Origin of the sequence: Micromonospora sp. NPDC005252, assembly GCF_042872475.1 — a bacterium.
Classification (GTDB): Bacteria; Actinomycetota; Actinomycetes; order Mycobacteriales; family Micromonosporaceae; genus Micromonospora.
This window is the reverse complement of the sequence record NZ_JBIAKN010000005.1, coordinates 482,776-526,396: the sequence shown is the minus strand read 5'-3', so window position 1 is coordinate 526,396 and position 43,621 is coordinate 482,776. Positions and strand designations below refer to the sequence as shown.

The 43,621-nt window shown below is 71.3% G+C and carries 38 protein-coding genes and 3 pseudogenes (1 of these 41 cut by a window edge); 18 read left to right on the top strand and 23 right to left on the bottom strand.

What is annotated here, in order from left to right:
* Positions 1 to 101 precede the first annotated feature (101 nt).
* The 4 genes from ACFYPH_RS18525 to ACFYPH_RS18510 form a co-directional block, all read right to left on the bottom strand.
* Positions 102 to 2,579, bottom strand: a complete 2,478-nt coding sequence (locus ACFYPH_RS18525; protein WP_387183123.1) for a tetratricopeptide repeat protein — start codon at positions 2,577 to 2,579, stop codon at positions 102 to 104.
* Between the two features lie 96 nt (positions 2,580 to 2,675).
* Positions 2,676 to 3,056: a hypothetical protein gene (locus tag ACFYPH_RS18520; protein ID WP_354859691.1), complete on the bottom strand. Its 381-nt coding sequence runs from the start codon at positions 3,054 to 3,056 to the stop codon at positions 2,676 to 2,678.
* Between the two features lie 53 nt (positions 3,057 to 3,109).
* Positions 3,110 to 4,027, bottom strand: a complete 918-nt coding sequence (locus ACFYPH_RS18515) for a hypothetical protein (RefSeq protein ID WP_387183121.1) — start codon at positions 4,025 to 4,027, stop codon at positions 3,110 to 3,112.
* Positions 4,028 to 4,107: 80 nt separating this feature from the next.
* Complete coding sequence (locus ACFYPH_RS18510) at positions 4,108 to 4,572, bottom strand: hypothetical protein (RefSeq protein WP_354859687.1); 465 nt, start codon at positions 4,570 to 4,572, stop codon at positions 4,108 to 4,110.
* Between the two features lie 182 nt (positions 4,573 to 4,754).
* Between ACFYPH_RS18510 and ACFYPH_RS18505 the strand changes: the two genes are divergently transcribed.
* Together ACFYPH_RS18505 and ACFYPH_RS18500 are read left to right on the top strand one after the other, a co-directional pair.
* Complete coding sequence (locus ACFYPH_RS18505; protein WP_354859684.1) at positions 4,755 to 4,997, top strand: hypothetical protein; 243 nt, start codon at positions 4,755 to 4,757, stop codon at positions 4,995 to 4,997.
* 728 nt (positions 4,998 to 5,725) lie between these two features.
* Entirely contained in the window at positions 5,726 to 5,911 is a 186-nt protein-coding gene (locus tag ACFYPH_RS18500; RefSeq protein ID WP_145796076.1) for a hypothetical protein, read from the top strand.
* A 98-nt stretch (positions 5,912 to 6,009) separates the two neighbouring features.
* On the opposite strand, the gene ACFYPH_RS18495 is transcribed toward ACFYPH_RS18500, so the two are convergent.
* Positions 6,010 to 7,083 (bottom strand): alkene reductase, encoded by a 1,074-nt coding sequence (locus tag ACFYPH_RS18495; RefSeq protein WP_387183117.1) that lies wholly within the window; start codon positions 7,081 to 7,083, stop codon positions 6,010 to 6,012.
* Between the two features lie 217 nt (positions 7,084 to 7,300).
* Here ACFYPH_RS18495 and ACFYPH_RS18490 point away from each other — a divergent pair, with 217 nt between their 5' ends.
* Positions 7,301 to 8,209, top strand: coding sequence for an oxidoreductase (locus tag ACFYPH_RS18490; RefSeq protein WP_363940548.1), 909 nt, complete (start codon positions 7,301 to 7,303; stop codon positions 8,207 to 8,209).
* A 132-nt stretch (positions 8,210 to 8,341) separates the two neighbouring features.
* Here ACFYPH_RS18490 and ACFYPH_RS18485 read toward each other — a convergent pair whose 3' ends face one another.
* Both ACFYPH_RS18485 and ACFYPH_RS18480 read right to left on the bottom strand, forming a co-directional pair.
* Positions 8,342 to 8,515, bottom strand: a complete 174-nt coding sequence (locus ACFYPH_RS18485) for a hypothetical protein (RefSeq protein WP_354859676.1) — start codon at positions 8,513 to 8,515, stop codon at positions 8,342 to 8,344.
* Between the two features lies 1 nt (position 8,516).
* Positions 8,517 to 8,735: an IS3 family transposase gene (locus ACFYPH_RS18480; RefSeq protein ID WP_354859714.1), complete on the bottom strand. Its 219-nt coding sequence runs from the start codon at positions 8,733 to 8,735 to the stop codon at positions 8,517 to 8,519.
* Between the two features lie 559 nt (positions 8,736 to 9,294).
* Here ACFYPH_RS18480 and ACFYPH_RS18475 point away from each other — a divergent pair.
* On the top strand, positions 9,295 to 10,035 hold the full coding sequence (locus ACFYPH_RS18475; protein WP_354859675.1) for an MIP family channel protein: 741 nt from the start codon (positions 9,295 to 9,297) through the stop codon (positions 10,033 to 10,035).
* On the opposite strand, the gene ACFYPH_RS18470 is transcribed toward ACFYPH_RS18475, so the two are convergent.
* The 12 genes and pseudogenes from ACFYPH_RS18470 to ACFYPH_RS18415 form a co-directional block, all read right to left on the bottom strand.
* Positions 10,025 to 10,411, bottom strand: coding sequence for a hypothetical protein (locus tag ACFYPH_RS18470; protein WP_355066035.1), 387 nt, complete (start codon positions 10,409 to 10,411; stop codon positions 10,025 to 10,027). The two genes, ACFYPH_RS18475 and ACFYPH_RS18470, sit on opposite strands and share 11 nt — an antisense overlap.
* A 129-nt stretch (positions 10,412 to 10,540) precedes the next feature.
* On the bottom strand, positions 10,541 to 11,026 hold the full coding sequence (locus tag ACFYPH_RS18465; RefSeq protein WP_387183155.1) for a transposase family protein: 486 nt from the start codon (positions 11,024 to 11,026) through the stop codon (positions 10,541 to 10,543).
* A 424-nt stretch (positions 11,027 to 11,450) separates the two neighbouring features.
* A complete protein-coding gene (locus ACFYPH_RS18460; protein ID WP_387183160.1) occupies positions 11,451 to 11,852 on the bottom strand; it encodes a hypothetical protein in 402 nt (133 codons plus the stop codon).
* Positions 11,783 to 11,965: pseudogene (locus tag ACFYPH_RS18455) on the bottom strand (IS5/IS1182 family transposase); the annotation flags it as partial. The gene ACFYPH_RS18460 and the pseudogene ACFYPH_RS18455, both read right to left, overlap by 70 nt.
* A pseudogene (locus ACFYPH_RS18450) lies at positions 11,935 to 12,213 on the bottom strand (hypothetical protein); the annotation flags it as partial. The pseudogenes ACFYPH_RS18455 and ACFYPH_RS18450, both read right to left, overlap by 31 nt.
* A gap of 382 nt (positions 12,214 to 12,595) precedes the next feature.
* The gene (locus ACFYPH_RS18445) at positions 12,596 to 15,487 is read right to left on the bottom strand and encodes a glycoside hydrolase N-terminal domain-containing protein (protein WP_387183112.1); all 2,892 of its coding nucleotides are present in this window, start codon (positions 15,485 to 15,487) and stop codon (positions 12,596 to 12,598) included.
* Between the two features lie 54 nt (positions 15,488 to 15,541).
* Positions 15,542 to 18,241 carry an RICIN domain-containing protein gene (locus ACFYPH_RS18440; RefSeq protein WP_354859668.1) on the bottom strand — a complete coding sequence of 900 codons (2,700 nt, stop codon included), beginning with the start codon at positions 18,239 to 18,241 and terminating at the stop codon, positions 15,542 to 15,544.
* A 333-nt stretch (positions 18,242 to 18,574) separates the two neighbouring features.
* Entirely contained in the window at positions 18,575 to 19,600 is a 1,026-nt protein-coding gene (locus ACFYPH_RS18435) for a hypothetical protein (protein WP_354859665.1), read from the bottom strand.
* Between the two features lie 10 nt (positions 19,601 to 19,610).
* Positions 19,611 to 19,868 carry a hypothetical protein gene (locus ACFYPH_RS18430; RefSeq protein WP_387183108.1) on the bottom strand — a complete coding sequence of 86 codons (258 nt, stop codon included), beginning with the start codon at positions 19,866 to 19,868 and terminating at the stop codon, positions 19,611 to 19,613.
* Between the two features lie 49 nt (positions 19,869 to 19,917).
* The gene (locus tag ACFYPH_RS18425) at positions 19,918 to 20,331 is read right to left on the bottom strand and encodes a tripartite tricarboxylate transporter permease (protein WP_354859660.1); all 414 of its coding nucleotides are present in this window, start codon (positions 20,329 to 20,331) and stop codon (positions 19,918 to 19,920) included.
* Positions 20,307 to 20,567, bottom strand: coding sequence for a hypothetical protein (locus ACFYPH_RS18420; protein ID WP_355065855.1), 261 nt, complete (start codon positions 20,565 to 20,567; stop codon positions 20,307 to 20,309). Before ACFYPH_RS18420 ends, ACFYPH_RS18425 begins: the two co-directional genes overlap by 25 nt.
* A gap of 119 nt (positions 20,568 to 20,686) precedes the next feature.
* Positions 20,687 to 20,965: pseudogene (locus ACFYPH_RS18415) on the bottom strand (RNA ligase RtcB family protein); the annotation flags it as partial.
* Positions 20,966 to 21,164: 199 nt separating this feature from the next.
* Here ACFYPH_RS18415 and ACFYPH_RS18410 point away from each other — a divergent pair.
* Positions 21,165 to 21,758, top strand: coding sequence for a hypothetical protein (locus ACFYPH_RS18410; protein ID WP_387183104.1), 594 nt, complete (start codon positions 21,165 to 21,167; stop codon positions 21,756 to 21,758).
* 129 nt (positions 21,759 to 21,887) lie between these two features.
* On the opposite strand, the gene ACFYPH_RS18405 is transcribed toward ACFYPH_RS18410, so the two are convergent.
* Positions 21,888 to 22,652 carry a hypothetical protein gene (locus ACFYPH_RS18405; RefSeq protein WP_355065858.1) on the bottom strand — a complete coding sequence of 255 codons (765 nt, stop codon included), beginning with the start codon at positions 22,650 to 22,652 and terminating at the stop codon, positions 21,888 to 21,890.
* Between the two features lie 832 nt (positions 22,653 to 23,484).
* Between ACFYPH_RS18405 and ACFYPH_RS18400 the strand changes: the two genes are divergently transcribed.
* Entirely contained in the window at positions 23,485 to 25,140 is a 1,656-nt protein-coding gene (locus tag ACFYPH_RS18400) for a hypothetical protein (RefSeq protein WP_355065860.1), read from the top strand.
* On the opposite strand, the gene ACFYPH_RS18395 is transcribed toward ACFYPH_RS18400, so the two are convergent.
* A complete protein-coding gene (locus ACFYPH_RS18395; protein WP_355065862.1) occupies positions 25,065 to 27,179 on the bottom strand; it encodes a hypothetical protein in 2,115 nt (704 codons plus the stop codon). The genes ACFYPH_RS18400 and ACFYPH_RS18395 overlap by 76 nt on opposite strands.
* A 140-nt stretch (positions 27,180 to 27,319) precedes the next feature.
* Here ACFYPH_RS18395 and ACFYPH_RS18390 point away from each other — a divergent pair, with 140 nt between their 5' ends.
* The gene (locus ACFYPH_RS18390) at positions 27,320 to 28,810 is read left to right on the top strand and encodes a S8 family serine peptidase (RefSeq protein ID WP_354863121.1); all 1,491 of its coding nucleotides are present in this window, start codon (positions 27,320 to 27,322) and stop codon (positions 28,808 to 28,810) included.
* Positions 28,811 to 28,866: 56 nt separating this feature from the next.
* On the opposite strand, the gene ACFYPH_RS18385 is transcribed toward ACFYPH_RS18390, so the two are convergent.
* Complete coding sequence (locus ACFYPH_RS18385) at positions 28,867 to 30,462, bottom strand: ricin-type beta-trefoil lectin domain protein (RefSeq protein ID WP_354863119.1); 1,596 nt, start codon at positions 30,460 to 30,462, stop codon at positions 28,867 to 28,869.
* A 419-nt stretch (positions 30,463 to 30,881) separates the two neighbouring features.
* Here ACFYPH_RS18385 and ACFYPH_RS18380 point away from each other — a divergent pair, with 419 nt between their 5' ends.
* From ACFYPH_RS18380 to ACFYPH_RS18370, 3 genes are all read left to right on the top strand, one after another.
* Entirely contained in the window at positions 30,882 to 31,448 is a 567-nt protein-coding gene (locus ACFYPH_RS18380) for a sigma-70 family RNA polymerase sigma factor (RefSeq protein WP_354863117.1), read from the top strand.
* A 99-nt stretch (positions 31,449 to 31,547) separates the two neighbouring features.
* Positions 31,548 to 32,630: a zf-HC2 domain-containing protein gene (locus ACFYPH_RS18375; protein ID WP_355065866.1), complete on the top strand. Its 1,083-nt coding sequence runs from the start codon at positions 31,548 to 31,550 to the stop codon at positions 32,628 to 32,630.
* A gap of 234 nt (positions 32,631 to 32,864) precedes the next feature.
* Complete coding sequence (locus tag ACFYPH_RS18370) at positions 32,865 to 34,151, top strand: ricin-type beta-trefoil lectin domain protein (RefSeq protein WP_355065868.1); 1,287 nt, start codon at positions 32,865 to 32,867, stop codon at positions 34,149 to 34,151.
* A 64-nt stretch (positions 34,152 to 34,215) separates the two neighbouring features.
* On the opposite strand, the gene ACFYPH_RS18365 is transcribed toward ACFYPH_RS18370, so the two are convergent.
* The gene (locus tag ACFYPH_RS18365) at positions 34,216 to 35,178 is read right to left on the bottom strand and encodes a hypothetical protein (protein WP_354863166.1); all 963 of its coding nucleotides are present in this window, start codon (positions 35,176 to 35,178) and stop codon (positions 34,216 to 34,218) included.
* A 299-nt stretch (positions 35,179 to 35,477) separates the two neighbouring features.
* Between ACFYPH_RS18365 and ACFYPH_RS18360 the strand changes: the two genes are divergently transcribed.
* The 8 genes from ACFYPH_RS18360 to ACFYPH_RS18325 all read left to right on the top strand — a co-directional run.
* Positions 35,478 to 35,981 carry a hypothetical protein gene (locus ACFYPH_RS18360; RefSeq protein ID WP_354863165.1) on the top strand — a complete coding sequence of 168 codons (504 nt, stop codon included), beginning with the start codon at positions 35,478 to 35,480 and terminating at the stop codon, positions 35,979 to 35,981.
* Positions 35,978 to 36,664 (top strand): hypothetical protein, encoded by a 687-nt coding sequence (locus tag ACFYPH_RS18355; RefSeq protein ID WP_355065872.1) that lies wholly within the window; start codon positions 35,978 to 35,980, stop codon positions 36,662 to 36,664. Before ACFYPH_RS18360 ends, ACFYPH_RS18355 begins: the two co-directional genes overlap by 4 nt.
* Positions 36,665 to 36,731: 67 nt before the next feature.
* Positions 36,732 to 37,100 carry a hypothetical protein gene (locus tag ACFYPH_RS18350; protein ID WP_354863163.1) on the top strand — a complete coding sequence of 123 codons (369 nt, stop codon included), beginning with the start codon at positions 36,732 to 36,734 and terminating at the stop codon, positions 37,098 to 37,100.
* A 3-nt stretch (positions 37,101 to 37,103) separates the two neighbouring features.
* A complete protein-coding gene (locus ACFYPH_RS18345) occupies positions 37,104 to 37,841 on the top strand; it encodes a hypothetical protein (RefSeq protein WP_355065874.1) in 738 nt (245 codons plus the stop codon).
* Position 37,842: 1 nt separating this feature from the next.
* A complete protein-coding gene (locus ACFYPH_RS18340; RefSeq protein ID WP_355065876.1) occupies positions 37,843 to 39,384 on the top strand; it encodes a hypothetical protein in 1,542 nt (513 codons plus the stop codon).
* Positions 39,385 to 39,404: 20 nt separating this feature from the next.
* Positions 39,405 to 40,904, top strand: coding sequence for an SCO6880 family protein (locus ACFYPH_RS18335; RefSeq protein ID WP_354855686.1), 1,500 nt, complete (start codon positions 39,405 to 39,407; stop codon positions 40,902 to 40,904).
* Positions 40,901 to 42,655: an ATP/GTP-binding protein gene (locus ACFYPH_RS18330; protein ID WP_354855685.1), complete on the top strand. Its 1,755-nt coding sequence runs from the start codon at positions 40,901 to 40,903 to the stop codon at positions 42,653 to 42,655. Before ACFYPH_RS18335 ends, ACFYPH_RS18330 begins: the two co-directional genes overlap by 4 nt.
* Positions 42,652 to 43,621, top strand: the 5' portion of a protein-coding gene (locus ACFYPH_RS18325) for a type IV secretory system conjugative DNA transfer family protein (protein WP_387183095.1). It continues 779 nt past the right edge of the window; only the first 970 of its 1,749 coding nucleotides appear in the window; it begins with the start codon at positions 42,652 to 42,654; the stop codon falls past the right edge of the window. Before ACFYPH_RS18330 ends, ACFYPH_RS18325 begins: the two co-directional genes overlap by 4 nt.

Below are 43,621 nucleotides of genomic sequence, written 5' to 3'. Positions count from 1 at the left end.
GAGAACGCCACCAAGCCACTCAAGGCGCTACCAGCCGCACCTCACCGCCGATGAGGTGACCGGCCCCCCCCGACAACCGTGCACGACGTCGTTAGGCGTCCTCATCTCGACCGTCTCACCAGTTCAGACTGGTTCAGGAGGTTCCGCGTCCTGCTGAGCGTGGCCTTGGCCGTGGCCAGCCAGTAGGGCGAATGAACCTCGGTCCAGATGGCCACCGCCACCTCGGCACGGCGTTGGGCGAGGTCCGGTCTTCCGGCCGACAACTGAGCTTCGGCCAGGCAGTGCAACGCGGCCGCCTCCCCCCAGCGGTTCGCCGCGGCACGGTAGACCCAGAGGCATTCGGCCAGCACGCGCCGGCCCTCGACCTCCTTGCCTTGTCTGACGAGGACGTCACCGAGCCAGCACCTGGCGTGCGTCGCGCTCAACTGGTCGCCCAGCGACAGGCTGATCCGCTCGGCGGTGCGGTAGTGCCGTTCGGCGGCGGTGTAGTCGCCGCGCAGCCGGCTGACCTGCCCGAGGCAGCGCCACGCCTGCGCCTGCCCCGGCAGGTAGCCGATGGCCTCGCTGCGCCGCAGGCTCTCGTCGAACACCGCCACCGCTTCGTCGCGGCGTCCCTGCTCCATCAGCGTGACACCAAGGCCGGTCGTCGCGTAGATCAGGCAGTTGTCATTGCCGGCGGCTTCCGCGAGGTGGATGGCCCTGACGAAATGTTCCTTCGCTTCGGCATACCTGCTCTGCAAACGGTAGAGGTAGGCCAACCCAGCCGAGGTGCTGGCGATGCGCGCCTTGTCGGAGGGATCAAGCATCCCGATCGCCGCGCGGTAGTGGCGTTCCGCTGCCGGGTAGTCGTCCACGATCGTCGACAGTTCACCCAGGTTGCGCCGCAGGCTGGCCCCGACCGGGCCACCAGCCACCGACCCCATCGCGCGGCTGTGCAGGTGCAGCCAGTCGTCGAAGTAGCCCGACAGCTGCATGAATGGCGCAAGGGCCACGATCAGGCCAGCTGCAGGAAGCGGCACGGACGGAAGCATGTCTTCGGCGAGCGTCTTGAGGAAACCGTACTCGTCCCGGAACCAGGCAAGCGGGTCGTCCAGCACCGCGTCACGTGTCTGGACGCTGAACGACCAGGGCGGGGCAGCGAACGGCACCTCGTCGAAGTCCGTGTTGATCCGGATGCCGGCGGCGCACGCCAGGCCCAACGCCCCGCCGAGCATCCGCAGCCTCGCCCGCTCCGTCTGGACCGGCGTGAGGATCTGCGCCGCCTTGTCCCGTGCGAACGTGGCGACCAGGTCGTGCATCCGGTAGCGCGGTGCCGCGTTGCCGGTGTAGCGCACGAACAGCAGATGCAACTCCGCCAGGTCGTCGAGGAGCTTCGTCGCGTCGGCCGGCGAGATGTCCATCAGGGCCGCGAGTGCCCACGGGGCGACGTCGACTGTGTTGATCTGTGCCAGATAGGACAGCGTCTCCTGCTGGTTTTTGGACAGCGCCGCATACGTCAGCTCGATGCTGGCACGTACCGCCACATCGCCCACCGTCAGCTCATCAAGCTTTCGATGCTCGTCGGCGAGGGCTCTGGCCAGAGCGCCCAGAGGCATGTCCGGGCGAGCGGCCAGGCGGGCCCCGGCGATCCACACGGCCAGCGGAAGCCGGTCGCAGCGGTTGACGATCTGGAACGCGGAGGATTGTTCCCGGGCGACCCGCTCCTCACCGATCATGCGTTTGACCATCTCCAACGCTTCCGGCTCGCTGAGCAGCCTCAGCGGCACCCGAGAGCCGTCCAGCCCGGGTAGGACGCTCCGGCTGGTGACGATGGTGGCGGTCTTCGGCCCCGAGGCGATCAGAGCCTGGACATCCCGGCCCGCGGCGGCGTTGTCGAGAACGATGAGCACGCTTCGCTGGGCGAGCAGGCTGCGGTAGAGGTTGATGCGCTCCTCGAGCGCGGCGGGCACGGAGTGGCTGCTGACGCCGAGGGCGCGGAGGAAGACACCGAGAACGTGCCAGGAGACGCCCGACTGGGGGTGCGGGCCACGCAGATCGGCGAACAGTTGTCCGTCCGGAAAATGCTCGACGGCCAGTTGCGCCAGCCGGACCGCGAGGGTCGTCTTTCCCACCCCGGCCGGGCCGGTGATCACTACCGTACGCGCGCTCTGCCCGTCGGCGCGCAGGATGTGCCCAGCTCGGGTTAGTTCCGCCTTCCGCCCCACAAACGAGGTCGGCCCACTCGGCAGCAGATACGGTGTGACCAGGTCCGCCCTGGTGGTGGCGGCACCGGCAGCGGCGGCGGCCTCCCCCGCGACCTCCAACTGAGCCAGCTGACGACGCAGGCGTACCCATTCAACCACCTCGTTCGGCGGCAGTTCACACGCCTCCGCGATGGCGATCACGATGTCCAGGGACGGCAGTGTCGGTCGAGCGAGCGCCGAAGCCAGGGTGCTCGCGGGCAGGACTCGCCCTCTCTCCCGGGCCAGACGGGTCAGATCCCGGAAGGAGCGCCCCGACCAGGCTTTCAGCTGGCGGAGCGCTGCCACATATTCCTCTGCGGTGGTCGCCGTGCTGGGTACCGGTGCTCGATCTGGCACGGTGGGGAGTGTAACTGGCTCGATTTACCTTGCGATCGTGTTGAGCTCGTTGGTCGGGTGATTCAGGAAGCCCTCGGGCGCGTGTCGTCGCCGGGATCAGACGCCGCAGGCCAACGTGGTCGTCGATGTCTTGGACGCTCCGGTGGCGGCGTTGTAGATCGCACCCTTGAACGTGTGGCTGGCCGTACCCGAGCACGTGTGACTTGTAGAGCGGCTCCTGTTGCCACTGAAGCTGGAGTAGTTCAGCAACTGCCAGCTCGCGCCGTTCCAGACGTAGAGCTGCGTCTCCCAGCTGGAGGAGCTGCCGCAACCCGACGTGGTACCCGTGGTGACAGCACTTCCGGAGCTATTGACCGGCGTCGAGATGGTCCAACTGCAGGCCGCCTGGGCGGGCAGGACGGCGGCCAGCGACGCCCCGACCCCCAGCACGGACGCCCCCGCCACCACGACCCCCCGTTGCCACAAAGTGCGCGTCATGGTCGATCCCTTTCAGATAGCTGCTCGGTATTCACGGTCGGACAAAACTCGAATCAGTTGATCGGCGACGTGTCCAACACCCGCGCCGCGTTGCGTGCTCGCGTGCGCAGAAGCACGGACGCCGTTTCGACGTCGGATCCGTGCTCCGCGAGAATGTCATTCTCGAACTCGGCGATCAGATACCTGAGGACGCCGGTCAGATTGGTCTCGGTGCGGCAGGCGCGGTCAGTGACCACGACGGCGACCTCCTCGCTGGACGGCGGCGTGCTCGGCTGCGCACCCCGGGCGTTCCACCGTGGGTCGGAGGCCGCGGCGTCCGGATCGCGGTAGTGGTGGCCGTCCCGGGCCATGCACTCGCTCCACGCCCGCAGCACCGACCGGTAGCGCGCGTCGGCCATGGCTCGGTCCGCAGCCTGGCTCTCAAACCATTCGAAGGTGAGGTGTGGCTCCACGGTGGGGTCGACCGCGGCGAGGACAGGTCGCTCCGCGGTGCCGTTTATCTCACGCTCGGCGGCACCGTCGCAGCCTCCGGTAGGCACGGCCAACGCACCATGCGAGGCGGTCTGGCCGAAGTAGACCGCGGTCTGCTCGGCGGGGATCAGCAGGTGCCTCCTACCCCTTCGGGCGGCGGCGGACATGTCGTCGGCGAAACCTGGTGGGCCTACGTAGCCGTACTCGCGTACGTCGTACATTCCCTGCCAGTAGAGCTGCGTCGCGTGCACCGGATATTTCAGCGGCGACGCCTGGGGCACGTCCAGTCGCAGGCCGAACCCCGCCATACACTTCTCAATCAGCTTGTAGAGCGCGCGCGACACCTGGACGCCACCCTCCGGTGAGAGCTCGTACCTGTCGAACGGCAGGCTGAGATCCACCGCCACGCCGGGCTCGTGGGATATCAGCGGCACGGATGGCACCTCCGCCTCGGGCGCGGAACAGCCCACCAGCAGGATGGCCAGCAGGGCCAGCGCCACAATGCGTCTCAGCCACGACATCGTCGCTCCCTCGAATCGAGGTGGCCTGCCCCGTACGGGACAGGGCAGGCCACCAACCACTACTTCCAGGTGGACGCGCCGCCGTAGTAGACGGTGCCGGAGCCCGGGTTGCGGCTGTACTTGGCCTGCACGATCGAGGTCTCCGTGTCCCGAACCCCGGCGGTGTAGTCCGGGGACCAGCCGGTGCTGCCGTCGCGCCGCCCACACTGGTAGAGGCTGTTGTTCGGGGTGTACTTCCAGATCAGCGCCACCAGGCCGCTGAACTCGGGGTTGTAGACCTTCGCCCAGGCGAACCAACGTCCGGAGTACTGGCCCTGGTTCACGCGGATGTAGGCGCCGCCCGCGCCCGGGATGGTGTACTGGGTGCCCGAGACGGCGGTGATGTTGCTGGCCAGGTTGGGATTGGACAGCCAGTTCCCGCAGAACGTCGGTTCGTCCGCCATCGCCGGCGGCGCTGCCGCGAAGGTGGCACCGGCTACCGCGAGAAGTCCCGCCATCACTATTGTCGCGAACCTTCTGCGCATCACTGCTCCCCTTCGTCGCAAACTTGCGGTGGTCGGGCTTAGCCCGCCGCCGTGACTGGGGAACAGTTTTGCCGCTGCCTGAGCCCTGGAGAGCTGTCCCGGACGACTCCGGACGGTCTCGGACGATCTCGAACGGAGTCCGGTGCCCGGACCCGGTCACCGCCGAGCTGGCCGCGGCCGGCGTGAAGACCGTGAAGAAGCCAAAGGAGTGGCCGCACAAGGGCCAGATGGTGCGCGTCGACCAGCTGGAGACGGCCGATGGCGAAAAGGCCGACCCGGAGGCGGTGAAGGCGCTCGACGGGTGCGCCGCCGTCATCGAGGAGCGGTGGGACTCGAAACGCATTCGTCGTTGCCGCATGGCCGACTGCCGTCAACGAAGATCGATCCGAGTGGCATCCCTGGGGGTGCCGGCGTGCCGTTGTTAGAACGGCTATCCCACGGGAAGCGCCCTGACCAGGCACTTCTGGCTGGTGACCTCTTCGGCGGAGCCGAAGAGGTCACCACCGTAGCTAGACTTGCGCGAGCTTCAGAGTTGCGCTGAGCGTCATCGGCGGTGGGGCAATGGGTGTGTCGCCCCCCGACACGACCCCCCTCGTTCACGGCCAGATTGTCGCAGCGGGGAGGGGCGCGCCGTTTCCTTGGTGACGGGTGTTTCGCTGATGGGGGAGCGGGACGCCGTGGACCTGGCGACGCCCGGTCGGCCCCCGTTTACCCCCCGAAAAACCCCGCCCGTGGTTGACAACCAGTGACAAGCAACGACCATCGCCTGAACGCGTCTGCGCAGCTCAGCGCCCATCCCTGACAACCGATGACAAGGTTGGGGTGGTTACGGATGGTAACAAGGGGTTTTGGCAACCAATGACAACTCCTGAGGGGACTCGACAAGAGGTTGTCTTGGGTTCAAGTCACTCGTTTCCCTGAGCGCTTGATGCCGGGTCGGCGCCGCGGAAGGCGCGTCGCGACGAGCTTGGGCGCAGCGCACTGCAGCGAGCGAACGCCGCGGCCCAGCTTAGATGGGCCGCCGGGAGGCGGTTCAGGTGCTGTACTGCCGACGTAGCGAGCAATCTCGGTGGGTCGTCTTCGAAGGTGGTTGAGGCTGGCCACCGCCGCATCTTTGGTCCACACAACCACGAGACTCAGCGGTGGCTGCTCCATGCCCACGGACAAAACCACACCGCCACAGCAGGTCAGAACGGATGTCCTGCTGGGAGTACTAGCTTTCCTGCCCGCCGTCAAACGGGCGGAGACCCGCCAGCGGAAGATCGGCGAGTTCGTCGCGATGCTCGCCCGGCAGGAGACGATCCACCCGCAGAAGGCCAGGCCCGCCACGTCGCCGTGATCGACCGCCGGCCGGGCCGGGCAGGGTGCCTCGGCCACCGCGCGGCGAACCGTCCGGGCCGGCGGTCACCGGCGGGCCCGGACGGTTCGCCGCCGGGCCTACTGCTCCAGCGTCGGGTAGTCGGTGTAGCCACGCGGGCCCGGCGTGTAGAAGGTGCTCTGGTCCGGCTCGTTCAGCGGCGCGCCGATCTCCCACCGGCGGGGCAGGTCCGGGTTGGCCAGGAAATTCCGGCCGACCGCGATCAGGTCGCCAAGGCCACCGTCGACGATGCGCTCCGCGTCCGCCCGGGTGGTCACCGAGGCGAAGCCGTCGTTGGCGATGAACGGACCCCCGAACCGGCACCGCAGGTCGACGATCAGGTCGCTCGTCGGGTCGGCCAGGGCGTGCAAATAGGCCAGGCCGAGCGGCGCGATCGCGTCGACCAGCGCGCCATAGGTGGCGGCCACGTCGGCCGCGTCCTCCTCCACCACGCCCTGGATGTTGTGCGAGGGCGAGATCCGGATGCCGACCCGGTCGGCGCCGACCGCCTCGACGACGGCCCGGGTCACCTCGATCACCAGCCGGGCGCGGGCCTCCGGGGAGCCGCCGTACCCGTCGGTCCGCAGGTTGCTCGACGGCGCCAGGAACTGGTGCAGCAGGTAGCCGTTGGCGGCGTGCAGCTCCACCCCGTCCAGGCCGGCATCGACGGCGTTGCGCGCCGCCCGGACGAACTCCTCGACGATCCCCGGCAGCTCGTCGCCGCGCAACTCCCGCGGCACCGGGTACGCCTTCATCCCGTCGCGGGTGAAGATCTCGCCCGGGGCGGCGATGGCACTGGGCGCCACCGACTCCAGGCCGCCCTTGTTGTCGGGGTGGCCGATCCGACCCACGTGCATCAGCTGCATGACGATCTTCCCGCCGCCCGCGTGCACGGCGTCGGCGACGGCCCGCCAGCCCTCGACCTGCTCGGCAGAGTGGATGCCCGGCGTGTCCGCGTAGCCCTGGCCGACGGCACTGGGCTGGGTGCCCTCGGTGATGATCAGGCCGGCCGAGGCGCGTTGGCCGTAGTAGGTCGCGGAGATCTCCTGCGGCACCTGACCCTCGCCCGCGCGGTTGCGCGTCAACGGTGCCATCACGATCCGGTTGGTCAGTTCCAGCTTGCCCAGGGTGAACGGGCTGAACAGGGCTGTCATCGTGTCTCCGCTTCGTCGTCGAACGGACGTCTTGGGTACGCTGGCGTCCCGGCACTGATCAACTGGATAGCTCGGCCGACGATTCCCGGACGCGCCGTGACGCACGTCTCGGACCCTGGCCCCGTCGGTCCCAGGGTGGGTGGGACCTGGTTGCGCCCGCCCGAGGCGGGCACCGTACGAGGTGCCGGCGGGCGCTCCGACCGGCGGAGGAAGAACCATGATCGGCGACAAGCTGCCCGGTGGCACCTACCGGATGGGTGACCTCACCGTCACCCGGTTCGGCTACGGCGCCATGCAACTGGCCGGCCCTGGCGTCTTCGGGCCACCCAAGGACCGGGCCGCCGCCGTCGACGTGCTGCGCGCGGCCGTCGAGTTGGGCATCCGGCACATCGACACGTCGGACTACTACGGCCCGTACGTCACCAACGAGAGCATCCGGGAGGCGCTCGCGCCGTACCCCGACGACCTGCACATCGTCACCAAGGTCGGTGCCCGCCGCGACGAGCAGGGCGGCTGGCCGCCAGCGCGGACGCCGGCCGAGCTCACCCAGCAGGTGCACGATAACCTGCGCCGCCTCGGCCTGGACGCGCTCGACGTGGTCAACCTGCGGGTCGGCGGCATGAACTCGCCCGAGCCGGGCTCGATCGCCGAGCAGTTCGGCACGCCCGCCGAGCTGCGCGAGCGGGGCCTGATTCGGCACCTGGGGCTGAGCACGGTCACCGCCGAGCAGCTCGCCGAGGCGCAGTCGATCGCCCCGGTGGTGTGCGTGCAGAACTTCTACAACCTGGCCAACCGGCACGACGACGAGCTGGTCGACGGCACCGCCCGGCAGGGCGTCGCCTTCGTGCCGTACTTCCCGCTGGGCGGCTTCTCCCGCTTGCAGTCGGACGTCCTGGAACGGGTCGCGGAGGGCCTCGGGAGCACGCCGATGTCCGTCGCGCTGGCGTGGCTGCTGCACCGCTCGCCGAACATCCTGCTCATCCCCGGCACGTCCTCGGTCGCGCACCTGCGCGAGAACATCGCCGGCGCGGCCCTGGACCTGCCCGCCGACGCGCTCGCCGCACTGGACGCGGTGCGGGTGATCCGGGCCGTACCGAGCACTTACCCGATGGATCGATGCTGTTGATCGGTTCGATCTTCCGGTCAGCGGTAGACGTGGCAAGGGTTGCCGATAAAGCCAAGGCGCACCGGGACCGCACGTCGCGGCATCCGGTCCCGGTACGGAATCGGTCTGTGGCCTCTCGTCGCACGGAGTTGACTAGCGCTTATTGGATCGAGCGGCGATGATGGCAGCGATGAGCATTGCTAGTCCTATCGCCCCGATGGCCAGTAGCACTTCCTCAACCGAGGACTGGTGCTCGGTGATGTCGGTGACCCACAACTGGTTCGGCCCGTTGCGGGTGAACTGCCGGTTGACCAGGTCGAGTGCCACGTCATCGCGTTTGGCTCGCCGCCATTTCGGCCGGCCCATGGCGCCCACCAGTCCGGCACGGCGAATGGGGCATCTCCACGGCACCGTGACCGACTACGATCCCTCGCCCCAGACGCAGCTCAGCGTGCACTCGTCGGGCACCGTAGTTGGCTCGCGACTGCTGATGGATCTCGGTAATCAGCCCGGTAAGCCAGGCGTGCCGCACCGCACGCGCCGACATCGGCCGGGTCAGCCACTCGTAGTAGCCCGACGTCGACACGTCGTCCACCCGACACGCCACCTCTACCGGAACGCCTTCGGCGGCCCTTCTTAAAACACAAGGTAACCAACCCCTCCGGCAAACCGGGGGAACCTCAGTCGCGGTGGTTTCGCCGCCTAAGCAGCCCGGCGTACGGGTCGCAGCAGGGTGAGAGCGCGGAGGGCGTCGGCTCGGGAGATGGGCTGGTCGTCGTCGGAACCACAAGGTCGGTGACCGGGTGGTGGGGTTGGCAGGTCCGTGAGTTTTGGCGGCTTAGCGTTCGATTGCCTGGGACAATGTCTGTATGCAGGTTTCGAGCGTGCGGACCGCAATCAGCGAGGCAAGCCCACCGTGACGGATGAGCTGCGCGGCCTCAGGGCCACGATCTCGGCCGCCGATGACCAGGGACCACCAGCTATCTGCTGGCGAAGATCAGCGACGTGACCATCGGCTTGTGGATCAGTGAATGTGAGCAGCAAACCAGCATCGCCACTTTGGTCCGATCCAGCTTCGGCCAAGGGACGGCCTGAGGAGGAAGAGCATGCCACCACGAGGAGAGGTCACCCCCACACGCCCCCAGGCAGTGGCGGGAGCCGCCGTCGCCGAGGTGGTGGGGACATTCATGCTCACCTTCTCCGGTACCGCCACCCTGCTTGCCACCCACAAGCTTCACCCCCTCGCGGGGATGAACGAGGTGGCCATCAGCCTGGCCTTCGCCCTGGGCACTGTGGCGGCCATCTACGTGTTCGCCACGGTCTCGGGCGCTCACATCAACCCGGCCGTCACCGTGGCCCTCGCCACGGTGAGGGAGTTTCCCTGGCGGATGGTACCGGTCTATATCGTCGCTCAGTTGATCGGCGGGACCTTGGCCGGGCTGATGAACTGGTTCATGTTCGGGAGTCGGCTCCGGACGGCCCTGGTCCTTGGAGCCACCAAGCCCGGCCCGGGCGTCGGGTGGGGCACGGCACTGTTCACCGAGATCGTGATCACTGCCGTGCTGTTGGTGGTCGTCATGGCCACCGCGGTTTATCATCGCTCTCCCGGAGGGGCGCTGCCCGCCGGGCTGGCCATCGCGTTCTGGATCGGGGCAGCGATCTTCCTGGCCCTTCCGGTCTCGGGAGGTTCGTTGAACCCGGCCCGGACCCTGGGCCCCGACATCGCCGCGGCCTCCTTCCCCTACTGGTGGGTGTACCTGGTCGGCCCGGTAGTGGGCGCGGTGGCCGGAGCAGTCTTGTGGAAGTTCGTCCTATCCAAGGGGCAGCTCGAACAGGTCACTCACTAACGACCTCGTGCACAGTTGGTGGCGCGATGATGAGCGCGTCTCGGCGAACGTAAGGTGCGGCGGGTAGTGCCCTACGCCGCCGGGTGGTGTTCTCGCTGCGGCCGGTGTGTTGGTGGTCGGACAGGAGGCCGGCGATCGCGCGGATGGTGGTGTCGAAGGACTCCCGCCGGCCGTGGTAGCGGCTGAGGATTCGCCAGTTCTTGAGGTGTCCGATGGCGTGCTCGACCCGGATGCGCTGGGAGGAGTGCCGTTTGCGGGCCGCGTCGTGGGCGGCGATGACACTCGGTGGCAGGGAGGTTTGACGTTTGCGTGGCTTGGGTCTGGGGGTGATGACCGCGCCGTTGGTGTCGGTGGGCGAGGCCCTGGTAGCCGGCATCGGCGAGGATCTGTGCGTCCAGTGGCGCGTTCAGGAGAAGGTCGACCAGTCCGGCGGTGCGGGCCTGGGTGATGTCGTGCATCGACCCGGGGGCGTGTCTCGCCGCAGAACAGCAACCGCCCGAGCGGATCACAGATCACCAGGGCTTTTATGGTGTTCAGCCGGGCCTTGCCGGACACGAACCGGTCCCGGCCCGCTCGGCCCGCGACCGGACGGCGCACCCGCACTTCGGTGGCGTCCATCAACGCCTGCGGGTGGTGTCCGAGGTGGGCCACCACGTCGGAGAGGGTCCGGAGCCGGACACCGTCGCGTACCCGGCAGCCGCGCTCGGCCAGCAGGGGGGCTGATCTCGGCGATGCTGCGGCTGATCGTCGAGCGATGCACCCCGAACCAGGCCGCGATCACGTCGTGGGTGAGCCCGTGACGGAGATGGACCAGCGTGGCCAGCAGCCGATCCACGAACCCGAACCGGTGCCTGGCACCTGCTCCGATCCGGCGACGGCGTATCCGCGAGGCGAGCCGGTCACGGTGCTGAGCCCGCCACCGCGGCCTCAACTCGCTGACCAGGCCCTCAATCACTGAGCGGGACAGGCCCGTCAAACGCCGGTTGGTCATGATCGCAGCGCCCACCATAACGCGAACAACGATCATCGATGCTCAAGGATTCGCTACCGTGCACGAGGTCGTTAGGCCGATGGACTCGTCGTAGTAGGTGGTGACCGCAGGCCCGCTGACCCTCAGGTCGCCGTCTCGGTCGAGCCGGAGTTTCGCCCAGCCGCCAGCTTGCGTCGAGGCGTGCGAGCCTAGGGTAAGGCCGAGGGTGCCACCCACTGCCGTTTCCACCTGGTTGCGTGTCATGCCGAATTTCAGCGGGCCGACGCTCAAAGGGGATGTACGACCATGAGAGCCGCTGCTCCTCGGTGAGCACGCCCCACACGTCCGGTGTCAGAGGGCGGTTCGGAGTGTTAGGTCCGTTTCTCGGCGAGGGTGAATACTCCGGGTTCGTCTTCGGTGAGGATCTGGCGGTTGAGCATGCGTTTTAGCTTCGCGCGGGTGCCTTCGACGTGTTTCGGTGAGGGCTCGACGCCGAGGGCGAGGCAGATGCCTTTGGCGCGCATGCCGGTGGGTGCGGTGCCGAGGACATGCAGGATCTGCTGGTAGGGGGGGCGCTGGCGATCGTCGGATCGTAGGCGGTGAACTCGGTGGTGGCGAGGGTGCGCAGGGTGGTGCGGGTGGTGGCCAGGTCGGCCAGTTCGCTGTCGAGGCGGGCGAGTTCGCCGGTGAGGGTGGTGATCTGCTCGCGGAGTTGGTCGGTGTGCTGGCGTGCGGTGGTTTCGCGGTCGGCGATCAGGTCGAGGACGGTGGGAAGGTTCACCGGTGCCGCCAGGAGGGTGTGCTGGTTCCGGTCAGCCGGCGCACGATGTTCGCCGTTGACGCCCACAGGGTGCGTGACACCGAGGATTCTGGTCGGCTCTCGTACTCGCGCACGGGGCGGCGGTGCAGCATCAGGGTGCCGTTGACTTGACCTTGACGTAAGTCTCGTCGACGAACCACCGGTCACCGGGCGAGTGGCGAGCGAACCGGGCCACGTCTGCCAGCAACGGGGTGAACCGTTGCACCCACCGGAAGACGGTGACGTGGTCAACCTCGACACCGCGCTCAGCCAGGAGTTCCTCCACGTCCCGGTAGGAGAGGTTGTAGCGCAGGTACCAGCGGACCGCGACGACGATCACCTCCGCGGGGATCCGGAACCCGGTGAACGCCGACTTCGGCGGCGACCAACGGCGACGACGGCTCGACAGCTGCACCCGTCAAGCGTGCCTGGGTCCCCGGACACGGGCAACGCAACAGGCCCGCTCACCGACACCGGACAGGGGCGAGGGCTTCCGGTCGTGCCGCCGGGGCCGGCGCCACTGCCGACGTTGCCTCCACCTGCGGGTCAGGCGCCCGATGGCGTGTTGTTCGACCTGGCGCGTCCCGATGCCGTCGGGCGGGTTACCGACCGCCCGACCGCTGCTGCGCGCCCTGGGCTGGACTTCCGGCCTCGCCCTGCACGTCGACGTCGTGCACGCCGCCGTGCTCATCACCCCGACGCCAGACGGCGCGCACGTCGTGGGCGCCGGCCGGAAGTCTGGCGACCCATCGCCCCGGAGCCGCTGCGACCAGTGCCTCTGACCTCCCGCCTCAGGCATCAACGATCTGCCATTCCTGGCTGATCTCGCCGCTGACCGTTTGCTGGACCGCCATGGCGCCGTCCGCGGTGGAGCCGCCCTCGACCCCGACACACCAGCCATTGCTCACGTTGACGAACCGGTAGTACCCGCTGGTTGTCGCCGGGATGAGATTCCACCACTGGTTACGTCCGCCGTTGTCGGCCCATTGAACGAGTGCCGCGCCCTGGCCCGAGCCACCTGGACTGTCCAGGACTTTCCCGCTCCTGACACCGGACAGCCGGAATGAGCCATCGCTGTTGGGCAGCAGCCGCCACTGCTGGTTGGCCGCGCCAGTCCACGGCCACTGGATGACAGCTGCCCCGTCCGTGGTGGAGCCGCCGTTGACGTCCAACACCTTTGCGCTGCGCCGGTTGACCAGTCGAACGACGCCGCCGCCGGCGGCGGCTGGCAGACCTACGACAACCTGTATCTGTTGTCCGGCCGTCAACGAGATCACCCGGGCATGCGGGCCGAGCGGCGAGGGGGTGACCGTTGCGGAAGTGGTGATGGATGCCATCCCGCGCCGGCTGATGAGGGTAATCGCCTGGGTGATCGTTGAGGTGAGTGCCACGGTTACTGAGCGACCAGGCAGATCCCAGGAGAGGCTGTGAATGCGGACCTGGTTGCGTCCGCGGACCCCGGTGATGGTGCCCCTGGCGAGCTGGCCGGGCACGGCGGGCAGCAGCTCGATGACGCCGGGCCTAGTGTACACGAGCGCTTCGCTGAGCACGGCCGGCAGCGTGTTGGCCGCATCGGCGTTGTAGGTCTCCAGATTCGGGTTGTGTGCTGTCATCAGCGACCGGAAGACCATGTTGTTGCCGATGATCTTCCGGAGGTTGTTGTAGACGCCGGCGGCGTCCTTCAGCCGAGCGGAGGCAAGGGCTCGATGCAGGCTGCCGTGCGCTGAGGTGTTCTCGTCACCGCGCAGCGCCAGGGCCCTGAGCGCGGCGGTGACCAGCCCGGGCGCGTCCTCGGGATTGATCTCGTGCAGGGGCCACGCGCCGTACAGGTGATGGACGTGCCGATGGTTGTAGCGATCCGTGAGTCCCGGCCAGGACCATTCGGCGAGGGCGCCGCTGCCGTTGACCGTGTAGGGCGGGATCCTCGCCAGCAGGGCCGTCCAGCGTGCGACACCTTGACCGGCACCCTGCTCGACACCGAGCGCGTTGGCAGCCTCGACAGCCGCCCGCAGGGCGTGTCTGCCGGCCTGGATGTCGCCGGTGGCGTTGATCGCCAGCAGGACGTTCGTGCTGGCCGGCGAGTTCTCCATCGAGAACGACGGCACGAACACCACCCGGCCGGCCGAATCGGTGCGGGTGAGGAAGTCCTCGTAGAACAGTGCTAGCTCCATCAGCGCCGGTCCCAGCTTTTCAGCCAGAAACGTCCGGTCCCCGGTGACCTGGTAATACTCCAGTAGCGGATAGAGCAGCCAGTCCGCGCCACCGGTCCAGCACTGGCCCGGGAAGCCGGGGTCGAAGTGCAGCATGTACCCGTACTCGCCGTCGGTTCGCGATGGGGCCAGGAAGCCGCGGGCGCCGTACAGGTTGCGAGCGTTCGTGCGCCAGTGAGCGAGTTGACCGAGGATCAGGTTGAAGTAGCCCTGCATGACATCGGTGAGGTCGAGAATGTTGCCGCCGGCGACCTGCAGGTTGATGTTGGCATCGGTGGTGAAATCGTCGGCCCAGGCGCCGTTCCAGGTGCCGGCCCAGATTCCGGTCAACCGCGGCGGCAGCACGCCGCTGGAGCTGATGAACAGGTAACGGCCGCTGTCGTAGAGGCGCTCCAGCAGGGCCACATCGATGGTGTTGCGATTGGCGTTCTGCCGGGCGATCAGCTCGGTGGTCGACAGCTGCCGGTCGGCGGCGGAGACGTTCAAGTCCAGGCGGGAGCGGTCGTACATCGCCGCGTGCAGGGTGACGTGCCGGGTCCGCAGCTCGGCATAGTCGGCGCGCACCGCGGCCAGCGCCGCGTGCAACGGCTTGCTGTCCCAGGCCGTGGGTGACTCGTAACGGTCGAGTTTGGTCAGCAGGAGGAGCCTGGTTGCCGCGGTGACGACGATTGTCGACCCGTTCGCGGCTACCGTGCCACCGCTGGCGACGATCCGGGTGACGCCCTCGAAACCGAACGCGCCCTGCCCGGACGGGTAGGTGCCGCGCAGGTTCAGGTAGCCGGAGCCGTCAATGACGCTGGCCAGGGTGGTGAAACGGACCGAGCCGGGGACGCCCGCGAGGGAAGTGTTGGCGCCCAGCGTCGCGTCGATCGATCGGCCGGATGCCGGGGTCAGTTCGTGTACGACGACGTTGTCGGCTCGGGAGGCGAAGGCGCAGCGGGTCCAGGTGCCGTTGCTGTCGGCCCAGGTGGAGGTGACCTCCCCGGTCCGGAAGTCGGTGATGCGGGCGTATCCGTTGGCCGTGGTCATGCCTGGCGTGCTGATCTGCAACTCGAAGCCGGGGTGGTAGGTCTGGGTCCAGCGCAGGCTCCAGCCAGCCGCGAAGTCCGTGTTGGCTCCGCCGTAGTTCCCGGCCAGCGCCTTGTCCCGCACGCCGGCCAGCCGCCCTGAGATTACTGGCGGGGTCACACCCCGGCTGCCGTTGGGCAGCACGAAGCGGTGGTAATTGAAGATTACCTTCTCGAGGGTCGGCGTTCCGTACAGGACGGCGCCGTACTCGCCGTTCCCGACGAGGAACCCGTCCGTCCAGTTTGTCGCTGCGGTCGCGTCGTAGATCCCGCGCTCGGGCAGCGTGACCTGAGGCGCAGCGGCGGCGGCCCGTCCGGTGCCCACGGCCGGGATCAGGGCCGCGGAGCCGGCGGTCAGCGCGGCGGTGGCGAGGAGGCGCCTACGGCTCACGGGTAGGTCTGTCATCAGAAGTTCCTCTCGACACCGAGGCTGGAGGGTTGTGCGTCATGTCGGCGCTGGTCAGGCGGGCACGAACTGCCACTGTTGGTTGGTCCCGCTGTTGGCGGTCCACTGCACGACCTGCGCGCCGTCACTTGTCGCTGCGGCGTAGACGTCGGCCACCAGTCCGCTGGCCTGGCTGACGATGGTGTAGTAGCCGTCACCAATGGGTCGCAGGTACCACGACTGGTTGGTGCCGCCATTGGCTGACCACTGCTGCAGTTGCAGGCCCGCCGTGGTGCTGCCGCCGTTGACGTCCAGCACCTTTCCGGAGGCGGTGTAGCGCAGGGTGTAGGCGTCCTGCGTGGTGCTGATCGTCCAGGTGGGGGTACCGCTCTGCTGGACCGCCTTGGCGCCGTCGGCGGTGGAGTTGCCGGCGATGGCGAGGGGCTTGCCGCTGTTGCGGTTGACGATGCGGTAGGTGCCGGGAGTGGGCCCGGTTCCGCCGCCTCCGCCGAGGTTCAGGTATTCGGCCGAGTCGGTGAAGAGGGTGCTGCCGGACTTGGCGGTCGACAGCTGCAGGTACACGCGGCTACCGGTGGCGGGGGTGGTGAAGGACACCGGCTGGGTCACCCGCGAGCCGAGTGGGATGGTCAGGCTGCTGTTGCCGGACGCGACGAGGGTGCCGGTCGGGCTGTCGAGTCGGGCGGTCCAGGCGAAGTCCACCGAGGTGTTGGTGAGGTCGTCGTTGAAGACGGTGATGTTGCGGGTCACCGTGGCGTTTCGGGTGTAGCTGGGTACCGCCTGCGGCAGCGGGAAGGTGCCGTTCGAGTCCGAGGCGCCGGAGGCGGACCAGTAGGGGAGGTCGACCGCGGCCACCGGGTTGAACGCCGCCTGCACGCGCTGGATCTGTGCGTTGCTCCACGGGTCGGTCAGATTGTCCGCGCCGTAGACCGGGCGAGTGCCCTCCTCCGTGGTGAAGTCGGTGGTTCGCACGCCCGGCACCACGCTGGCCCAGGCAGACAGCAGCGTGTAGGGGCGCAGGTCGCTGGCGTCCTTGCCGCGCTTGGCAGCAGTTGCGGTGGCGAACCACGTGAAGCCCTGCCTGGTGCTGCAGGCGGGCCAGATGTACTCGCCTTCGCCGTCCGGACGCCCGGAATTGCGATTCAGGGCCTCGCCGTACCGGCCGACACCGTCCAGGTAGTGCGCGAAGATGGCGAAGTTGGAGTAGTTCATGGCCGGGTACCGGCTGGCCGAGTCCGCGCCCGGAGCGGCGTCGATGCTGATCGGCCGGGTGCCGTCGTTGCCGTTCATCGCCGCGTACAGGTCCTGTTGGAACTGCTGCGAGTCGTTGTTGTTGAAGCTGGGCTCGTTGATCTGGCTCCAGCGGATGATCGCCGGATGGTTGCGGTCGCGCAGGGTCAGCGCACGAGCGTGGGCCACCATGTTGTTGCGTCCGGACACGAAGTCCTGGGCACCGCTGCGGATGGCGGTCTCGTCGATGACCATCAGGCCCATCTCGTCGGCCACGTCGAGCATGTACGGGCTGGCCGGTTCCATGTGCATGCGTACCACGTTGTAGTTGAGACGCTGGTAGTTGTTCACCGCCTCGGGCCAGCCGCCGTTGCCAGACGACGGCGGCAGGAAGCCGGGCAGGGTGTCGTACGCGTCGCCCTTCCCGCCGTAGTTGACCCGGTCGTAGTCGGCGCCCTGCAGGCTGTCGCCTCGGAAGTTCACCCGCACGCCGTTGAGGTAGTAGTACTCGCCGTTCTGCGTGCTCTCCCGGAACCCGAAGCGGTACGTGGCGTCACTGGTGCGGCCGTCGTCAACGGTGGCGTGGATCGCCAGGCGGTGCAGTTGGGGCCGGTATCCGGACCGGTACGGCACATTGGGCCACCAGTACGAGGTGGTGCCGAGGTCCCACGCCACGGGGCCCACCGTGACCTTCGCCGTCGAACGGGCCGCCACCGTCACGGTCCGCTGCGGCAGCTGCGGGTAGCTGAAAGAGCCCGCGCCGTCGGACGCGAGCGACCCGCTGAGGGTGACCGTTCTGGTCGCGGCCGAGGAGTTGGTTACCGACACGTCGTAGCTGAGGGTGCGGTTCGCCACCGAGGTACGGACGAACGCGTCGCTGACATACACCGCCGGGTACACCCGCAGGGACGCGGACCGGTAGATGCCCTGCGGTATCGCCTCGGACCAGTCGGCCGCCACCGGGACCAGGTACTTGCCGTCGGACGACTTCAACGCACCGCGGCCCTTCACCTGCACGCTGATCGTATGGGTGGTGCCCGGTGCGGCGTAGCTACTGATGTCGAAGTTCGACGGGGTGAACGCCGTCGTCTGGGTGGCGACCACGCGGCCGTCGACGGAGAGTGTCGCCTGGTGGTTGACGGCGCCGAACTCGATCCAGGTCGACTGCGGCTGCCCCGAGTCCGGCACGGTGATGCTGCGCGAGTACACCGCCTCGTTCACGTCGGTGAAGCCCTGTTTGTACCAGCCGCCACCGGGCACCGTGATCGAGGTCGTTCCCCGACCCGAGGGCGTGAAGCTCCACGTTCCGCTCAGATCGACCGAGGCGATCGCGGCGTTACCGGCCGCCACGCCGTCAGGTCCGGCGGCCGCGACGCTCTGCGTCGTGACGGGCGCGGCCAGGGCCAACCCGGAGGTCGCCAGGGTCAGGCCGCCCAGCGTCAGGGTCAGGCCGAGCGCCACGGTCGCGGCCAACCCTCTGGCCCACGCCGACAATCGGCCACCCCAGCGGACGTTCGTACGATGCACGGTAACCTCCTGCGACTCGCCCGACAGCCGTATGACTCCGAGCCATGGCGTATGTGCCGGCCGTGGTCGAATCGATTCGACGATGCGCCGACGTCGTCGACCGCCCGGGAGGGTAAACACAGTCGACACGTAGATGTGATTAACCGGCAACACGGGTACTTGAGTCAAGGATTTGGACTCATCTATCTTATGCCGAAGTCTGAAACTCCATCAATCCCGACTAAAGCCGCAGCAAAGGTAGGACGAAAGACCCGTCGGTGCCACCGTCGACGCACCGGCCTCCGACTGAGGCGCCTGCGGGATGATTACGTCCGGCGCCATGGTCAGCGGACGTCATCGGCCGGGCGACGGAGCCTGCCGGCAGAGCCGGCGGTACTCGGCGGTCACCACGGCGAGCAGGAAGAGGTCCACCGCGAGCGCGGAGAGCGCCCCGAACTGGTTGACGGTGAAACTGAAGATCTGCCCGAACAGCAGGTCCACCAGGAGCGCGAGCTTGAACAGCCGGAAGGCCCGCACCCGGTCGCGGGGCAGCAGCGACGCCCCACGGATGCTGAGCACCACGGTGATCAGCGCCGAGGCCGAGATCCCCAGCACCGCGCGCCATTCCCGCTGGTGGTCGAGCTGGCCGGTGACCGCGTCCAGAAAGACGTTCCCCACGACCACGAACGGCTCGCCGACCAGATAGAGCACCACCAGCGCCACCACCCACCGCTGGGTGGTCAGCCAGACCACGGCCCGGCGGCCCCACCTGAGCCACGGCTGCCAGAACCGGGAGCCGGCTGGCTCGCGTCGAGGCACCGCGTCGAGCAGCCGGGCCACTCCCTCCTCGACGTCCGGACCGCACCCACGGACCAGCCGGGCGACCGCCGCGCGACGATCATCGGTGAGGCCGGTGCGGAGCCCACCAACCACCCCGTACAGGGCGTTCGCCGTACGCTCGGGGCCGGAGAGCCGGGCCCGCCCCCGGAGGGCCTGAGTGATCACCACCAGCAGGGCGAAGGCGCCGTAGATGATGCCGGCGGCCGGGGCGTAGAAGTAGTCGGTTCCGGCGGTGACGAACTTGCCCACCTCGTCGATGAACAGCCCGAACCCGATCCCGCCCAGAACCGCGCCGAGGATCCGCGCCGCGCTACCGAGGAAGACCAGCGCGACCCCCAGGCCGGCGGTCATCAGGACACCACCCCAGAGCACGTGCGCGATGTGCAGCCCACCTTCGCCGAGTTGCGGATAGCCGGCCGCCTGGAGGAACGCGCGGGTGACCAGCACCGTGACCGCGCCGGAGAGGACGAACGCCTGCAGGTACGACGGCGCCTCCAGCACCCGGAGCGGCCTCGACCAGCGGGACGGACGGGCGGGCATGGTCCCGACGCTAGCGGTGCTGTCCGTCACCCCGGGCCGGTTCCGCCGGGAAGGCCGCCGGCCTCGGCACCCCTGCCTCGGCACCCCTGCCTCTGCCTGCCCCCTGACGAACTTGCCGGAAGGTGACCGAGTACCGCAGCTCCGGCACCGGCGGGATGCTGTGCTGCCAGTTGGAGCGGGCGGCCCCGCACAGCACGTACGCCGACCGTGGCGCCAGCTCCACCTCGTACACCCGGCGTTTCTCGGCCGTGCCGCGTTGAAAGCGCATCAGACAGGCGGAGCCCAGCGACAGGCCGACCACGGTCGGCCCCGGCCGCTCATCTCGGCATCAGCCTTCCCCGAACTCCGCTCACGACGAAGCGGCGGAGTACCGGCCAGAGCACTACCACCAGAATTGTGGCGTAGATGGTCCAGGAGACCCAGCCGCCGATCAGGCCGTGCAGCTCGCCACCGGAGAGCTGCAACGCCCGCCGGCCCTGCAACTCGGCACGTGGACCGAGGATCACCCCGACGATCAGCGGCAGGATCGGCAGCCCGAAACGGCGCATCCCGAACCCGAGTAGGCCGAGGGTGAGCAGCAGGAACAGGTCGAACGGCTGGGCGTTGACCGCGTACGCGCCCATCGAGGCGAAGAAGAGAATGCCGGCGTAGAGGTACGGTCGCGGGATCCGCAGCAGCCGCGCCCACGCGGGCGCGAGCGGCAGGTTCAACACCAGCAGCAGGTTGCCCACGAAGAGGCTGCGCTGGAGGCGAGCCGGTGATCGACGTACTGGTGGTCGACGACGACTTCATGGTGGCCCGAATCCACCGTGGCTTCGTCGAGCGGATCGACGGCGGCGCGCGCCTGCTCCAGTTCGCCGGCCTCCAGCAGGGCCAGGTCGAGCAGGTCGTGGCTGCAGTCGAACCAGGACAGCACGGCCAGCGACTCGCGGTCCTCCCGGTTTTTGATCAATTCTCGCTGCATCATGGTCAGTCCACACAACCATCCATGATCGACGGCGGCTGCCCTCAGTCCCGCATCGCATCCAATCGCAGCTCAGCCAAGGTCAACAACCCCGGCTGGAGTACTAACCGCAGCACGTCTCGGTGTGTCTTTACAGCTTCGACCAGGTCGTGACACTGGTTGACGGTCGGCTCGGTGGGCTCGGCAGACAGTGCGTGGGCGACCCGGGCGGTCATCAGCCGCCGGTTGAGCGATCCCCAGCGTACGGCGGCGCCGTGCATCGCCAGATAGGCGACGGGATCGGGAGTGGGGCCCACGCTCTGGACCTCGGTGTGCGCCCGCAGGATCCGCTCGCCCAGTCCGCGACCACTGTGGACGACGAGGAGGAGGTCGTCGGCGGCGGCGGCGGCGAACCGGAGCCTACGGTGCGCGGCAAGCGAGTTTCGGCCGCACGGTCGCCGCGAGCCGCACCGGTTCGCCGGACAACGAGGGGCGCCTGGTCGATACACTGGCGCCCGTCGATCGGGCCAGACCGGAGGATCCATGGGGAAGTTACCACGAGGGGAAACGTCCGTCCCACCAGTGCCGGCACCTGGAGGGCGACAGGGGCACCGGGCAGGGGTGTTGCCGGCCGTCATCACTGGTGTTTTCACCATCGTGGCCGCCGTCATCGCCGGTGTGTTCGCCCTCGTCACCCCTCCGGATAATGCCTCGGCACCCAAGGTGGACGCCGCTAGCCCGTCGGCAGGTTTGCCGGCCGGTCCCAGAGCGGGAACCGTCAGCGGAAGCTCCGCTCCCTCCGATCCGGGTGGGGCACCTTCCTCCTCGACGGACAAGGTTCGCTGGGCGCATCCGGTGCGGATGACCTTTGTCGACCTCGACTCGGTCCCGGCCCAGGTGCTGAGCGGCAACGACAAGGCGAGCGTCTGGGTCAACTACGGCACCTCGGAAAACGTGCTCTACGGCCTCAACGGCGGCTTCTTCACCACGAAGCCCAGCATCGCCGCCTGGCAGGAAGCGCCGCGGCCCACCCGCCAGCAGTGCGCCGACCTCATCTCCACGCAGGGGAACGAAACGCTCCCGATCGCCGACGACAGCCGCTTCTGCGTCAGGACGGCGGCGGATCGACTCGCCTACCTCGCCGTCAAGAAGTTCGACGGGGCGAGCGGCACGTATCTGGCCGACGTGACGGTCTGGGAGACCCCCGAGAGGTAGCCATAGCGCCGGGATACGACCCAGAGGGTAATGCGTCTCGTCGGCCACGAGCGTGCGCTGAGGGGCCTACCAGGTCTGCTCGCCCACGGCGGCCGGAACGTCGGGCCGCCGGGTACCCGGTAGGTGCGCTCAGGGGAGCAGAATCGGGTCGCCGAGGCCGATGCCGGGCAGACCGCCGCCGTTATTGCCGCCAGCGACGTCGACGCCCGCCTGTAACGGGCTTTTTAGTTTTCCCGGGGCGTACAACTGGATCCGCAATCGCGAGATGCCGGCCACGCTGATGTTGATCGATGCGGGGTTCCCGGGCGTGATGGTATACGTCTTGGGCGGGTGCCGGTCCAGCGTGATGTCGATTCGGTACTTGCCGGTGCTGGTGTCCAGGACGGCCGCCGTGGTTCTGAATCGGCTGAATTTCTTACCCAGAGTCACCTCGCGTACTTGCGGAGAAGATCCGTCGCAGTAGAGCGAGCATTGATAGATGAGTGCGTGGCCGTACGTCGTGCCGTTGATTTCCACCGTGCCGGGCTCGTCGAGGTCGATGCTGCTGTTGGTGTCTTCGTCGACGGCGGGCAAGTCGAGCAGGGAGGTAGCCATCACCGGAGGTGGTTCCGTGGTCGCCGGCGTAGATGGCGTCGCCTGCGTCGATGTCGCGCTGGCAGGTGGGGTGGTCGATCCCCGTGGGATCGCCCGACCCGCGTCCTGGGGGGGAGTGCCGGCATCCGGTTGGGACCGAAGCTGCGCTACCGCCTGGATACCGCCGAAGACAACGAGAGCCACGATCAACGCGGCCACGTAGCGTCTCATGCGATGGGCTTTGTCCACCACGGCGTCGGCGATGACGCCGGCTATCGCGCCGCCAGCGAACGCCGCAATGGCCGCCACGAATGTCAACATAACTCCAGTGTGCATTGCCACCAGCCGGGTGCAGTGGTCGACCCGGACGACGGCCTGGGGTCTGTGGTCGACCCTGTTCGACGCCTACAGTCGTGTCATGCGAAGGAGGGTGACACTCGCACGGCCGGCCGCGTCCACATCCACGTCGACGCTGCCGCAGTGGGCACCGCCGTGTTCGCCGGATCACCGCGGTGGGCCCGGACGCCGCAAGCGGTCGAAGTAGGACCCAGGGCCCCGGCAAAGTCGCGGCGTGTCCGGCTTGATGGGGTTGGCATGACAGCTCGGATGATCCTCGATCTTCCTCTACGCCTTGTTGATCGTCCGAAGCGAACCTGCCCGCCCTGTCATCATCGCTGATCTCGTCTGTGTCCAGCGCGCCGGATGTCACCGTGCCCGAAACCGCTGCTGGACTGCCCCGGCGGGAGTGAAAGTCAGCCTCATGGAGCCCAGACACAAGATGAGTCGATCGCAGAGGCTGGGGCGCGGGGCGTACGCGTCCAACCACCGACTCAGGCCGCGCAACCACTCCCGGCCTGGCCAGAGCGCCACATCCGGCCGCTTGGGCAGCAGCGCCTTGTCGAGGTCCGCCTCGTCGCGCCGGAAAGACCTGTCCTTACCTGGTCCTGGGACGTGCCGGGCTCCGGGGAGAAGACGGTCGAGGATCGTGGGCCAGACGGTGAACAGTCGCTGGCTCGGGTTGATACCTGCTTCTCTACCTCCCCGTGACGGCGGCCCGCCGGCCCGGGCGCGATCACCGTTGAACCGCCGGCGGCCAGGTCCGTAGTGAGCCGGGACGGCAGGATGAGGTGTCGGTGGAGAGGGAGGGCGACGGGTGCGGATGCGGTGGGCCGTTCAGGCGGTGCTGGTGCTGGTCGGGATCTGGCTGGTGCCGACCGGTCCGGCGCATGCCGCGCCGACGGAGACCGGTCGGTACTACGTGGTCGGCCCGCCGGTCGACGGGCAACGGGAATACCTTTATGCCATAGCGTTGCGTACGCTCGGCAACGGCAACCGGTACCGGGAGATCGTTGACCTCAACACCGGTCGGGCCCAGCCGGATGGTGAGACGTTCACCGACGGCCTGGTGCTCAACCCGGGCTGGGTGCTCGTCCTGCCCCCGGACGCCAAGGGCCAGGGGGTACGCATCGGCCCGCTGCCCCGGCCCCGGGCCCGCCCCACCCCGCCGGTGACCAGGACGCCGCCCGCCCAGCGGTCCGCCTCGGCGCCCACCACGGCCGCGCCGCCCCGTATCACGGCCGCGCCGAGCAGTGTGCCGCCGTCCGCGCCCGCCCGGCCTCCGGCCACCACGGAGGTCGCCGCGCCCCGGCGGCAGGAACCCACGACCCCGGCCGGCCTCGACCCGCTGGTGATCCGGGTCGGCGCGGGCGTCCTGTCGGTGCTGCTCGCGGTGGCGGCGATCGTGCTGCTGCGACCGGGCCGCTCCGGTCGTGGCCTGCCGGTGGCCGGCGACGACGGGCCGTGGCCGCCTGAGCGGCACCACACGCCCGCTCCCGCCGACGCCGCGAGGGCGCCGCTTGCCGCGCCGGCCACGGACATGCCCGCGACACCGGACGGGCTTCCCGCGAACGCGCCGTCCTCGACGGACGGAGCAGCCACCTCATTCCTTCAGGACGACACGACGGCGTCCGGCCCGGCGAACGAGGCGCCGCAGCCGTCCCCGGTGGAGGCGTCGTCCGTGGCCACGCGAACCCGGCCGGCCTCCGTAGCCGAGTCGCCTGGGCCCTCCGCCGCGACCGGACGATCGGTGGGCGGACGGGTCGTCCAGGCCTCCGACAACGAGCGGCGCGCCACGCCGGCGGAGGCGGACGTGGCGCGTCCGGCCGGCACGCCGGCCCGGATGGAGGCCTCGACGGATGTGCCGCGCCCGCCGCTGCCGGCCGGGGACGAGGCGCCGTACCTCACCGCCGACCTGGACACCGACGTCGGCCCGGCCCGGGTCCGGCTGGTCGGCGTGGCGGCCGGGCGCGGCGCGCCGCCGTACGCCTGGTTGGGTCCGGGGGAGGTGGCGCCGCCGGCGGTGCTGCCGCTGGTGCTGGGACGCAGTGGGCCGTGGCGGCTGCACGTGGATCTCGCCCGGGTGCCGGACGTGTTCACGCTCGTCGGTCCGGTGGCGGTCTGCGGCCGCGCGGCCGCAGCCCTGGCCGGAGGGCTCTCCGCCGCCGGAATCGGCGTGGCGGTCGTGGGGGAGACGCTCGGCGGCGGGATGGCAGCCGGCTGCCGCCGGCTGCCCGGCCTGCCCGAGCCGCCGGGGCCGGGCGAGGAGCTGCCGGAGCCGTCCGTGGTGTTCGTCGAGGGCCCGTCGCCGGCCGGGGCGCGTGGTCTCGCCGCCGCCACCGGGGGGCGGTGCGTGCCGGTGGTGGTCGGTCCGGTCCCGGCCGGCCGCTGGTCGCTTCAGCTCGACGTGGACGACAACGGGGACGGGGACGGGGACGGGGACGGGGACGGGGAGGCGGGCGGTGGGGACTGAACGCCCCGCAGCACCACCGGCAGCGGTCCACCCGCCAGCCCGGACACCGCCTCCCAGACCCCGTCCCGGGCCCGGTGGACCCGGTCCACCTGGACCCGGTCGTAGGAGCGGCTGGTGAGGATCAGGTCGACCCCCGCCTGCCGCAGCCGCTCCGCGCGACCGCGGGCCAGCGGCAGGGCGGCGAGGGCGTCGGCGGTGGCCTCGACGTCGACCGTCCGGCCGCGCGGCACCCGCACCTCCACGAGCAGCCGCCCGGCCCGCGCCGCCGGCCGCCGCCGGGACAGCGGCAACCAGCCCGGCGCCAGGCCGCGGGACCGCGCCGGCAACAGCGCGTACGCCCGCCGGGTGCCGTGCGCCGGCCACCGGCTGACGTCGTGCGGCAGCCCACCGCTCGACGCGCTCGCCGGCGCAGACCGAATCCGCAGCGACCCGCAGTCCAGCCCGTCGACGGGTTGGAGCCCGCCGTCGTCGGTGGCCCGGAATCCGTCCCGCACGCGCGCCCGCTCCAGCCGGCCGGCCGGCAGCAGATAAGTGTCCGGGGCACCGAGCAGATACTGCAGGCGCGCCGGGACGTGGGAGCGCAGCACCTGCACCGGGATCGCGCCGCCCGGGGAGATCCGGACGCGCAGGAGGTCCGACCGGTGCGGCGCGGACCGCGGGTCGAGGTGGGCGACCAGGAACAGCTCCGCGCTGGGTACGCCGTCGGTCGCCGCCCGTTCCAGGTCGCCGGTGACCGGCACGAACGCCTCGAACGCGGTGACGTTGACCTGCTGGCCGGGGCGCAGCCACGGTGGCCCGTACCGGCCCGCGCGGCGGGTCTCGGCGGCCAGCGTCGGGCGGGCCGAGGGCGCCGGCCGGGCGGCCTCGTGTCGTTCCGGCGGGGTGCCGGCCCGCGTGGCCCTGGACGGAGCGGTGTCGTCCGACGCGGTGTCCACCGGCCGGTCGCCGTCCGGAGCGTCGGCCACCACGATGCGCTGTCGCAACGAGCGGGGCACCAGCAGGCCGTCGGGGGTCGCGTCGACGGCCGGCGGGCTGTCTGCGTAGCGCGGTCGGTGGGCCTGCCACTGCGTCACGCCACCCGCCGCGTCGAGCGCGCGCAGGTCGTGGTGGTCGCCGACGAGTTCCGCCCGGCCGCCCGGCGGTGGGGTCCAGACCGTGGCGCCGGTGGTTTCGGCCAGCTCGGCGGCCTGGGTGACGAGCTTCGCCTGCTCGTCCGGCTCGGACGGCCAGGTGAGCCACAGCCGCAGGTCGGCGCCGTAGAGCGGCAGGTCGCCGAGGAGCGCGGCTAGGTGCCCGGCGTCGCGTACCTGCTGGGTGCCGCTGTAGTCGCCGATCAGGAAGCCGCCGGAGCGGGCCGTGACCGAGACCGTGACCAGCTCGGACATGGTGGCGCCGAGCCGGTGGGCGGTGGCTCGGCGGGCCACGAAGTCCGCCCGGGTGGCCAACGCCACACCGGTAGCCAACGGCAGGTTGACCACCCCGGTCCGGGGCCGGACCAGACCGTCCTTCATGGCGAACCAGCCGGGCAGCGGGGTTGCCAGGTCGGGTGGTTGCAGCACCAGCCAGTCCATCGGTTGGCGGGTGACCCGGTCCAGGGGCAGCGCGTGCAGCGGGCCGTCGTCGGCGTCGGGGGCGCGCCCGGCCAGCACCTGCCGGATGTCCGCGCCGTCGGGGCTGACCAGCACGTCGTGCCCCAGCAGGCCGGCCACCTCGGTGAACAGTTCGGCGTGGCGGGCGCCGTCGTCAGCGAGGATCCGCACGTCGTCCGCGACGTCCCCGGTGCGCCGCACCAGGTCCGCCACGGCGGGCGCGTCCAGCGGGCGGTCCGGTTCGCCCGGCAACGCCGGCCGCCCCCGGGGACCGCAGACCAGCCAGAGATCCAGCAGGCCGGGCACCCGCCGGTGCCGGCGCGGGTCGAAGCGGCGGGTGCTCGGCACCCGGTCGATCCCCCGGCCGTCCATGGCCTGCGCCAGCTCTGTCACCACCGTCCCCGCCTTCGTTCCACCGACGCCCCACCGGCGGCCGGAGCTGCCCGACATCGAGGGCCGGTACCCTCGGCGTTCTCCATGACGGGCGCCATGGAAATCTGGTTCAGATTGATTTGAACGAAGTCGCCGCTGATCCGCAATAGACGGTGACGGCTGATCGGTCTGGGCCGCGGTGACGGAAGGGGAACCCGGTGCTGGCGAAGCACTCCATCCTTGCTCGACTGCTCGTGGTGGTGATGGTCGGCTGCGCGATCCTGGCCGCGCCACGGCCCTCGGCCGCCGGGTCCGCGCCGGACACCGAGCCGTACGTGAAGTACTACCTGGTCACGGCGCGCTACCAGGGCCAGCCGGAGAATCTCACCGAGATCGCCCGGCGCTTCCTCGGCAGCGGCGAGCGGTCCGCCGAGATCTACCAGCTCAACACCGGTCGGGTCCAGCCGGACGGGGGCCGGCTGACCGACCCGGCCGCCCTGAAGGCCGGGTGGTACCTGGTGCTGCCGTGGGACGCCGCCGGCCAGGGCGTCGAGTACGGACAGCTGCCGGCCCCCCGCAAGCCGTCCGCCGGCCCCACCCCGGCGCGTTCGCCGAGCGTACGGCCGGACGGCAGCCCGTCGCCGAGCCCCAGTCACACGGCCTCGCGCTCTCCCGGTGGCGGCGGCCCGGCCGCGCGGTGCACCGCCACGACCGCGTCGAGCGGCCGGTCGGAGTGGGCGCAACTGCGGATGGCGGCCGACAGCGCGTGGACCCTGACCCGTGGCAACGGGGTCAAGGTCGCCGTCGTCGACAGCGGGGTCGACGCCGGGCTCCAGCAGCTCAGCGGCCGGGTCGCGGTGGGCGCGGACGTCACCGTCGGCAACGGGCGCGGTGACGAGGACTGCCTGGGTTCCGGTACGGCGATGGCCGGCATCATCGCCGCCGACGACAGCGTCGAGGGCAGCCCGGTGGGCCTCGCGCCGGACGCGACCATCGTGCCGGTGCGGATGGTCCGCTCCTCGGGCGACGCCCGGCCGGCCGACGCGGCGACGGCCATCGAGGTGGCGGTCAGCACGGGTGCCTCGGTGGTCGCGCTCGGCTCCCGGGTCGACCTGGCCGATCCGGCGGTCGCGGCGTCGCTGGCCACCGCGCTGGAGCACGACGTAGTGGTGGTGGCGGGTGCGCCGGTCAAACCCACCACGCTTCCGTCGCCGCGCGGCGGATCCGGCGGCGGGGCGTTGGTGCTCACCGGCGGCGTCGGCGCGGGCGGCCAGCTCGCCGAGAAGTATCTCGACGGCTCGGTCGAGGTGGTCGCCCCCGGCATCGAGGTGGCGACGCTCGGCGTGGGCGGCGGCAAGGTCGTCGGCAACACCGGCACCGAGTTCGCGGTGGCGTTCGTGGCCGGCGAGGCCGCGCTGATCCGGGCCGCCCAGCCCGATCTCACCGCCGCGCAGGTGAAGGAGCGCATCCGCGGCACCGCCGACCCGGTCGGCGGGCAGGTGGCCGAGGGTGATTCCCGGTACGGCTCCGGCATGATCAACCCCGCTGCCTCGGTGGCGCCCTCCGTGGGCGGTCGGGACCCGGCCGCCGCCCAGGCGAACCGCGGTGGCGGGGGCACGCTGTTCGCCGTACTCCTGGGTCTCGCCCTGGCGTTCGGCGCGGGCGGCTTCCTGGTGTTCCGGATGCGCCGCCGCCGGTACGCCGGCTGACCCGCACGACGGCCGGCGCCCCCGGTCATCCCGAGCGGGTGACCGGGGGCGGGCGGCTACCGCAGCGACCAGGTCTGCTTCGGATTGAACACGCAGGTCCACGCGTTCAGCGGAGCGCCGTCGCCGTGCCCGTCCACGTCCAGGCAGCGGTCGGTCTCCCGGTTGAACAGCGACCGGATGCCCTGATACTCGATCCACTCCCACTTCTGGGCCGGGTTGCCGCTGCAGTTGGCGGTCTGCACCGGCGCGCCGTCGCGCTTCTCGCCCCAGGCCACATCGAGGCAGAGGCCGTTGACCCGGACGGTCTTGTCGGACCCGAACGTCCACCACTGCAGCCGGTCCTCCTTGCACGGCCGCAGGACCACGGGTACGCCATCGCCGGTGCCGCCGGTGGCACAGAGACCGGTCTCCTTGCCGACGAGCTGCTTCGCGCCGCTCGGGCGCTTCGGCGGGGCCGGCTTCTCCGGCTCGGCGGACGGGCGGGCCGACGGCGTCGCGCTGGGCCGGGGCGCGGGGGACGCGGCCGTCGGCGTCGGCGTCGGCGTCGGCGACGGCGACGAGGGCTTGGGCGACGGGCTCGGGCTGGCCGAGGGAACCCGGAGCCGGCCGTCGAGGGCGTAGAAGTCGGTGAACTCCCGCACCTGCCGCAGGAACGCCTGCGTCGCGTCGTCCAGCTCGCCGCCGGTCTGCCGGACCGCGGTAGGTCCGTTCCGGTAGGCGGCCAGCGCCAGCAGGCCCGGGTCGCCGTCGAGGCCGGCGAGGTCACGCCGCAACGCGCAGACCGCGGCGCCGACCGCCGGCACGGCCACCTGCGGGTCCCACGGCGAGGCGCCCGCCGGCCCGTGCGCCCGCCACACCTCGGGCAGGAACTGGGCGATTCCCCGCCGGCCGTCGTCGCCGAGCAGGTTCGGGTCGAAGCCGGACATCGCCATGAGCTGCGCCGCCACCGCCGCGGGCGGCACCTCCGGGCACACCGAGCCGGCGCGCACCACCAGGCGTACGTAGCTCGACGGCACCGCCCGGGGCTGCTGGCGCTCCGGGTCCGGGCGGGCGGTGCCGGCGCCGCCGAACGCGGTCAGCTCGCCGTAGTACGCCGCGTAGCGGCTGACGTCGTCGACGTACGCGACCGCGGCCGACGGCACGCCCTTGGCCTCGCGTACCTGGTCGAGTCCGGTGTGGAACGCGGCCAGGGACAGCCGCCACGGGTCACCGGGGATCCCGGCCAGCCGCAGTTGCCCGCTGAGGTCGCACATCTGGTGGGCCAGCGCGAGGATGTTCGCGGCGGTGTCGGTGCGGTCCGCTCCCGGCCACGGCGCCCACGACTTCCACCGGTCGTCGTCGAGCCCGGCGAAGCCGCGACCGCCCGAGGTGGTCTTCTTCACGCGTCCGTCCAGGCCGGACTCGGTCATCAGCTGCCCGGCCAGGCGGGCCGGGGTCAGCGTGGGGCAGGACCGAGCCGCGGCCCGGATCGCGGTCAGGTGCTCGGCGGAGACGGTACGGCCGGTCAGCTTGTCATCCCGGGCGGTGGCGATGCCCCAGCTCACGGAGGCGACCACCATGCACAGCACCGCGAGGCCGGCCGCGATGGCGGCGACGACACGACGCGGGATCCGAGCGAGCCGGGATCGGAGGCCAGGAAGATCGGGTGTCACGGGACTTCCCTTCCGGTGATGACGTCGCCAGGCGTGACGGATGCGCGACGTCCTCGGTTCACCCGACCGGAATCGGATCCGATTCCAGTCCGGCCGCCATTGAACCGACCGGCACACCGAGCCGTCAACGTGACCGCCGCCGGGCGCACCGATCCGCGGCTGCCGGATCGCCGATCGGAGTGTTCGATGTCGACTCGCCACCACCCGCCCGGCGCGGGCCCGACCAGCGCCGTCGTGGGCACGGTGACCTCGGGCCGCCGGTCGGGCCGCGTCCGATGAGCGCCGGCACGCTGGTCGCCGTCCGCCGGCCCACGGCACCGTCCGATCAGTACGGCTATTGTTTTCCCTCAGAGGGGCTCGGCGCCGACGTGCCGGGCCGGGCGGGCGGGCACGCCCCACACGTCAGGGGGAGGCGTTCCGTGTCGGCGGTGCCCAACGAGGCGGTGGAACCCGGAGTGCCGGGCGAGACCGTCGGGCAGGGCTCGCCGGAGAGCCTCATGCGCTGGATCCACGAGCAGTACCGTGAACCGCTGCTGCGCTTCATCACCCGGCTCGTCCTCGGCCGCCAGGAGTTGGCCGAGGACCTGGTCCAGGAGACCTTCCTGCGGGCCTGGCGGAACCTGGGGACGTTGGCGGAGGAGCCGCGCCGGATCGCACCCTGGCTCTACACCGTCGCCCGGCACGTGGCGGTCGACGCCGGCCGGGCCCGGCAGGCCCGGCCGCCCGAGGTCGCCGTGCCCGACCTCAACCGGCTCACCACGGCCGAGGACGAGATGGACCGGGTGGTCACCGCCCACACCGTCCGCCTGGCGCTACGACAGATCAAGCCGGAGCACCGCGACGTCCTCATCGAGATGTACTACAAGGGCGCCTCGGTCGCGGAGGCGTCGCAGCGGCTCGGCATACCCGAGGGTACGGTAAAGTCGCGGACGTACTACGCGGTGCGGGCGCTGCACGCGGCGATCGGCCCGATCGAGTCGGCCTGATGTCACGTCCCGGCGACTACTCGTCCGATCCCCGGCACCGGCGCGGTGTCCCGGATCATCGCTCCGGCGCACCCTCTGTCGGGTCGGGAAGGGGGCGTGATGCGCACCGGCGGTGAGAACCCGACGTCCGAGCACGAGGCCTTGGCGCTCTATCTGCTCGGCGCGCTCGACGAGACCGACCGCGTCGCCTTCGAGGCGCACCTGGCCGGCTGCTGGGAGTGCCTCGCCGCCGCAGGCGACCTGGGCGGGGTGACCAGCGGGCTCGGCGGACTCAGCGCGGCGGACTGGGACGAGTTCGCCCTCCCACCGGCCTCCGTCCTGCCCCCCGCCTCCGTCCTTCCGCCGCGTTCCGTCCTTCCGCCGCGTCCCGCGCCCGGACCGGAGGACGCACTCCCGCCGGGCCGCGATCCGGCGCCCCGGTCGTCGGCCCACCCGACGCCCGGCACGTCGACCACCCCGCCGGCCTCGGACCCGACGCCGAAACCGGGTGACCTGTCGGACACCGCGTCCGGCCCGGCTGAGTCCCGGGCCGGCCTGCCGGATGTCGCGTCGGCGTCGGACTCGGGCGAGTCCCGGGCCGGCGTGCCGGATGTGGCGTCGGCGTCGGGTCCGACCGGCGTACCCCGGACCGAGGTCCTGGGGACGGCGGGCCCGAGCGGCGCCGCGGCCGGTCGCGGGCCGGCGCGGCGGTGGGGCGTCCGGCCGGGGCGTGCGCCGGGCGGCGCCGGCGCGACCGGGCCGGGGAGGGCGTCCGGCGGCCGCCCCCGGGCTTTGTCCGCCCGCCGTCGGCTGCTGCTCTGGGGCGGGGCGGTCGTGCTGGCGCTCGCGGTGCTGACCGGCGGGATCGTGGCCACAGTCGGTGGCGGGGGCCGTGACGACCTGGTGTTGACCGCGACCGGTGAGGCACCCGGCCAGGGCATCAGCCTCTCCGTGTCGATCACCACGCACGAGGGCAGGGGCTCCACGATCCGGATCACCGCGACCGGGCTGCGGCCGGGGCTGCGCTACCGGCTCTTCGCGGTGACCCGCGACGGGGTCACCCACCAGGTGCGGGACTGGACCGCCTCGGCCGGCCCGCAGGAGGTGACCGGCGAGCTGTCACCGCCGGTCGACGACCTCTCCTTCGTCGGCGTGGGCCTCGCCGACGGCACCTCGGTGGTCACCGCGCCGATCTCGCGCTGAGGACGGAAGGCTGTTCGCGGCCAGCGGCTCACAGATCTTGGTACCGAACGGCCCCTATCGGGGCGCTTTCCTTCCAAGATCTACACCGATCCTGTGGTGCGGGACAGATGGTCTCCGACCGATCCGCCGCACTTCCCGTTGAACCGAAGGCTCTCCCGCGCCGTCATGTCGCCGTGCGGTTGCCGCACCCGTCGGGGGACGCGGCGCGTCCCTGCCAGGCCGAGGGAGGGCTACATGGCTGTGAGGACCGGATCGTCGTCGACCCGTGGGACGCGGGCCGGGGTGTCGGGCGGGGGCCCGGGCCCATCCGAGGGCGTCAACCGGGGCCCCCGCCCAGCACGCAGGGCCGCGCTGCTCGCCGTGGTGCTGGTGGCGCTCGGGCTGATCGTGGGCGTGCCGGGCGGGCGGGCGACCGCCGCCACCGGGGAGCGGGTGACGTTCGTCAACGGCACCGCGGAGACGTTGTGGATCGGCGCGGGCGAGAGCGGGGACGGCTCGCGGCCGATCACCGGCCTGCCCACGCTGCGCCCCGGCGAGTCGAGCACGATCGTCATCCCGGATGCCGGCGAGCCCGGCCACTGGCGCGGCCGGTTCTTCGCCCGTCAGCGCTGCGGCGGCGACCCGAACGGCTCGTTCCGCTGCCTGGTCGGTGACTGCGGCGCCTTCGCCGACCGGTGCGAGCGGGGCGCGGAGCCGGTGAGCCTGGCGGAGTTCAACTTCGACCGGAACAACGCGGGCGCGCCCTGGTACAACGTCAGCTACGTCGACGCGTTGTCGACGACGATCACGATCGACGCGCCCGGCGCTCCCCGCCCGGAGAAGGCGGGCAGTTGCGCGCGGTGGGACTGCTCCGCCGGGCAGATGCTCGCCGCCTGCCCGGAGGCGCACGCCGTACGCGACCCGGCCCGGGGCGACCGGGTGAACTGCGTCAACCCCAACCGGGACGCGGAGAGCGCGTACACCGCCGCGCTGCTGCCGTTCGGGCCGCGCGCCTACCTGTGGTCCACCCACGACCGGGTCGCCGGCAACGAGACGGTCTACAACTGCCCGGGCTGCGCGGAGGTGGTGGTGACGTTCCGCAACGGCGGCACTCCGTCGACCCCGCCCGCGAAGCGTCCCGCCGACCGTTCCGGATCCGGCTTCGCGCTGCGCGGCTACGCGGACAAGTGCGTGGACGTGCCGGGCGGCGAGTCGGCCGACGGCGTGCGGTTGCAGCTCTGGCAGTGCAACGGCACCCCGGGCCAGCGGTTCACCCGTGGGTCCGGCGACACGCTGAAGGTGCTGGACAAGTGCATGGACGTGGCGTGGGCGTCCCGGGACAACGCGGCCAAGGTGCAGCTCGCCTGGTGCAACGGCGGGCCGGCGCAGGTCTGGGTCGCCGAGGGCGGCCTGCTGCGCAACCCGAACTCCGGCAAGTGCCTCGACGTGCGCGACTGGAACTCCGACGACGGCGCGCCGTTGCAGATCTGGGAGTGCGCCGCCAGCCAGAGCAACCAGAACTGGCGCGAGACGGGTCGCTGAGCCGGCCGGAAGCGACGTGGGCCCGGGTGATCGTTCACCCGGGCCCACCGGTCGTGTCGAGCGGTCACCTCCGGCCGCGTGCCGGCGCCTGACCCTGTGCCGCGCTCGACGAACTGGCCGCCGGGCCCGTACTCGACCCTGGGCTGGTCCGCCCGCGTTCCAGGTCGACGTTCTGCGACTGCTGCTGGATCGCCGAGCGCCGCTGGTCGACCGCCGCGTTGGTCAGCGCGGCGCCGGCGGTGACGAACCCGCCGGCCGCGGTGAGCTGGGTGGCATTGGCGGCGGTGCCGGCGATGCTCATGCCCAGGCCGCTGAGGTTCCCGGCGTGCACCGCGGCCTTCGTCCAGTCACCCCTCTGCGCGGCGTCGATGAACTCCACACCGGACTTCAAGGCGGTCACGGCGGACGCGCTGATCTGCGTGCCGCGCGCCGCCCAGCCCTCCAGGACGCCGGAGATGGCGCTCAACGAGCCGGCGGTGAACTCCGCACCCGGCGGCAGGTACGTGTTCATGTACTCCTTGAACTGGGTGAGGCCGGTGAAGCCGGCGTTCTTGGCGCCCTGCCGCGCCTCGCTCTCGGTCGGACGGTCCGGGTTGGCCGGCCGCACCTGGCTGCCGCGTCGCGGCTCCACTGGCGCCGGCGTGGTGACGGCACCCACCTGCATGGCCGTCCGCACGAGCGCGTCCGGGTCGGTGGCGACGTAGGTGGACCGGCGGCGGAGCCGCCCCACCTGCTGGTCGGCGGCGGCGGAGTTCCGGCTCGCGCCGGAGCCACGCGCGGCGGAGTTCCGCTCCGAACGGGCCGGGGCGGCGGGCGGCGACACCCGCCGCCCTCCGTTGAACGAGTCGGTGAACTGCGGGGGCGCCGTGGACGCGGACGTGGACGCGTACGCCGCCTGGCTGTACGGGTTGACCGGCAGGCTGTAGTGCCGGTCCGCAGCCTCCATCTCGTAGTCGTTCTCCGCACCGGCGAACGTCTGGGCGCGTTGCAGCGGATCCGGCTCGTAGCCGTACCTGGGGTCGGACATGGTCACTCCTTCGAGCGCTGGTTCGTGCTGGGCCAACCGGCGGTTCGCCGCCGGCTCGGTGTGCCGCCTCCCTCCCACGGATCGCGGTGCACCGTCTACGCGGCGGCCCCGGCCCCGGTTCAGCCGTGCCCCCGGATTTCTCCGCCGGGCGGCGGCTGGAAAAAACCTCGAACCCGCGCTGAACCGAGTGGGCGGTCGCGTCGTAGAGCGGCCGTCGACCGCTCCGCCCGCGCCGCCGAGACGCCGCAGGCGCGGCCGGCGACCGACGACGGCGAGCAGACAGGGAGGCGAGACGGACGATGAGCCAGCCGGTGATGCTGCGGCGACCACGGGAGCGCGACGAGCGTCCGATCCGACACCGCGATGTCCTCTCGGACGAGGGCATCGGCTGGATCGGCGCGCACGGCGGCGCCGGCGCCTCCACCCTCACCCGCCTGCTCGGCGGCACCGACATCGGATGCCGGTGGCCGGATGCGGCGATCGGCGAGCCGGCCCGGGTCGCGGTGGTCGGGCGGACCAGCCTCGACGGCCTGCGGGCGGTCTCCCGCGCGTTGAACGCGATGCGGGAGGGCCGGCACCCGGCCGGGATGCGGCTGGTGGGCGTGGTGCTGATCGCCGACGCCCCGGGCCGGTTGCCGGCGCCGCTTCTCGGCCGGATCCGGCTGCTGCGCGCGATCGCCCCGGTGCACCGGGTGCCGTGGGTCCCGTCGTACCGGGTGGGTGCGGAACCGAAGCGTCCGCCGCGCCAGCTGGCCCGGCTGGCCGCCCTGGTGGAGGCCCGGCCGGGGCGGGGGTCGCGGTGAGCCGGACCCGCCGGGCGGGCTGGGTCGTCGCCGCCCTGGTCCTGGCGCTGCTCGGGCCGGCGCCGGCCGCATGGGCGGCGGCGGGCACCTACACGGTGACGGTGGACGGCGGTGACGCGGCGTTCCTTTACAAGATCTGCCTGAAGACCACCACCACGGTGAACACCTACCCGGCCGGTGGCGGCGACCGGGTCTGCTCCGGCAAGAAGGGCTCGACCGACGGGTCGTTCGACCTGACCGCCGAGTTCACCGACGGCGACACGGTCTGGATGGACGTCGAGATGCTGGTGGACCTGAGCGGCCACTCGCGGACCAAGGACAACGTGGACATCACCGGGTCGCACTCGTGCACGCTCAAGGGCGCCCTGTACGCGGGAAAGTTCAAGTGCGAGAACGCGATCAACAAGAAGAGCTTCGAGGCGCCGTCGATCGAGCCGTACCAGGTGGCCGTCGACGACCCGAACGCCCCGGTGGTGCAGCTTCTGACGCTGATGGCCTGGTGCGTGAGCGCCGCCGCGGTGCTCGGTCTGCTGCTGACCGGCATGACGTTGGCCTCGCAGTTGCGGCGCGGCGCGCTGGAGGAGCGGACCGAGTACACCAAGCAGATCGCGTTCGTGATGGCGGCGTGCCTGCTCGCGACCACCGCCGGGCCGATCGTCGAGGCGCTCGGGTTCAGCCAGTGACCACCCCGACGGGCCCCGGCCCCGGCCGACTGACCAACCCCTTTTCCCAGCACTGAAGGAGCACCCAATGGCCCTCTCCGACATCTACTACAGCGGTCTGGTTCGGATCCCGTTCGGGATCCGTCCCGCGCCCGAACTGGGCGGCGATTTCGTTGGCGGGGTGCCGCAGCCGGCGACCGGCGAAAACTCGGTGCCCAGTGAGCTCGCCACGAAGGTCGAGCAGGCGCTCGGCCTGGTCGCCTGGGCGGGTACGGCGGCCGGCGTCCTCGGTGTGCTGATCACCGGCGCGGTGATGGCGATCTCACACAAGCGGGGTGAGAGCTCGGAGCACATGAGCCGGCTGGGCATGGTGCTGGGCGGCTGCATCCTGGTCGCCACCGCGGGCCCGATCGTGACCTGGGTCTTCGGCACCGGCGGCCAGGCGGACGGGAACTGACGCATGCGCGCGCGACACGAATCCGGGCCGGCGGAGGAGGGGCCGTTCTGGCGGCACCGTCGATGGCAGGTGTCGGCGGCCTTCGTGGTGCTGGCGCTCTGCACCGGCGTCGGCGCGGCGTTCTACGGGGGCGGGGACGCCGGTTCCCGGGCCGCGCCCGCGTCCGGGCCGGTGATCGGCGGCCTCGCGCCGGACGGGTCGCGACCGCAGGGCTGCCGCACCGTGGACGCCGTACAGCGGATCCCGGACGCGGCGCCGACCGACGTCACGTGGCACCCGCTCAACGGCGCGCAGACCCCGTTCTCCGCCTCCGCCGGGCCGCTGAAGGCCACCGGGCCGCTGCGCTGGTGCTTCGCGCACACCCCGATGGGCGCGGTGCTGGCGGTGCACACCATCTCCCGGCAGATGAGCGGCCCGGACTGGCGTACGGTCAGCCGGCAGCAGCTCGTGCCCGGGCTCGGGCGGGACTACTTCGACGCGATGCGTGAGTCGCTGGAGGACGGCGGCCCGCCGCAGACCTCCAACCGCCTCGCCGGGTTCCTCGTGGTGCGCTACACGCCCCGGACGGCCGTGGTCCGGGTGCTGGTCCGGCAGGCGACGGCGCGCTACTTCTCGGTCGACTACACGGCGGACTGGAACGGCGTGGACTGGCGGCTGCGGCCGCTGAGCTCCGGCGGTCTCTACGGCCCGGTCACCCCGGTGCTCTCGCTGGCCGGCTTCGTGCTGTGGAAGGAGAGCTGAGATGGCTGAGTGCGCGACCGGCGACGCCGTCTACATCGGGGAGATCGGCCAGGTCGTCGGCTTCTTCGAGCGGGGCATCGACGGCATCCTCAGCGACATCGCGGGCGCCATCATGGGCGCGGCGGTGGAGTTGTTCGCCAACCTCGGCGACGTGCCGACGCTCGGCGACGAGAAGATCAACGACCAGATCCACCTGCAGACCGACTGGCTCGTGGTGACCATCGCGGTGGCGTCGTTGCTGGCCGCGGCGTTCCGGATGGCACTGCTACGGCGGGGACAGGCGTTGTGGACGGCGCTGTCGGGCCTGGTCCGCATGATCCTGACCGTGGGTGCCGCGTGGACCGTGCTCAACCTGCTCGCCACCGAGGCCGACCACTACAGCGACCACCTGTACGACCAGGGCATCAAGGCGCAGCTCAAACTGATCGCCAACTGTGGCACCGACGGGCTCACCGCGTTCCTGCTGATCATCATCGGGTTGCTGCTGCTGGTCGCCGGCTGCATCCACGTGATCCTGATGTACCTGCGGCTCGGCGCGATGGTGCTGCTCACCGGCACGTTGCCGCTGGCCGCCGCGGCGTCGATGACCGAGTCGGGCGGCGGGTGGTGGCGTAAGCACATCGCCTGGATGGTGGCCTGGCTGGCGTTCAAACCGGTGGTCGGGCTGATCATGTATTCCGGGGCGGCGATGATCGGCTCGGTCGACGGCGACGCCAAGCACTACAAGCTGGCCGGCGCGGCCATCCTGCTGATGGCCGCGGTCGCGCTGCCGGCGTTGATGCGACTGATCGTGCCGGCCATGGCGGCGCTCGGTTCGTCCGACGGCGTGGGCGCGGGTGTCGCCGCCGGCGCCGCCGGCGCGGGCGCGGTGGCGAGCGGGGCCAAGCGGATCGCCGGTGGCGGCGGTTCGAGTGGCGGCGGCGCGGCCAGGGCGCCGAGCGGCGGCGCGCCCACCGGCGCGGCGTCCAAGGGGGGCGGCGCGTCCAAGGCTGGTGGTGCGTCGAAGGCCGACGGCGCGTCCAAGGCCGACGGGGCGTCGACGTCCGACGGGGCGTCCACGGCCGAGGGCGCCTCCACGCCCGACGGGGCGTCCACAGCCGAGGGCACGGCCGGCGGTGGCGGGTCGACGTCCGCAGGACAGCAGGCGTCCGGGAGTAAGCCGGCGTCCGGCGGGGAACCGGCGTCCGGCGGGGAACCGGCGTCCGGCGGGGAACCGGCGTCCGGTAGCGAGCCGGTGTCCGGTAGCGAGCCGGCGTCGGGCAGCAGACCGGCGCCCGAGAGCGAATCGGCATCCGGCAGCACCCCCGCGAGCAGCACCCCGGCGCCCGCGAGTAGCCCGCCGTCCGGCAGCGATGCGGCAGGCGGTGGCGGGTCGGCAGGTGGCGGCGGGCGCAGCGTCGCGTCGACGGCCGGCCGGGTCGTCGGCGGCGCGGTCGGCGCCGCCGCCTGGACCGTGCAGAAGAGCGCCGGCGTCGTCGCCGGCACCCACCGGCACGCCGCCGGCATCGCCCGCGGCGCGCTGCCGGACCCCGATCGAGACTAGGCCGGCTCAGGAGGACGACCATGACCACGGCAACCGAACAGATCAAGACACTCACGTACGGCAACTGGCGCCGCCCCCGCAAGGCCGGCCTGGGCTCGCTGGGCCTGATCGGGACCGTCGGCCTCTTCGGCGGTCTCGTGCTGGTGCTGCTCGCGTCCATGATCTCGCTGGACGCGGCCCTGGTGGTGGGGCTGCCGCTCGCGTTGACGCTGGCGCCGCTGGCGATCCGCACTCCGGACGGCCGCAACGTCTTCCAGATGGTCGGCGTCCGGGTGGGCTGGTTGCGCCGCAAGTCCAAGCGGCAGCACCTCTACGTCTCCGGGCCGCTGTCGACACGCCCCGGCGGACGGTTCCGCCCGCCCGGCCTGCTGAGCCGGGCGGTCATGCTGGAGGGGCGCGACCCGTACGACCGCCCGTTCGGCGTGCTGCACCACCCCAACCGTCACCAGTACACGATCGTGCTCAGCTGCGAGCCGGACGGCGGGTCGCTGGTCGACCCGGACCAGGTCGACACGTGGGTGGCGCTGTGGGGCGACTGGCTGTCCCGGCTGGCGCACGAGCCGGGACTGCGCGGCGCCTCGGTGGTGGTGGAGACCGCGCCGGACCCCGGCACCCGGCTCGCCACCGAGGTGCTGGGCCGGATCTCCCCGGACGCGCCGCCCGCCGCCCGCGCGGTGATGGAGGAGGTGGTGCGCAACTACCCGGACGCGTCCTCGGAGATGAACACCTACCTGACGCTGACCTACTCGGCGCCCGGCGGCGCCCGGCGCGACGACGACACCATGCTCGCCGACCTGGGGCTGCGGCTTCACGGCGTGCTCAACGGGCTGGTGGCGGCCGGCGGCGGGTCGGCGGAGCCGCTGTCCGCGGAGCGGATCGCCGAGGTCGTCCGGGTCGCCTACGACCCGGCCGTCTCGGCCGAGGTGCTCGACGTACGCGCCCAGCACGGCGGCACCGGGCTGGAGTGGGACGACGCCGGGCCGGCCGCCGCGATCGAGTCGGTGACCGCCTACCAGCACGACTCCGGCGTGTCCCGGAGCTGGCTGCTGACCATGGCGCCGCGCGGCGTGGTGCGCTCCGGGATCCTGCGCAGCCTGCTCGACCCGGCCGCCGGCATCCGCCGCAAGCGGGTGGCCCTGATCTACCGTCCGATCGATCCGGCGACCTCCGCCCGGATCGTCGAGTCGGACCGCCGGTCCGCCCAGTTCATGGCGAACTCAACGAAGGGCCTGGTCAGGGCCCGCGCGGTCGCGGAGATCCAGGCGGCCGAGCAGACGGCGGCAGAGGAGGCCTCCGGCGCCGGTCTGGTCGAGTTCTCGATGCTTGTGACGTTGACCGTCGACTCGGCCGCCGAGGTGCGCGACGCCAACGTGACAATGCGGAACCTGCTCGGCGCCACCCGGATCGCGATGCGCCCGGCGGACCGGATGCAGGCCGCGGCGTTCACCTGCGCCCTGCCCGTCGGCATCCTGCCCTGGGAGCAGGCGTTCGTTCCGCACGACCTGCAGGAGGCGATGTGACGGGCGGCGACGGCGTGCGGCTGCTGGATCTCGGGGCGGGCTGGCCCCGGATGACGTCCGGACCGGTCACCGCGATGTCCGGTCTGGTGGTGCCGGACGTGGACGCGCAGGACCGGGAGCCCGACGAGACGGGCGAGCAGACCCCGCGGGCGCTGCGCCGGGCGCGTCGGCGGCGGGCTGCGGAGGAGGCCGCCGAGCAGCGGTACCGGCAGCGGCTGGCCCGGGCTGACCGCGCCGATCAGGTGCCGCACCGGGGGTCGCCCGTCGTGGGCGGCGGACGGGTGGCCACGCTGGACCCGCCGACCATGTGGCGGGCCACTACCGTGCAGGCGTGCGGGCTCTGGCCGTTCGCGTCCGGCTCCGGCGCCCCGATGACCGGGGTCCCGCTCGGCCAGCACATCAGCACCGGGGCCACGGTGTGCGGGGATCCGCTCAACTGGTTCACCCGGGCGCGCTACATCTCCAACCCGTCGCTGTTCATGCTCGGCATGCCGGGTCTCGGCAAGTCCACGCTGATCAATCGGATGCTGATCGGCCTGGCCGCGCAGGGCGTCGTCCCTCTGGTGCTGGGCGACCTGAAGCCCGACTACGCGGACACCGTCCGCGCGCTCGGCGGGCAGGTCATCTCCATCGCCCGGGGCGTCGGCGGGCTCAACGTGCTGGACCCCGGCGCGATGGGCGCCGCCGCCGCGCGGATCGGCGGGCAGGCCGGGCAGGCGCTGGCCGCCGAAACCCACGGCCGGGTGTTGAACATGGTCGCGGCGCTGCTCACCATCGTGCGGGGCGTGCCGATCAGCGACCACGAGCAGTCGGTGCTCTCGGCCTGCCTGCGGCACCTGCGCGAAGCCACGCCGCCGGGCCGGACGTACCGGCTGCCGGACCTGCTCGCGGTGCTGGAGGCGGGGCCGCCGCGGGTCCGGCAGGTCACGCTCGACCGGGGTCAGGAGTCGCGTTACCGTGACGCCGTCGACCCGCTGCACCGGTCGCTGCTCGGCATCCTCGACGGCCCGCTCGGCGACACCTTCGCCTCCGAGACCGCCACCCGGATCGACCCGGACGCCACCGCCGTCTGCATCGACATCTCCCGCATCGGTGAGGCGGACGGGCAGTTGACCGCCGCCGCGATGCTCGCGGCCTGGTCGGACGGCCTGGGTACGGTGTCCGCGTCGCACGCCTTGGCGGACGCGGGCCTGGCGCCCCGGCGCTGGTTCTTCACCGTGCTGGACGAGCTGTGGCGCCCGCTGCGGGCGGCTTCCGGCATCGTCGACCGGATCGACGCGCTCACCCGGTTGAACCGTTCGCTCGGGCTCGCCGACGCGAAGATCACCCACACTTTGAAGGACGCCGAGGCCCTGGGCAGCGAGGCGGACAAGGCGAAGGCCCGGGGTTTCGTGGAGCGCGCCGGCATGGTCGCCTGCGCCGGGCTGCCGAAGGCAGAGATGGAGGACCTGGGCCGCGTGGTGGGGCTTTCCCGGCGCGAGATCGACCTGGTCTCGTCCTGGTCCTCGCCGGCCGGCTGGGCGCAGGACGGCGCCAACGAGGAGCCGCCCGGCCGAGGCCGGTTTCTGATCAAGGTCGGTGGGCGGCCCGGCATCCCGATCCGGGTAGCGATCACGGACGCCGAGCGGCACCTGCACGACACGAACACGCGGTGGATCGCCAACGGCGACGCGGAGCGGATGCTGGCCGAACGCGCCGCGGTAGTGCGCGCCGTGACGGCCGGCGACCTTCCCGGGGCGGGTGCCCGGTGAAGCGCGGCACCGGCGGAGACCTGCTGGCCTGGCTGATCCCGACGCTCGCGCTGATCAACCTCACCGCCTTCGTCCTGCTGTGGCTCGGTGGCACGCTGGCCACCGCCGTCGGCGGGTACGGCTGGCATCCGCCTCCGTTCCGCCTCGACGTCTACCTGAGCCTGCTCGGCGGCGGTGTCGGGACGGTCTGGCCGGGCGTGCCGCCGGCCCTGGTGTACGGCGGCGCGGTCGTGCTCGTCCCGGCCGTCGCGGCACCGGTGGTCGCGGCGGCCCGCGCCGTCGCCCGTCGCCTCGGCCAGTCGTCGAACCTGGCCCGCGCAGCCGACCTGCGCGCCATGACCGGTAAGGCGGCCGAGGCCCGGGCCCGTGAGCTGCGCCCGTCCCTGCGCGACGCCGCCCGCCTGCGCCCCGACGACACCGGCAACCTGCTCGGCGATCTCCTGCCGTCCGGGCCGGAGCTGCGCTCGTCGTACGAGGACGTGGAGCTGGACCTGATGGCCCCGCGGGCCGGCAAATCCACCGGGATCGCCATGCCCCGGGTGCTGCGGGCGCCCGGCGCGGTGCTGCTCACCTCGAACAAGTCGGACGTCTACCTGGTCACCCGGCAGGAGCGGGCCCGGGTGGGTCGGGTGTGGACGTTCGACCCGCAGGGCGTCGCGTATACCGAGCGCGACATGTGGTGGGACCTGCTCGGCGGCTGCCGCACCCTGGAGGGCGCGCGGCGGCTCGCCGGCCACTTCGTCAGCTCGGTCAACGACGACGCGTCGAAGCGGGACTTCTGGATCGCCGCCGCGCAGAACACGCTGACCGCTCTCTTCCTCGCCGCCTCGCACGGCGGCGCGACGGTCGGGGAGATGCTGGCCTGGCTCGCCGACCCGGGCGACCGTACTCCGGTCGACCTACTGCGCGACGCCGGCCTGGACGCGATGGCCGATCAGCTCCAGGGCACCGTACGCGGCGCGGTCG

Excerpts from the sequence above, each read along its gene's own strand:
- ACFYPH_RS18500 (WP_145796076.1), top strand. The coding sequence starts at position 5,726 with ATGCCCACGGACAAAACCACACCGCCACAGCAGGTCAGAACGGATGTC.
- ACFYPH_RS18345 (WP_355065874.1), top strand. The coding sequence starts at position 37,104 with ATGCGCGCGCGACACGAATCCGGGCCGGCGGAGGAGGGGCCGTTCTGG.
- ACFYPH_RS18465 (WP_387183155.1), bottom strand. The coding sequence starts at position 11,026 with ATGACCAACCGGCGTTTGACGGGCCTGTCCCGCTCAGTGATTGAGGGC.
- ACFYPH_RS18435 (WP_354859665.1), bottom strand. The coding sequence starts at position 19,600 with ATGCCCGCCCGTCCGTCCCGCTGGTCGAGGCCGCTCCGGGTGCTGGAG.
- ACFYPH_RS18420 (WP_355065855.1), bottom strand. The coding sequence starts at position 20,567 with ATGATGCAGCGAGAATTGATCAAAAACCGGGAGGACCGCGAGTCGCTG.
- ACFYPH_RS18430 (WP_387183108.1), bottom strand. The coding sequence starts at position 19,868 with ATGCGCTTTCAACGCGGCACGGCCGAGAAACGCCGGGTGTACGAGGTG.
- ACFYPH_RS18365 (WP_354863166.1), bottom strand. The coding sequence starts at position 35,178 with ATGTCCGACCCCAGGTACGGCTACGAGCCGGATCCGCTGCAACGCGCC.
- ACFYPH_RS18490 (WP_363940548.1), top strand. The coding sequence starts at position 7,301 with ATGATCGGCGACAAGCTGCCCGGTGGCACCTACCGGATGGGTGACCTC.
- ACFYPH_RS18405 (WP_355065858.1), bottom strand. The coding sequence starts at position 22,652 with ATGTTGACATTCGTGGCGGCCATTGCGGCGTTCGCTGGCGGCGCGATA.
- ACFYPH_RS18470 (WP_355066035.1), bottom strand. The coding sequence starts at position 10,411 with ATGCCGGCTACCAGGGCCTCGCCCACCGACACCAACGGCGCGGTCATC.
- ACFYPH_RS18475 (WP_354859675.1), top strand. The coding sequence starts at position 9,295 with ATGCCACCACGAGGAGAGGTCACCCCCACACGCCCCCAGGCAGTGGCG.
- ACFYPH_RS18510 (WP_354859687.1), bottom strand. The coding sequence starts at position 4,572 with ATGCGCAGAAGGTTCGCGACAATAGTGATGGCGGGACTTCTCGCGGTA.
- ACFYPH_RS18520 (WP_354859691.1), bottom strand. The coding sequence starts at position 3,056 with ATGACGCGCACTTTGTGGCAACGGGGGGTCGTGGTGGCGGGGGCGTCC.
- ACFYPH_RS18335 (WP_354855686.1), top strand. The coding sequence starts at position 39,405 with ATGACCACGGCAACCGAACAGATCAAGACACTCACGTACGGCAACTGG.
- ACFYPH_RS18395 (WP_355065862.1), bottom strand. The coding sequence starts at position 27,179 with ATGTCGGGCAGCTCCGGCCGCCGGTGGGGCGTCGGTGGAACGAAGGCG.
- ACFYPH_RS18495 (WP_387183117.1), bottom strand. The coding sequence starts at position 7,083 with ATGACAGCCCTGTTCAGCCCGTTCACCCTGGGCAAGCTGGAACTGACC.
- ACFYPH_RS18350 (WP_354863163.1), top strand. The coding sequence starts at position 36,732 with ATGGCCCTCTCCGACATCTACTACAGCGGTCTGGTTCGGATCCCGTTC.
- ACFYPH_RS18360 (WP_354863165.1), top strand. The coding sequence starts at position 35,478 with ATGAGCCAGCCGGTGATGCTGCGGCGACCACGGGAGCGCGACGAGCGT.
- ACFYPH_RS18370 (WP_355065868.1), top strand. The coding sequence starts at position 32,865 with ATGGCTGTGAGGACCGGATCGTCGTCGACCCGTGGGACGCGGGCCGGG.
- ACFYPH_RS18340 (WP_355065876.1), top strand. The coding sequence starts at position 37,843 with ATGGCTGAGTGCGCGACCGGCGACGCCGTCTACATCGGGGAGATCGGC.
- ACFYPH_RS18480 (WP_354859714.1), bottom strand. The coding sequence starts at position 8,735 with ATGTCGGCGCGTGCGGTGCGGCACGCCTGGCTTACCGGGCTGATTACC.
- ACFYPH_RS18445 (WP_387183112.1), bottom strand. The coding sequence starts at position 15,487 with ATGACAGACCTACCCGTGAGCCGTAGGCGCCTCCTCGCCACCGCCGCG.
- ACFYPH_RS18375 (WP_355065866.1), top strand. The coding sequence starts at position 31,548 with ATGCGCACCGGCGGTGAGAACCCGACGTCCGAGCACGAGGCCTTGGCG.